The 57,671-nt window shown below is 66.3% G+C and carries 46 protein-coding genes (2 of these 46 only partly in view); 11 read left to right on the forward strand and 35 right to left on the reverse strand.

All coding sequences use genetic code 11. The features are described 5' to 3' along the window. The 4 genes from A9976_RS14110 to A9976_RS14125 all read right to left on the reverse strand — a co-directional run. On the reverse strand, positions 1-322 hold the 5' portion of the coding sequence (locus tag A9976_RS14110; protein WP_183019523.1) for a peroxiredoxin. The gene continues 266 nt to the left of window position 1, outside the view; the window shows 322 of its 588 coding nt (coding positions 1-322); its start codon is at positions 320-322; its stop codon lies off the left edge, out of view. A gap of 76 nt (positions 323-398) precedes the next feature. Further along, entirely contained in the window at positions 399-3,467 is a 3,069-nt protein-coding gene (locus A9976_RS14115) for an efflux RND transporter permease subunit (RefSeq protein ID WP_183019524.1), read from the reverse strand. Then, positions 3,460-4,656 (reverse strand): efflux RND transporter periplasmic adaptor subunit, encoded by a 1,197-nt coding sequence (locus A9976_RS14120; protein WP_183019525.1) that lies wholly within the window; start codon positions 4,654-4,656, stop codon positions 3,460-3,462. Before A9976_RS14120 ends, A9976_RS14115 begins: the two co-directional genes overlap by 8 nt. Positions 4,657-4,732: 76 nt before the next feature. Next, the gene (locus A9976_RS14125) at positions 4,733-5,350 is read right to left on the reverse strand and encodes a TetR/AcrR family transcriptional regulator (protein ID WP_183019526.1); all 618 of its coding nucleotides are present in this window, start codon (positions 5,348-5,350) and stop codon (positions 4,733-4,735) included. 89 nt (positions 5,351-5,439) lie between these two features. On the opposite strand from A9976_RS14125, the gene A9976_RS14130 reads away from it, so the two are divergent. Together A9976_RS14130 and A9976_RS14135 are read left to right on the forward strand one after the other, a co-directional pair. Beyond that, complete coding sequence (locus tag A9976_RS14130) at positions 5,440-6,939, forward strand: efflux transporter outer membrane subunit (RefSeq protein ID WP_183019527.1); 1,500 nt, start codon at positions 5,440-5,442, stop codon at positions 6,937-6,939. Positions 6,940-7,079: 140 nt separating this feature from the next. Then, entirely contained in the window at positions 7,080-7,406 is a 327-nt protein-coding gene (locus A9976_RS14135) for a DUF4148 domain-containing protein (RefSeq protein ID WP_183019528.1), read from the forward strand. A 79-nt stretch (positions 7,407-7,485) separates the two neighbouring features. Here A9976_RS14135 and A9976_RS14140 read toward each other — a convergent pair whose 3' ends face one another. After that, positions 7,486-7,953: a nuclear transport factor 2 family protein gene (locus A9976_RS14140; RefSeq protein WP_013800686.1), complete on the reverse strand. Its 468-nt coding sequence runs from the start codon at positions 7,951-7,953 to the stop codon at positions 7,486-7,488. Between the two features lie 85 nt (positions 7,954-8,038). On the opposite strand from A9976_RS14140, the gene A9976_RS14145 reads away from it, so the two are divergent. After that, a complete protein-coding gene (locus A9976_RS14145) occupies positions 8,039-8,617 on the forward strand; it encodes a TetR/AcrR family transcriptional regulator (protein WP_183019529.1) in 579 nt (192 codons plus the stop codon). A gap of 107 nt (positions 8,618-8,724) precedes the next feature. Here the strand turns inward: A9976_RS14145 and A9976_RS14150 are convergent, their stop codons facing one another. The 13 genes from A9976_RS14150 to A9976_RS14210 form a co-directional block, all read right to left on the reverse strand. Then, on the reverse strand, positions 8,725-10,734 hold the full coding sequence (locus A9976_RS14150; protein ID WP_310889395.1) for an ABC transporter permease: 2,010 nt from the start codon (positions 10,732-10,734) through the stop codon (positions 8,725-8,727). Continuing rightward, positions 10,731-11,948, reverse strand: a complete 1,218-nt coding sequence (locus tag A9976_RS14155) for an efflux RND transporter periplasmic adaptor subunit (protein ID WP_183019530.1) — start codon at positions 11,946-11,948, stop codon at positions 10,731-10,733. Before A9976_RS14155 ends, A9976_RS14150 begins: the two co-directional genes overlap by 4 nt. Before the next feature lie 66 nt (positions 11,949-12,014). Continuing rightward, a complete protein-coding gene (locus A9976_RS14160) occupies positions 12,015-14,516 on the reverse strand; it encodes a TonB-dependent siderophore receptor (RefSeq protein WP_183019531.1) in 2,502 nt (833 codons plus the stop codon). A 282-nt stretch (positions 14,517-14,798) separates the two neighbouring features. Continuing rightward, the gene (locus tag A9976_RS14165; RefSeq protein WP_259649205.1) at positions 14,799-15,905 is read right to left on the reverse strand and encodes a FecR domain-containing protein; all 1,107 of its coding nucleotides are present in this window, start codon (positions 15,903-15,905) and stop codon (positions 14,799-14,801) included. Next, complete coding sequence (locus tag A9976_RS14170) at positions 15,869-16,546, reverse strand: RNA polymerase sigma factor (protein WP_183019532.1); 678 nt, start codon at positions 16,544-16,546, stop codon at positions 15,869-15,871. The genes A9976_RS14165 and A9976_RS14170 overlap by 37 nt, the downstream gene beginning before the upstream one ends. A gap of 972 nt (positions 16,547-17,518) precedes the next feature. After that, on the reverse strand, positions 17,519-20,011 hold the full coding sequence (locus A9976_RS14175) for a TonB-dependent receptor (RefSeq protein ID WP_259649206.1): 2,493 nt from the start codon (positions 20,009-20,011) through the stop codon (positions 17,519-17,521). Between the two features lie 124 nt (positions 20,012-20,135). After that, positions 20,136-21,137, reverse strand: a complete 1,002-nt coding sequence (locus A9976_RS14180) for a FecR domain-containing protein (RefSeq protein ID WP_183019534.1) — start codon at positions 21,135-21,137, stop codon at positions 20,136-20,138. After that, a complete protein-coding gene (locus A9976_RS14185; protein ID WP_183019535.1) occupies positions 21,134-21,655 on the reverse strand; it encodes a sigma-70 family RNA polymerase sigma factor in 522 nt (173 codons plus the stop codon). Before A9976_RS14185 ends, A9976_RS14180 begins: the two co-directional genes overlap by 4 nt. 904 nt (positions 21,656-22,559) lie before the next feature. Continuing rightward, positions 22,560-23,603 carry a TIR domain-containing protein gene (locus A9976_RS14190; RefSeq protein WP_183019536.1) on the reverse strand — a complete coding sequence of 348 codons (1,044 nt, stop codon included), beginning with the start codon at positions 23,601-23,603 and terminating at the stop codon, positions 22,560-22,562. A gap of 365 nt (positions 23,604-23,968) precedes the next feature. Further along, the gene (locus tag A9976_RS14195) at positions 23,969-24,307 is read right to left on the reverse strand and encodes an IS4 family transposase (protein ID WP_183019537.1); all 339 of its coding nucleotides are present in this window, start codon (positions 24,305-24,307) and stop codon (positions 23,969-23,971) included. Between the two features lie 66 nt (positions 24,308-24,373). Then, positions 24,374-24,733 (reverse strand): hypothetical protein, encoded by a 360-nt coding sequence (locus A9976_RS14200; RefSeq protein WP_183019538.1) that lies wholly within the window; start codon positions 24,731-24,733, stop codon positions 24,374-24,376. Between the two features lie 795 nt (positions 24,734-25,528). Next, complete coding sequence (locus A9976_RS14205; RefSeq protein ID WP_183019539.1) at positions 25,529-26,458, reverse strand: DUF4238 domain-containing protein; 930 nt, start codon at positions 26,456-26,458, stop codon at positions 25,529-25,531. A gap of 513 nt (positions 26,459-26,971) precedes the next feature. After that, positions 26,972-27,829 (reverse strand): hypothetical protein, encoded by an 858-nt coding sequence (locus A9976_RS14210; RefSeq protein ID WP_183019540.1) that lies wholly within the window; start codon positions 27,827-27,829, stop codon positions 26,972-26,974. Positions 27,830-28,653: 824 nt separating this feature from the next. Here A9976_RS14210 and A9976_RS14215 point away from each other — a divergent pair. Both A9976_RS14215 and groL read left to right on the forward strand, forming a co-directional pair. Then, the gene (locus tag A9976_RS14215) at positions 28,654-28,944 is read left to right on the forward strand and encodes a co-chaperone GroES (protein WP_012207457.1); all 291 of its coding nucleotides are present in this window, start codon (positions 28,654-28,656) and stop codon (positions 28,942-28,944) included. Positions 28,945-28,990: 46 nt separating this feature from the next. Then, a complete protein-coding gene (gene groL, locus A9976_RS14220; protein WP_013800679.1) occupies positions 28,991-30,634 on the forward strand; it encodes a chaperonin GroEL in 1,644 nt (547 codons plus the stop codon). 109 nt (positions 30,635-30,743) lie between these two features. Here the strand turns inward: groL and A9976_RS14225 are convergent, their stop codons facing one another. Both A9976_RS14225 and A9976_RS14230 read right to left on the reverse strand, forming a co-directional pair. Continuing rightward, positions 30,744-32,021: a PLP-dependent aminotransferase family protein gene (locus A9976_RS14225; protein WP_183019541.1), complete on the reverse strand. Its 1,278-nt coding sequence runs from the start codon at positions 32,019-32,021 to the stop codon at positions 30,744-30,746. A gap of 111 nt (positions 32,022-32,132) precedes the next feature. Continuing rightward, the gene (locus A9976_RS14230) at positions 32,133-33,548 is read right to left on the reverse strand and encodes a VOC family protein (RefSeq protein WP_183019542.1); all 1,416 of its coding nucleotides are present in this window, start codon (positions 33,546-33,548) and stop codon (positions 32,133-32,135) included. 167 nt (positions 33,549-33,715) lie between these two features. Between A9976_RS14230 and A9976_RS14235 the strand changes: the two genes are divergently transcribed. After that, positions 33,716-34,636 (forward strand): LysR family transcriptional regulator, encoded by a 921-nt coding sequence (locus A9976_RS14235; protein ID WP_183019543.1) that lies wholly within the window; start codon positions 33,716-33,718, stop codon positions 34,634-34,636. On the opposite strand, the gene A9976_RS14240 is transcribed toward A9976_RS14235, so the two are convergent. The 7 genes from A9976_RS14240 to A9976_RS14270 are packed head-to-tail and all read right to left on the reverse strand — an operon-like array spanning position 34,611 to position 42,809. Further along, complete coding sequence (locus tag A9976_RS14240) at positions 34,611-35,573, reverse strand: GTP-binding protein (RefSeq protein WP_183019544.1); 963 nt, start codon at positions 35,571-35,573, stop codon at positions 34,611-34,613. The two genes, A9976_RS14235 and A9976_RS14240, sit on opposite strands and share 26 nt — an antisense overlap. Position 35,574: 1 nt before the next feature. Beyond that, positions 35,575-37,239, reverse strand: coding sequence for an amidohydrolase (locus A9976_RS14245; RefSeq protein ID WP_183019545.1), 1,665 nt, complete (start codon positions 37,237-37,239; stop codon positions 35,575-35,577). Between the two features lie 19 nt (positions 37,240-37,258). Then, entirely contained in the window at positions 37,259-38,281 is a 1,023-nt protein-coding gene (locus tag A9976_RS14250) for an ABC transporter ATP-binding protein (RefSeq protein WP_183019546.1), read from the reverse strand. Beyond that, a complete protein-coding gene (locus tag A9976_RS14255) occupies positions 38,278-39,306 on the reverse strand; it encodes an ABC transporter ATP-binding protein (protein WP_183019547.1) in 1,029 nt (342 codons plus the stop codon). Before A9976_RS14255 ends, A9976_RS14250 begins: the two co-directional genes overlap by 4 nt. Then, positions 39,306-40,214 carry an ABC transporter permease gene (locus tag A9976_RS14260; RefSeq protein WP_047471803.1) on the reverse strand — a complete coding sequence of 303 codons (909 nt, stop codon included), beginning with the start codon at positions 40,212-40,214 and terminating at the stop codon, positions 39,306-39,308. Before A9976_RS14260 ends, A9976_RS14255 begins: the two co-directional genes overlap by 1 nt. Positions 40,215-40,218: 4 nt before the next feature. Further along, positions 40,219-41,196, reverse strand: coding sequence for an ABC transporter permease (locus A9976_RS14265; protein WP_183019548.1), 978 nt, complete (start codon positions 41,194-41,196; stop codon positions 40,219-40,221). Between the two features lie 17 nt (positions 41,197-41,213). Then, a complete protein-coding gene (locus A9976_RS14270) occupies positions 41,214-42,809 on the reverse strand; it encodes an ABC transporter substrate-binding protein (RefSeq protein WP_183019549.1) in 1,596 nt (531 codons plus the stop codon). 318 nt (positions 42,810-43,127) lie between these two features. Here A9976_RS14270 and A9976_RS14275 point away from each other — a divergent pair, with 318 nt between their 5' ends. Continuing rightward, on the forward strand, positions 43,128-44,639 hold the full coding sequence (locus A9976_RS14275) for a PLP-dependent aminotransferase family protein (RefSeq protein ID WP_183019550.1): 1,512 nt from the start codon (positions 43,128-43,130) through the stop codon (positions 44,637-44,639). An 18-nt stretch (positions 44,640-44,657) separates the two neighbouring features. On the opposite strand, the gene A9976_RS14280 is transcribed toward A9976_RS14275, so the two are convergent. The 3 genes from A9976_RS14280 to tal all read right to left on the reverse strand — a co-directional run bounded on the left by A9976_RS14280 (position 44,658) and on the right by tal (position 48,366). After that, entirely contained in the window at positions 44,658-45,557 is a 900-nt protein-coding gene (locus tag A9976_RS14280) for a transporter substrate-binding domain-containing protein (RefSeq protein WP_183019551.1), read from the reverse strand. 231 nt (positions 45,558-45,788) lie between these two features. Then, positions 45,789-47,408 carry a glucose-6-phosphate isomerase gene (gene pgi, locus A9976_RS14285; RefSeq protein WP_183019552.1) on the reverse strand — a complete coding sequence of 540 codons (1,620 nt, stop codon included), beginning with the start codon at positions 47,406-47,408 and terminating at the stop codon, positions 45,789-45,791. A gap of 4 nt (positions 47,409-47,412) precedes the next feature. After that, on the reverse strand, positions 47,413-48,366 hold the full coding sequence (gene tal, locus A9976_RS14290; protein WP_183019553.1) for a transaldolase: 954 nt from the start codon (positions 48,364-48,366) through the stop codon (positions 47,413-47,415). A 208-nt stretch (positions 48,367-48,574) separates the two neighbouring features. Between tal and A9976_RS14295 the strand changes: the two genes are divergently transcribed. Beyond that, positions 48,575-49,420 carry a MurR/RpiR family transcriptional regulator gene (locus tag A9976_RS14295; protein ID WP_016448717.1) on the forward strand — a complete coding sequence of 282 codons (846 nt, stop codon included), beginning with the start codon at positions 48,575-48,577 and terminating at the stop codon, positions 49,418-49,420. Positions 49,421-49,448: 28 nt separating this feature from the next. Here A9976_RS14295 and fabF read toward each other — a convergent pair whose 3' ends face one another. Next, complete coding sequence (gene fabF / locus A9976_RS14300) at positions 49,449-50,774, reverse strand: beta-ketoacyl-ACP synthase II (RefSeq protein ID WP_183019554.1); 1,326 nt, start codon at positions 50,772-50,774, stop codon at positions 49,449-49,451. Positions 50,775-50,980: 206 nt separating this feature from the next. Between fabF and A9976_RS14305 the strand changes: the two genes are divergently transcribed. Continuing rightward, complete coding sequence (locus A9976_RS14305) at positions 50,981-51,583, forward strand: TetR/AcrR family transcriptional regulator (RefSeq protein WP_183019555.1); 603 nt, start codon at positions 50,981-50,983, stop codon at positions 51,581-51,583. Between the two features lie 15 nt (positions 51,584-51,598). On the opposite strand, the gene A9976_RS14310 is transcribed toward A9976_RS14305, so the two are convergent. The 3 genes from A9976_RS14310 to A9976_RS14320 all read right to left on the reverse strand — a co-directional run bounded on the left by A9976_RS14310 (position 51,599) and on the right by A9976_RS14320 (position 55,367). Further along, on the reverse strand, positions 51,599-52,825 hold the full coding sequence (locus tag A9976_RS14310; protein ID WP_183019556.1) for a M20 aminoacylase family protein: 1,227 nt from the start codon (positions 52,823-52,825) through the stop codon (positions 51,599-51,601). Between the two features lie 134 nt (positions 52,826-52,959). After that, positions 52,960-54,108: a porin gene (locus tag A9976_RS14315; RefSeq protein WP_183019557.1), complete on the reverse strand. Its 1,149-nt coding sequence runs from the start codon at positions 54,106-54,108 to the stop codon at positions 52,960-52,962. A 182-nt stretch (positions 54,109-54,290) separates the two neighbouring features. After that, positions 54,291-55,367: a porin gene (locus A9976_RS14320; protein WP_183019558.1), complete on the reverse strand. Its 1,077-nt coding sequence runs from the start codon at positions 55,365-55,367 to the stop codon at positions 54,291-54,293. A 331-nt stretch (positions 55,368-55,698) separates the two neighbouring features. Between A9976_RS14320 and coq7 the strand changes: the two genes are divergently transcribed. Then, entirely contained in the window at positions 55,699-56,316 is a 618-nt protein-coding gene (gene coq7 / locus A9976_RS14325) for a 2-polyprenyl-3-methyl-6-methoxy-1,4-benzoquinone monooxygenase (protein ID WP_183019559.1), read from the forward strand. A 109-nt stretch (positions 56,317-56,425) separates the two neighbouring features. Here coq7 and A9976_RS14330 read toward each other — a convergent pair whose 3' ends face one another. Beyond that, complete coding sequence (locus A9976_RS14330; RefSeq protein WP_183019560.1) at positions 56,426-56,878, reverse strand: OsmC family protein; 453 nt, start codon at positions 56,876-56,878, stop codon at positions 56,426-56,428. Between the two features lie 366 nt (positions 56,879-57,244). On the opposite strand from A9976_RS14330, the gene ilvA reads away from it, so the two are divergent. Further along, positions 57,245-57,671, forward strand: the start of a protein-coding gene (ilvA, locus tag A9976_RS14335) for a threonine ammonia-lyase, biosynthetic (RefSeq protein WP_183019561.1). The gene runs 1,127 nt beyond the window's last position; only the first 427 of its 1,554 coding nucleotides appear in the window; its start codon is at positions 57,245-57,247; its stop codon lies off the right edge, out of view.

The following is a 57,671-nucleotide window of genomic DNA, read 5'->3' on the forward strand; positions in this document are numbered from 1 at the left end:
CCGTGGCACCCATGGCCGCGAAGCGCGGCGTGGCCTCGGCAAAGGCATGGGCTTCCATGGTGCAGCCCTGCGTGAAGGCCTTGGGGAAGAAATACAGCACCACCGGCCCCTTCCTGAGCGTGGCGGCCATGTCGAAATCGAAGGCCTTGCCCGCCACGGCAGCCGGCGTGGTGAAGCGCGGCGCGCTGTCGCCCTCCTTGAGCGCGGCCTGGGCCAGCGGCGACAGCAGCAGCGCCGCCAGCAGGGGAGCGGCGGCACGCGCGCAGCGGCGGCCCAGGGATGCGCTTGGGTGGATGGAATCGCCGCAGCGGATGTCGGACATGCATGGCCTCCTGAGCCTGGAACGGGATGCCCCATTGTGGCCAATCGGCCAAAGCCCTGGGCACGTGTGCCGTGCATCAGCGCCGTGCTTCGCCGGGCCTGATCCTGAACCAGATCGAGTACATGGCGGGCAGGAAGACCAGCGTCAGCACCGTGCCGGCGAGCGTGCCGCCGATCAGCGTATAGGCCAGCGTTCCCCAGAACACCGATTGGGTCAGCGGGATGAAGGCCAGGATCGCCGCCAGCGCGGTCAGGATCACGGGCCGGGCGCGCTGGACGGTGGCCTCCACCACCGCCTGGAACGGCTCAAGCCCCTCCTGTTCGTTGTGCTGGATCTGCCCGATCAGGATCAGCGTATTGCGCATCAGGATGCCCGACAGCGCGATCAGCCCCACCAGTGCATTGATGCCGAAGGGCTGCTGAAAGACGATGAGCGTCGGCACCACGCCGATCAATCCCAGGGGGCTTGTCAGGAACACCATGACCATGGCCGATATCGACCGCACCTGCAAGATGATGATGATCAGCGTGATGGCGATCATGATCGGGAACAGGGGCAGCATGGCCGCCATGGCCTTGCCGGATTCCTCGATGGAGCCGGCCTCGTCGATGCGGTAGCCCGCAGGCAACGCCTTCCTGATGGGCTCCAGCTGCCGGGTGAGGGCCGCCGACACATCGGGCGGCTGCAGGCTGTCATCGATGTCTCCGCGGACCGTGATGGTGGGCATGCGGTCGCGGCGGCGCATGACGGGCTCCTCCATCTGCACGGTGACCTCGCCCAGTTGCGACAGCGGTATGCGCTGGCCAGTGGCGTTGGTGAGCGTGAAGTCGCCGACCCTGGCCACATCGTGGCGGGTGCCGCCCGCAGAACGCGCCATCACCTGCACGGTGCGGATGTCCTCGCGCACGGTGGTCACGGGCACGCCGCTGAGCAGGAATTGCAGCTGCTGTGCGACCGCCGCAGAGGTCAGGCCCATGGCCTGCAGCCGGTCCTGGTCCAGGGTGAAGCGCATGACGGGGGTGCGCACGCCCCAGTCGGAGTTCACGGTCCGCATCATCGGGCTGTCGTGCAGCACCTTGTGCACCTGGCCGGCAATGTCGCGCAGCCGCTGCGGGTCGGGGCCGGAGACGCGATATGCCACGGGGAACGGGGAGTACGGCCCGAACACGATCTGCGATGCGCGTACCTGCGCCTGCGGAGCCAGTCCCTGGGAGATGGCCTCGCGCAGCCTGAGCTTGAGTGCGTCGCGCTGCTCCTGGTTGGCGGTGCGCACGACGATCTTGGCGAACGACGGGTCGGGCAGCTCAGGGGAGATGGCCAGAAAAAAGCGCGGTGCGCCCTGGCCGATATAGGCGGTCACGATCTCCGATTCGGGCTGCTGCAGCAGCCAGGCTTCCACCGTGCGGGTGGTCTCGCTCGTCTGGCCGATGGAGGTGCCGTAGGGCATCTGCACCTCGACCATCACCTCGGGCCGGTCGGAGATGGGAAAGAACTGCTTCTTCACGATGGACATGCCCAGCACGGAAGCCACCATGAGCCCGCCCACGACTGCGGCCACCAGCGCCTTGCGGGCGATCACCTTGCCCAGCACGCGCCGCAGGCGCTCGTAGCGGGGCGTGCCATACATCGCCGCATGTCCGCCCTCGATCTTCTTGAGAGGGGGCAGCATCTTCACGCCGAGATAGGGCGTGAACACCACGGCCACCACCCAGGACACGATGAGCGCGATGCCGACGATCCAGAACATGTTGCTGGTGTACTCGCCTGCAGAGGAGCGGGCGAACCCGTTGGGCATGAAGCCCACCGCCGTCACCAGCGTCCCGGACAGCATGGGCGCCGCGGTATGGCTCCAGGCGTAGGCGGACGCGGCCACGCGGTCGTAGCCCTCCTCCATCTTCACCACCATCATCTCGATGGCGATGATGGCGTCGTCCACCAGCAGGCCCAGCGCAAGGATCAGCGAGCCGAGCGTGATGCGGTCGAAATTCTTTCCCGTGGCGGCCATGATGATGAACACGGCCGCCAGCGTCAGCGGCACGGCCGCAGCCACCACCACGCCAACGCGCCAGCCCATGCTGGCGAAGCACACCACCAGCACGACCAGCAGCGCGGCCAGGAACTTGAGCATGAACTCATCGACGGCGGCGCTGATGTTCGCGGCCTGGTCCGTCACCTTGCTCAGGCCGATGCCCAGCGGCAGGTCTGCGTTGATGGCGCCCACCTCCCTGTCCAGCGCCTTGCCCAGGTCCAGCCCGTTCCAGCCGTCGCGCATGACGATGCCCAGCAGCAAGGCCGGCTCCGCGCCGTTGCGGATGATGAAGGTCGAGGGGTCTTCGTAGCCGCGCTGGACGGTGGCGATGTCGGACAGCCTGACCGTGCGGCCCTGGGCCACGATGGGCGTGTCGCGGATCTTCTGCAGCGCGTCGAACGCCCCGTCGATGCGGATGAACACCTGCGGTCCCTGGGTCTCCACCGACCCGGCAGGGGTGAGAGCGTTCTGGTTGTTCAATGCCGCGAAGACGTCCTGCGGGCTGATGCCCAGCGTGGCCAGGCGCTCGTGCGAGAACTCCACGTAGATCCGCTCGGATTGCTCGCCGACGATGTTGACCTTCTTGACGCCCGGCACATGCAAAAGACGCTGGCGCAAGGCTTCGGCGTCGCGCACCAGCGCCCGGGGCTCTACGCCGCGCGCCTTGAGGGCGTAGATCGCAAAGGTCACGTCGGCGTACTCGTCGTTCACCATAGGGCCGATCACGCCCGCCGGCAGGTTGCGGGCTTCGTCACCGAGCTTCTTGCGTGCCTGGTAGAACTCCTCCTGCACCTCGCCGGGGGGCGTGGAGTCGAGCAGGGTCAGTGTGGTAAAGGCCAGCCCCGGCCTGACGAAGGTTTCGGTGCGGTCGTACCAGCGCAGCTCCTGCAGGCGCTTTTCCAGCTTCTCTGCCACCTGGTCCTGCATTTCCTGCGGGGTGGCGCCAGGCCAGGCCGTGATGATCGTCATGACCTTGACGGTGAAGGCCGGATCTTCCGCCCGGCCCAGCTTCAGGAAGGCAAAGACACCCGTCAGCGAAATCAGCAGGATCAGGAACAGCGTGATGGAACGCTCACGGACGGCAAGCGCCGATAGGTTGAAACGGCCTTCACTCACGGGACGCTCCCGTGGACACTGAGGGCGCAGGGGACACAGTGGACATTGGTCCAGCTGAAGGCGCCGGCACCTCGCTGCCCAGTCGCACCTGCGCGCCCTCGCTCAACAAATGCGCACCGAGCGCGACGATCCGCGCCCCCAGGCCGAGCGCACCCACCACCTGGGCATTGCCGTCCTGCACCTGAACCACGGTGACGGGCTGGCGCCTCACCTGATCGCCCTGCACCACCCAGACAGCAGCCCCCTTGCCCTCATCGAGGATGGCGCCGATGGGGACCTGCATGGTTGCCTTGCCCGCTGTTGATGTCGATGTCGATGTCGATGCCGATGTAGCTGTTGCTGTCGATGCCCCGCCGATCCTGAGCGTGACCGTGCTGCCCAGCGGGGCGCTGGCCGCCGCGCCGGCGTCCAGCACATAGCGGGCCTCAAAGGTACGGGTGGCCCGGTCCGCCACATCGGACAGCTGGCGCAGTCTGGCGGGGATGATCACATCCTCCCTGCCGAACAGGCGGGCCTGGGCCGCCGAGCCCAGCGCGGGCCGCAGTGTTTCGGGCAACTGTACGACCGCTTCGCGCCTGCCGGCATGGGCGAGGCGCACGACCACCTGGCCGGCACTAACGACCTGGCCAGGCTCGGCAAGCGTTTCCATCACGATGCCATCGGCATCGGCCAGCAGTTCGGCGTAGCGGCTGGCGTTGATCGCCACTGCGGCCTGTGCTTCGGCCGCCCTGAGCTGGGCGCGGGCGGCATCTGCGGCCGCCTTGATCTGTTCATGGGCCAAGGCCGAAACGGCACCCGTTCCCTGCAGGTCACGGTAGCGCTGCTCCTCGTCGCTGGCCTGCTGGGCACGTGCCCTGGCGGCTGCAACGGCCTCCAGCTGGGCATTGGCGGCCAGCTTCAGGTCCACCGGGTCGAGGCGCAGCAAGGCCTGGCCCCGCCTGACCGTCTGGCCTGTATCCACCAGGCGCTCCAGCACCTTGCCGGCCACGCGAAATCCAAGATCGCCCTGCACCCTGGCCGCGATGGTGCCGGTGAAGACGCGCTCGGAAGAATTGCCTGGCGCTACCAGGGTGGTGCGAACGAGGGGTGGCTGGGTGCGCGGATCTGGCTGCGGGCTTTTGCCGCAGGCCGCGAGTGCAAGTGACAGTGTGCCGACAGCGGCGATGGACAGATGGCGGTGCCGAAGCATGAGGGGTCCCGATCAATGAGCAGGACCCGATTCTGTGATTAGTGACCATTTATGTCAATGGTCACAATTGCGGGCTTTAGGGCGACAGGCTTCTCAACACCAATCCGGCCAGTTGCGCGGGCGCCTCATCCGCATGGTCGAGGCTGTGCTGCAGCATCACCGGGTTCAGATAGGGGAGCATGACCAGGAAGATGGCGCGCCCGGTTTCATCCAGCGGCGTCTTGCGCTCGAAGTCGCCCCGCTGGCGCCCGGCATCGAGTATCTGCAGCAGCAGCTGATGCATGCGTTCTTCATAGGCCTGCGCTGCCTGCCAGCGCTCGGCCGACGCCGAAATGGCGATCTCGTACAGCTTGCGGTCTTCGGAAAAAAGCCGCAGCGTGGCAGCGACGATCGCCTTGAACAGGCGCCGCAGCTGTTCGGGAGGCGCATCCGTGCTGGCGACGGCCTGGCGGATCTCCGCCTCCATCTCCATCAGGCAGTTGGAACAGATCATCTCGCCGATGACCTGCTTGGACTCGAAGAACTTGTAGATGTAGGCCTTGGAAAAGCCGATGGCCTTGGCAAGGTCGGACACCGTGGTTTTCTCGTAGCCGTAGCGGCTGAAATGCTCTTTCGCCGCAATCACGATCTGTTGCCGGACATCGTGTTCGACCGGGCCGCGCGCAGAGGTCGGATAGACGTTGGTGGTGCTCATGCGGCCTAGCTTACTCCAACAAAAAAATACTATGCAAGTGACCATTATGGAATATAGTCACAGCGTCACCACGCTTCTGACTGTTGAACATGCCGCGTCTTGCCGCCCCCGTCTTTCTGATGCTCGCCAGCCTCTGTGCAGGATGTGCGGTAGGCCCTGACTACCAGCCGCCCGCCACGGCCCTGCCCCAGGCCTACATGGGCGGCCGCGTTCTGGGTGAGGGCAAGCCGCCTTCGCCGGCCTCCTCCACGGACCTTGCGGCCTGGTGGGCAGCCTTTGGCGATGCGCAAATGGCGCACCTCGTCACGGCGGCACTGCAGCAGAACCTGGATGTTGCCCAGGCCGCTGGCCGCGTGCTTCAGGCACGCGCCGGGCTGGATGCGGCGGCAGCCGCGTTGCTGCCGTCGGCCCAGATCTCGGCGCAGACAGCCAGGAGCTATCAGTCGGTCGAAACTCCGCTGGGCCGGGTCCTCGACTCCATGCCGGGGTTCGATCGCTACGGCAGCGCCCAGGAGGCCAACCTCGGGGCCAGTTGGGAGCTTGATCTCTTCGGCGGCCTGCGCAGGGCCAGGCAGGCCTCCCTGGCCGAGTACCAGGCATCGGAAGCCGGCGCCACTGCCGTGCGGCTCGCGGTGGCCGCCCAGACTGCGGACACCTATATCCAGGTTCGCGGCCTGCAGGCGCGGCTGGCAGTGGCACGCTCGCAAGTGCAAACCCAGCAGCAACTGCGCTCCATCGTCGAACTGCGTTGGGGCAAGGGCTTGGCACCCGAGCTTCAGCTGCGCCAGGTCGAGGGAGCGCTCGCACGGGCACAAGCCACCGTCCCGCCGCTGGAAAATGCGCTCGAAGCCGCCCTCAACGCCATGGACGTGATGCTGGCCACGGCACCCGGCACGCACCGGACCGAACTGGCCGATCCCCGCCCGGTCCCCGTATTGCCAACCCTTTCCCTGGCAGAGGCGCCCGGCGATCTGCTGCGGCGACGCCCGGACCTCATCGCGGCGGAGCGGCGCCTGGCAGCGTCGAACGCACGCATCGGCGTGGCGATCGCCGAGTACTACCCGAAGCTGTCGATCAGCGGCCTGATCGGCAGCGCAACCTCCATCTCCGCGGGCAATCTCTTCGGGGCCGGCGCGTCGCAGGCAACCCTTGTGGGCGGCCTGCGCTGGCGGCTGTTCGACTTCGGACGCATCAACGCCCAGATCCAACAGGCGCAGGCACAGGAGGCGGAAAGCCTTGCCGCCTACCGGCAGTCGGTACTGCGCGCCACGGAAGAGGTGGAGAACGCCCTGGTATCGCGGGACAAGCGGCAGGAGCTGATGGCCGTGCTCGCCAGGGGTGCGGAGGCACTCACGCGGGCCCGGCAGGCCGCGGGCGCCGCCTACGACAAGGGCGTGGTCAGCCTGATCGAGGTGCTGCAGGCGGATGAAAGCCTGCTGGGCGTGCTGGATGCACAGGCTCAGGCCCGGACGGAGTCGGCGCGATCGACGGTCGCGATCTTCAAGGCGCTGGGCGGCGGCTGGACGCCGGAGCCTTCCAGGGCATTGGCAGCCGCCAGCCACGGTCTTCCCGCCAGCGTTGCCCCCTGAACCTGCCACTTCCCGAAAGGAGCCCCCTTTCCACACAGCAAAGAAACCGAACACCCCTGCGGGACGCGCGGCCCAGGCGACCTGCCCAAGCAGGCGGCCCAAGCCATGGCCCGGCTCCACCCACCCCCATCTGTCAAACCATGTCAAACACAACCCCCTCCCCCACCGCTGCTGCAGGCGCACTCGTCCTGAAGTCGGCGCTTGCCGCCATCGCTTTCTCTACCTGCTTCGCTGCCTATTCGAAGCCGCAAGATGCCTCGACAGCACCATCGGGCGCAGCGCTGTCCCGCGCCGAAGTCATCGCCGATCTCGCACTCTGGCGCCGCGCCGGATTGGACCGCCATGCGGAGATATCGATCTCCTACGGAGTCGAAACGCAGGAATATCGGGCCGCATACCAGGAGTACCTGCGCCTTCGCAACAGCGAGGCGTTTCAGGCGGAGGTCCGCAAGGCGTTGAGTCGGTAAGGCGGAGCCCGTCCCCGCCCAGGCCATCGCGGCAGTGGCCGACTGCCCCGCTGGCTCGGGACGTGGCCCGGGGCTTTGCCTACAGGCCCAGGTCGGACAGACCGGGGTGGTCATCGGGGCGACGGCCCAGCGGCCAGTGGAACTTGCGCTCCGACTCCTGGATGGGCATGTCGTTGATGCATGCGAAGCGCCGGCGCATGAGACCGTCGGCCTCGAACTCCCAGTTCTCGTTGCCGTACGACCGGAACCAGTTCCCGGCATCGTCGTGCCACTCATAGGCATAGCGGACTGCGATCCGGTTTTCTCCGTACAGCCAAAGCTCCTTGATCAGCCGGTAGTCCAGCTCCTTCTTCCACTTTCTCTCAAGAAGGGCCTGGGCCTCGGCGCGGCTGTTGGCGAACTCCGCCCGGTTGCGCCATTTCGTGTCGAGGGTATAGGCCATCGCGACCTTGGCCGCATCGCGTGTGTTCCACCCATCCTCGGCCAGACGGACCTTTTGGACGGCGCTTGCGAGAGAGAAAGGGGGCAGGGGTGGGCGAGTTTCCATGATGTGACCTTTTGAAGAGATGTAGAACGATCTGTCTACATGCGCCACTCTAACAAAGGTGGAACGATCTGTCTACAATGTCTTCATGAAAACTTCCGAGCCATCCTTCGAGTCATTGCCGCCCCGCGAGCGCATCCTGGTGGCAGCCCATGGCCTCTTCTACGCAGAGGGCATCCGGGCCACGGGCGTGGACCGGATCATCGAGCGGTCGTCGGTCAGCAAAGTCACCTTCTACCGCCAGTACGCCAGCAAGGACGACCTGATCCGGGCGTACCTCGACTACCGCCATGAGCGGTGGATTTCCTGGTTCCAGGCAAGCCTGGCGCAGGCGACCGCCGGGGGCTCGCCAGCGTTGGATGCGCTGTCCAGCACCCTCAGGAACTGGTTCGGCCAGCCCGACTTCCGGGGCTGCGCCTTTCTCAATGCCGCTGCCGAACTGGGCTCGTCCGACCATGAGATCCTGGCAACGGTCCGGCGGCACAAGCAGGAAATGTCGTCCGTGCTGGATCGCCTGTTCGGTGGCCATCCCGTATCCGTGGGCGCCGCGCTCACCCTGGTGGCGGATGGCGCCATCGTCCATGCGCAGATGGGCCAGCCGATCGATGAAGTCATGGAGAACTTCAAGGCAGCGGCCGAGGGGGTGGTGAGCCGCCCCGGGTCTTGAGGGGGCTCAGGCATCCGGGGCACATGGGGCCGATACATCTGCAGCAAAGGGCATCGGACACGGGACACGTGTGCCGTGCCGTTGCGCAAGTTCCGCACCGGGCCTCGTTACTCCCCTGCCAGCGCAACGACAGGATCGAGCCTTGCCGCCTGCCGGGCCGGCATGAAGCCGAACACCAGGCCCGTCGCCACCGCACAGCCGAAGGCCAGCAGCATGGCTCTCACCGAGAAGACCAGTTCGCTGCCCCAGACGATGAGACCTGCCCCGATGGCCACCCCCGCCACGATGCCGGCGGTTGCGCCGACCATGGTCACCAGCACGGCCTCGGTGAGGAACTGTCGCTGGATGTCCGTTTGGCGCGCCCCGGTCGCCATGCGGATGCCAATCTCGCGCGTGCGCTCCTTCACCGCCATGAGCATGACGTTCATCACGCCGATGCCGCCTACCAGCAGGGACACGGCGGCGATCAGGCTGAGCATCGTCGTCATCGAATCCTGGGCCTGGGCCTGGGCCTGCAAACGCGCGGCCGCGTTGGCGACGAAGAAATCCTCGCGCCCGTGGCGCAAGCGCAGCAACGCCTCGATGGCCGCCTGCGCCGGCAGCACGCTCGGCGAATCCCGTGCCTGGACCACCGTGTAGTGCGGATCGAAGCTGCGACCGTTCGGAAAAACGCGCAGGATGCCCGAGCGGTAGGGCACCACCACCAGGTCGTCTTGCGAACTGCCGCCATCGCCGGCGCCCTTGGCCGCCATGACGCCGACCACCTGGAACGGTGTATTGCCGATGAGAAGCTGCCTGCCCAGCGGCGATTCATCTTCGAAGAACCGCTCGCGCACCTTCTGCCCGATCACGACCACCGGCGCCAGCTGTTCGTCCTCCGCCTCGGTAAAGAACCGGCCTTCTGCCACCGGCCAGTGATGGATGGACGGCCATGCATGGGTGGCCGCGATGGTGTCCGCCTGCCAGGCCAGGTTGCCATGTCGCAGCATGGCCGGGTCGCGCGCCACGGGCATGGCGTGCGCCACTTCCGGCAGCTTCTCTATCTCCTCGAGGTCGGCCAGGGTCGTCACGCCCTGCGGACCACCCTGCGGTGGCGGGCGGTTGTTGATGTACATGACGGTCGAGCCCATCGCGCCCAATCGCGCGACCACATCCTCGCGCGCTCCCATGCCCACGGCCAGCATCACGATGACCGAGGCCACGCCGATGACGATGCCCAGCAAGGTCAGTGCGGTGCGCGAGCGGTGGATGCGCATGGAGCGCCAGGCCGATCGCAGCGCCTCGCGCAGGTCCGACAGCAGCGGCGTGCCCGGCTCCAGCCGCGCTCCTTCCGCGCCGGGCGCGGGGATGGCGGCGAGCGCGAGGTCTGACGCGGCCTGGCCTGACGCGGCTCGGCCTGACGCGGCTCGGCCTGACGCGGCTCGGCCTTCCCGGACGTCGCCGACGATGCGCCCGTCGCGGATCTCCACGACGCGCCGGGCCTGTGCCGCCACCTCGCGGTCGTGGGTGATCAGGATGATGGTGTGGCCGGCATCCGCCAGCTCTTGCAGCAGCGCCATGACCTCGGCGCCGCTTTGGCTGTCCAGCGCGCCCGTGGGCTCGTCGGCCAGGATGATGCGCCCGCCATTCATCAGCGCCCGGGCGATGGAGACGCGCTGCTGCTGCCCTCCGGACAGCTGGTTGGGTCGCAGGTGCAGCTTGCCGGCAAGCCCCAGGCGTCCCAGCAGCGCGCCTGCACGTTCTGCGCGCTCGGCCCCGGTCTTGCCGGCGTAGATCGCCGGCATCTCCACGTTCTCCTGCGCGGAGTCGGTGGCGATCAGGTGGTAGCCCTGGAACACGAAGCCGAAGGCCTCGCGTCTAAGCCAGGCCAGCTCGTCGGCGACCAGGTCGGCCACGTCACGGCCGTTGAAGCGGTACGTGCCTTGACTCGGCCGGTCCAGGCAGCCCAGCAGGTTCATCAGCGTGGACTTGCCCGAGCCGGACTGGCCGACGATGGCGACGAATTCCCCGGCATGGATGGCCAGGTCGATGCCGTGCAGCACCTCCACCACGGGGCGCCCCGTGGCGGCGCCGCCATAGCGCTTGCGGATGCCCCGCAGTTCGATCAGCGGGGTCACCACCGCAATCTCCTGGGGCCCGCGGCCGGGGCCGTCTCACCGGTGATGATCCGGTCCCCTTCGGCCAGCCCCTCCAGCACCTCCGCCTGAAGGCGGTCCCTCACGCCCAGACGCACACGGCGGACTTCCACGACCTGGTCAGGTGACCGCTCGGCAAGCAGGCGGACCTCGTGCGTCTTGTCGGCGTGGAGGTCGCTGGCGGTCTTGAAGGCGGCCAGCGGGGCGACAAGCACCCCCTGGGCCTCCGCAGCCACCACGGTAGCTTGTGCCGTCATCTGCGGCATCAGGGCGCCGTCGGGATTGTCCACGTCGAACAGCACGGTGTACTGCACGGCCTTCATGGCGGGCGCCGCAGCAGCGCCGCTGCCACCGGCGGCACCGGCACCGGATTGCACGGGCGGGGCCGGCAGCACCTGCCGCACCTTGCCGCTCCATCGGCGCCTGTCCCCTCCGAGCGTGGTGAAGTAGGCGGCCTGGCCCACCTTGACATGGCGGATATCGGCCTCGGACACCTCAGTCCACACCGTCATCCGCGAGAGGTCGGCAATGCGCAGCACCGCGGGCGTCTGGTAGGTGGCGTTCAGCGTCTGGCCTTCCTTGACGTCGATGCTTGTCACCACGCCTTCAATGGGGGCGTAGATGCGCGTGTAGCCCAGCCGCGCCTCGTCGGCGCGCAGACTGGCCGCCGTCTGGCGAATCGTGGCCTCGTACTGCGCCACCTTGGCCCGCGCCGAGCGCCGCATGGCGGCGGCCGTCTGCACGTCCTCCAGCCGGGTGGCTCCATCACGCGCCATCTGCTGCTGGCGGCTGTACTGCTGGCCGGCCAGCTCCGCCTGGGCCTGTGCGTCGTCCAGCTGGGCACGCAGGCTGGCAATCCGGGCCCGTCCGGCCTCCACGGTGGCCGCCAGCACGCTGGCGTCGATCTCGGCCAGCAACTGGCCCTTGCGCACCGTATCGCCCGGCTGCACGTGGATATGGGTGATCTGGCCTGATACCTGGGCGCCAACGTCCACCGAACGCACGGGTTGCAAGGTGCCGATGGCCGCGACGCTCGATTCGATGTCGCCGCGGCCGACCGTGGCCGTCTGCCATCGCGGCGATGAATCCGGTCGCAGCAGGAGCCAACCTGCGGCAGCGGCCACCGGAATCAGGATCGCCAGGGCGAGCCTGCCCGCGCCGGGCCGCCACCGGCGCTGCGTGGAGTGCGGCGGCATCACCGGGCAGCCTCGCAACTCGATGTGGCGGTACGGCGCATGTCGTCGTGCTTTCCGTCCCGCCGGTCAGTAGTCATAGCGCAGGGTCACCGCGAAGCTGCGCGGCGTGCCGGCGAAGACGCCGCCGTAGTTGTTGTTGGTCGGGATGGTCTGGTAGTAGTGCTTGTCCAGTGCGTTGCGAACGTTCACCTGCAGCCGCAGGCGGCTGGTGAACTGGTAACCCGCATGCAGGTTCAGCAGCGTGTAGCCGCCCTGCTGGATGCGAAACCCGGCACCGTCGTGCGACATGGCGCTCTGTGCCTGCACGCTGCCGCCCACACGCCACCGTCCTCCGGGCAGGCGGTAGTCGGTGGACAGCTTGAAGACCTTGCGCGGCAGGGTGGTGTTGTAGTGCTTGCCCGCATTGGGGCCGGCCACGTACTTCGGGTCGCTGAAGGTGAAGCCGGCGGCAACGTTCCAGCCTGGTGCGGGCGAGCCCGTGACCTCCAGGTCGATGCCACGGTTGCGTACCTTGGCGCCCTCTGTGTAGCAGCGGGCGCCGCCACTGAGCCCGCAGGTCGAGGCCATGCTCAGGGCCACCGGCAGGTTCAGCTGGTCGGTCTGGAACACGGCCAGCGCAGTCTGCAGGCGGCCGTCGAAGAACTGGCTCTTCACACCGGCTTCGTAGTTCTTGCCCTTCACCGGGTCGAGCAGGCCGCTCGGGCTGTAGTACTGCTGGATCGAATAGATGTCGGTGTAGCTGGCGTAGAGCGCATGCGCAGGGCTCAGGTCATGGACCACGCCCGCATACGGGATGAACTGCCGGCCGGAGTCGAACGAGGCGGTGGTGTACGGGCTGCGGGAGGAATAGTCCGACCAGCTCAACCGGCTGCCGACGATGAAGCTCAGCGCCTCTGTGGCACGCAGGCGGGTGGCGATGGAAGCGCCTTTCTCGTTGCGCTCCAGCGCATAGACGGAGGGCGTGCTGCTGAAGCCCGGCACCCGGATCGAGGAGAAGTCGAAGCCGGTGACGTCTATCGTCTGCGAGCCCCGGGGCGCGTAGATGTCGTAGTCGAAGTTGTCCCTGCGGGTGCTCAGGCCCAGCATGAGCTGGTGCTGGCGGCCGAACAGGGTGTAGGGGCCTGTGGCATGCAGGTCTAAGGCGAACTGCTTGTCGGTGTACTCCGCGTCCACCCAGGTCAGGGCATGGCTGTCGCCCGAGATCCGTGCGGGGTAGTTGGCAACGAAGCTGGCCTTGGAACGCACCGCGTTGAAGGCGGCGGCCAGGTTCCAGCCGTTGCCCAGGCGGTGCTTCACGTCGCCGAAGACGGTGTAGTTGTCCCGGTTCAGGTGCGCGTCGGGACCTGCTTGCGAGGCCGAGCGGTCCAGGGGGTAGAACGAGCCATCTTCCCGCGTGTTGAAGCCGCCCCAGTCATAGCCCTGGTGGTTGTCGCGCTGCGCGCTGAAGCCGAGGCTGGCCGTCGTGGCGGCGCCCAGGTCGGTCTCCACGATGGCATAGAGCATCCGGTTGTCGGCCTCGGCGCCCTGCCTGAAGCTGTTGGCCTGGTTGTTGAGCAGCACGGCGCGGCCGCGCACGGTGCCTTGGGCATTGAGCGGGCCGGATACGTCGAACTGCGCGCGGTAGTCCGCCCAGGAGCCGGCGCCGACCTCGGCACTCATCTGGAACTCGCGCGTCGGCCGCTTGCGCACCAGGTTGATGACGGCCGACGGGTTGCCCGAGCCCTGGAGCAGACCGTTGGCGCCGCGCACCACCTCCACCCGGTCGTAGATCGCCATGTTGTTGAGCGACATGGCGTCGGCCGAAAAGCTCTCGGCCATGCTGGTGGACAGGCCATCGATCTGCAGGTCCGTGACCTGGAAGCCTCTGGAATAGAAGTACGAGCGCTCGGTGCCCAGCTGGCTGTAGGTGACACCCACAAGGGCATCGGTCACGTCGTCGAGCGACTGCATGTTGGCATCGCGCATCTGCTGCTGCGTCACCACGCTGACCGATTGCGGCGTCTCGCGGATGGACAGGTCCAGTTTGGTGGCAGTGCGCACCCGGTCCGCGGTGTAGGAGCCGGTGCCTTCGGTCGCTCCATTGGCATCGGCTTGCGCCGTCACCGTCACTTCCGCCAAAGTCACCTTGGAAGCCGCAGCCGCTGCTGTCTGGATGGTGAAGGTGCCGGGCTGCGTGCTGACGGCGACCAAGCCCGTTCCAGCCAGCAGTCTGGCCAAGGCTTCGCGTGCACTGAGATTGCCGCTGACTGCTGCGCCTTGGCGCCCTTCGACCAGCCCGTCATCAAAGAGCACCTGCGCTTGCGTCTGGCGGCCAAATGCCTTGAGGGCTTCGAGCAGGGGCTGGGCCGCAATGTGAAAGGGCTGGCGAACTTCCATGGCGGCGGCGGGCTGGGCCAGCGCCTCGCCGGGGCTGACGGCCATCACGGCTACCGCTGCCGACACGAGCACCGCCACCAGGCTGGGCCGCAGCACAGGGCCGCACTCCTGTGTACGGACAGGCCGCGCACGGTGCGCGGCCAGCTTCCCATTGTTGTTCTCGAAACGTTCCCTCGACTGACCTTGGTACATGACCTGTAGCTCCTGGATTCCTTGTGCGTACGACGACGACGGCAGGCCCAGGGCAGGAAGGCGGGTACGCCCGCTTGCCAGATCAGGCGGGGGCGTAAAAGAGACAGCCAACTGCGCGGGGATGCCGCTTGCTTGCGACCGTTGGCTGGGAATCAATCAGAAAGCGGTGATTGCTCATTTCCGTGGCTGGCAGCCCGGGGCGCAGAAATTCCTCGCCCCTACCCATGAAGAAGCAGGAAAAGGCGAAACCAGAGAACCCAGCAACATGAAACAATTTGTATCTCAACGAGAACCGATCAGCCAGCCACCCTCGGCGCGCCGCTGCACGCGCACGCTGGCTACGCTGGGCAGGGCCAGGAGGAAGCGTTCCGGCTCCTCCAGCGCAAGCAGGCCCGAAACAGTCACGGCCTGGAGCGCAGGGCTCTCTATCTCCACTGGCTGGCCGAGGTAGCGCGACAGTTCATCCGCCACATGCCGAAGCGGGGCGCGCTTGAAGTAGATCTGCCCGGTCCGCCATTGCGCAACCTCTTGCGTTGCCACTGACAGGCTGCGGCGGCGCCCGCTGGCGGGATCGATGGCCACACCCGCGCCCGGGCCCATGGCGAGCACGGGGGCTTCGGGATGGGTCTTTGAGCGCACCTCGACGCGCCCTTCCTGCACCTGCACCACGAATTCCGGCGGGGCTGCCCGCACATTGAATGCGGTGCCGACGACGCGCACCTGGCTGCCGCCGCTGTCCACGGTGAAGGGCTTGCCGGCATCCGCCGCGACCTGGAAAAAGGCCTCGCCCTGGTCGAGTACGGTTTCGCGCCGGCGGGGGTAGTAGCGCACCTGAAGTCGGCTGTTGGCATTGAGCGCCACCTGCGATCCATCGGGCAGGTCGATGCGGCGAAGTTCGCCGGGAGCGGTGGCGATATCGACCGCATAGCTGGCGGTGTTGTCCCAACGGTGCCAGCCGTACCCGGCGACGACCACGGCGAACAGTGCTGCGGCGAAGGCCGATGCCATGGCGGGTCTGCGCGGCCGGTCCGCGGCCCCTGCAGCACTGCGTGGCTGCGGCGCCGGCCTGCCGGCGCGCGGCGCTTCGCGGGCGGCGGCCGCTGGCGGGTTGCGCCCGTAGACGGCCGGGAACATGGCCTTGAGCTGCTCCGCTTCACGCCAGGCGCGGCCGACGCCATCCATGGCCTCGCGATGGGCCGGGTCCTGCGCCAGCCACTCGTCGAGAGCGCGCTCGTCCGCGCCCGACCAGCCGGGCTGCTGGCGACACACATACCACTCGCCCGCGCGATGGTTGAGCCCAAGCACCTGCTCGGGCGGAAGGTCCTGCAACCGGGAATGGCCTGGCTCTGCGCTCATGCTCTTTTGCCCTGCGCCGGTGGGGCGGCGCATTCGTCGTCGTTGTCTTCTTCGGCGTCCAGTGTGCCCTGCAGGGCCTGCAGGCGCCTCATCTGGGTGGCACTTGCGAACAAGATGCGCGTCTCGCAATAGCCGACGGCCCGGCCCAGGTGCTTCACCACCATCCGTGTACTGATCCCCATGCAATCGGCGGTTTCCTCAACGGTGAGCCCCTCGATCCGTTGAAGAATGAAGGCTTCGCGCTGCCGTGGCGGCAGTTCCTGGATCGCCTCGTGCAGCCGCGTCAGCCGCTGGCGGCTCTCGGCTTGACGCTCGGTGTCTCCGAAGCCCTCGGCAGAGATGGCAAGCAGCTCCTGCTGGCAGTCGTCATACGGAACACTCTGGAGCCCGTGCGCCTCCGGGCCCTTTTCCCAGTCTCGCGCCGCCACGCTGCGCACGGTCTGCCGCAGATAGGGCTGCTCCTGCCCGGGCTCGAGATTCCTGCCCGTGGCGGCCACCCGCGCGAACACTTCCTGCGCCGCGTCCTCGACCGCTGCGGTGGTTCGAAAGTGTCGGCGCAACATGCGCATCACAGGCGTGCGCCAACGCGTATAGAGCGCAACCAGGGGAGCCTCTGAAGTCTGGCGCCCAGGTATCGGCTCACCCCGCGCTGCGGAGACCGGATTGCGTTTCATCCCCTAGCCTTTGCGCCCGGGAGGAATGCAGCAGCCGACCGTGAACCTGCAAGGGCACTGCATTCGTCAGTGATGAAAGTGTGGAGGTGAGGCACAACGCGCAGATGGGCAACCGATCCGTGGCGCCGGGGGTCCCACGCATCGGATGGACAACGACGGGGAGGGGCGCCCAGGCCATGTGCGCAGATCGAATGAATTAATGAATGAGATTCATTCCCATTCTAGCGCCTGGACATCCTGCAACCGGGACTCTGGCCCCCAGCGGCGCGCCGCGGGAGCTCCATCGGCGCGGGCTCTGCAGAAGCCACGTCTTGCCACGTCTCGCCATGGTGCTGGCCGAGCGCTCAGCCAACACCCACCAAGAATCCCTGGCGCAAAAAGCATGTGGGGCGTCGCTGCTGCGGAACGCCACTGAACACGCCGCGCGTCACGCAGATAACTCGTTGATCTCTCACGTCCTCGCAAGCCATGCGCCATCGATCTTCAGAGAGATGCGCCACTGTACTTTAGATTTTTTGGCCAGCAAGGCTGAGGAGCGAGCTATCGGCCGAGGCGCAAGCGCTCAGGGCCGATGTGCGGCGGCGTCGCGGGTTGCCATGGGCTCTTGTATGGCAGCTACCGACCCGTTGCAGTCGTTCGTCGTTGGCCTGTCGGTGTCGGCTTTGCCTCGGCAGCTGCCGGCCCCCGCCGCCGGGCGAACTCACGCTGCATGGCGCAAAGCAGTCCTTAGCCCCTGCGACAAGCGCTGGCCCAAATGGTGGGTCTACTCGAGGGTTAGGACACTCTCCGGGCGCTCGCCCCGTGCCAGTGATCGTCTCACCCCCACTCAAACTTGCAGTCCCGAAACACGGATGGACGGTCAGGCTCGCCATGACACCCTGACAGCTCTACCCTCGCAAACATCGCCATCAACGGCGGACAGCACATCCACTGATGCTGACGACGTTCACACGGGGCGCAGCTGAAAACATTTCAGAACTTCATAGACACCGCCACGCGCATATTCCGCGCCTCCCCGTAGTACGACGAGGTCGAAACCCCTTGGTACTTGCGGTCGAAGACGTTGTAGAGGTTGGCCGAGACCGTGAGCTTCGGATTGATGGCGTATTGCACCATCAGGTCGGCCACGGCATAGCTTTTCTGCTCGACACGGCTGACGTTGGGCAGGCCCAGGAAGGAGAGGTCGCTCCAGGTGCCGCTTTGCCAGCGCGCGCCGCCGCCCACGGTCAGGCCGTGGCCTATCTGAGGCAGGCGGTAGGTGGTGAACAGCTTGAGGGTGTTGTGCGGGATTTCGGGGTTCAGGCGGTTGCGCTCGGCGTCGCGCGCGATGTTGCGGGCAAAGCCGACGGAGGCGTTCCAGTGGCGGCGGATTTCGCCGGTCATCTCCACCTCGAAGCCACGCGTTTCGGCGCCCTTGACGGCACGGTAGGCCTGCTCGCCATTGGGCGCGTAGCTGCCCGTGATGGCCTGGGCCACGTTGTCCTGCAGCAGGCGGTAGACGGCGGCGCCCACCTGCAGGCGCTTGTCCAGCAGCTCGCCCTTGAGGCCCAGCTCGTAGCTGCGGCCCAGGAGGGGATCGAGCTTTTTGCCGTGGATGTCCAGGCTGCTCTGCGCCTGGAAAATATCGGTATAGCTGGCATAGGCCGACCAGTCGCGGCCCACGTCCAGCACCAGGCCGGCGAAGGGCGTGAGCTTGCCGTTTTCGGCCATGGCGCTGCCGCTGGTCTCGCCGCTGGCGAAATCGGTGTAGCTGTCGCGACGCTTCCAGTTCGTGATGCGTGCGCCCGCGATGACGGACAGCCGGTCCGTGGGGCGCAGCTGCAGCGATCCGTAAGCACTGCTGCTGCGTTCCACGGCCGCGCTGCGGCCTAGTACCGGGTTGTCGGGCTGCACCGGCGTGCGGCCATCCCAGGTGAAGAGGTTGTCTATGGTGCTGTCCCAGCCGGGGAAGGCCCAGCGGCCATGCGAGCTGCTGTCGTTGCGCGTGCGCGCCACACTGGCGCCGAAGGCGGCCTGGTGCTGGCGTCCCAGCAGCTGGAAGGGACCGGAAGCCGTGAGGTCCAGCGTGTCCTGCCGAGGCCGCCCCGTCCACCAGGCGGCCCACAGGCCGGCACCTTCGCCGGTGGTGCGGTCCACAGGCTGTTCATTGGTCCAGCCCGGAATCTCGTCATAGCTGCTGCGGTCGAGCGTGTAGATGGCCTTCAGGCGCCAGTCGCTGGCCATGCGGTGTTCGAGCGAGGCGAAGACACTGTGGTAGTCCCGCCGTGCCGAGGCCCAGCGCGCGCCCGAGGACGCGGAGCGGCTCCAATCGATGCGCGTGCCATCCGTGTAGAAGAAGGGCCGGCCGCCACGGCCCACGCCAGAAGCGTCGTAGTCCTGCGCGGAAAAGCCCACGGTGGCCAGCGTGGAGGGCGACAGGTCGGCCTCCACCACGCCGTACAGCGAGCGGCTGCGGTCCTGCTCGTAGTCGACCTTGGAATGGCGGTTCTGCGATACGGCCACGATGCGCCCGCGCACCGATCCGGAGGCGTTGAGCGGCGATGACAGATCCACCTCGGCACGTGCGAAATCCCAGGAGCCTGCCGTGAGCCTGGCGCTGCCCTGGAACTCGGCCGTGGGCAGCTTGCGCACCAGGTTGATGGTGGCGCCGGGCGTGCCCGCGCCGCTCATCAGCCCCGAGGCGCCGCGCACGACTTCGACGCGGTCGAACATGGCCATGTCGCTGGTCTGGAAGATGGCCGGGTAGTCGCTGAACAGGCGGTTGACGCCATCGACCTGGAAGTTCTTGATCTGAAAGCCCCGCGCGAAGAACTGGTTGGTGTCGCCGCCCGTGGGACCGTACTGCGCATAGCTCAGGCCCGTGGTCTGGCGGGCGATGTCTTCCTGCAGCACGATGCCCTGGTCGTCCATGCGCTGGCGCGTGATCACGCTGACCGACTGCGGCGTCTCGCGCAGCGACAGGGACAGGCCCGTGGCGGCCCGCGATTCGCTGGCGGCGTAGGACTGCGTGCCCTCGGTGACGGCGCTGCGCTCGGCCTGGGCGGTGACGCGCACCTCGGCCAGCGTGGCCGCGCCGGTGGGCGCTCCCACGGCCAGGGACGGTCGCACCACAAAGCCGCCGCCCTCGCGCGGCAGGGCCTGCAGGCCCGTGCCGGCCAGCAGCGCGGACAGGGCCTGGTCCACGGTTCGATCACCCTGCACGCCGGGGCTGGTCCTGTCTGCGGTCTGGGCGGTGGAGAAGGACAGCAGGATGCCCGCCTGGGCGCCAAAGCGATTGAGCGTGGCGGTCAGCGGCCCGGCAGGAATGTCGTAGCGCTGCACTGCCTGGGCGTGGGGCTGTGCCTGTGCGTGGGCCTGCGCCGGGGCAAGCACCGCCACCAGCGGCAGTGCCAGAACGGCGGGGCGCAAGGCCTGCCGCAGTTGAAATGCCAGTCGTGTGGCGCGAAAAGTCGGGTGATGGCCCATGGTGTGCGTGTCCCTCGGTCCTGGATGGTTGGCAATGGAATGCGGGCGCAGAAAAAAGCGCTTCATCTCCATTGCCCCGCGAGACGCGAAAAGCGATCAGCCAGGATCGACAAGAGCCAGGAAATCAGGCCGGCTCGACCACCACCCAGTAGCGCGTGGCCGTGCGCAGGCGCACCGGCAGGGTGGCCAGCAGCATGGCCAGCACCTGGTCGGTGTCGGCCAGCGGATAGGTGCCGCTGACGGGCAGCTGCGCCACGGCGCCATCGCAGCCCAGGTGGCCGGGCCGGTAGCGCGACAGCTGGTCCAGGAACTCGGCCAGCGGCATGTCCTCGGCCACCAGCATGCCGCGCGTCCAGGCCGCCTGGGCCGGATCGGCGGGTCCGGCCGGCGTGGCGGCCTGGGTGTCGAACTGCGCCTGCTGGCCTGTTTGCAGCAGGTGGCGGTGGCCGGGCCGTTCGCGGGGCGTGATCTCCGTGGCGCCTTCAAAGACCGCAACCCGGCTGGCTCCCTGGCCGCGCTGGCGCACGACGAAGCGCGTGCCCAGGGCACGTATGCGGCCATGGCGGGTCTCGACGAGCAAGGGCGTCGCACCGTCCTTCAGGCCCTGGGCCGTGGCCACCTCGATGTCGCCGCCACGCAGGCGCACCAGGCGCTGCTGCGGGCTGAAATCCAGGTCGACCGCGCTGTCGGCATTCATCTGCAGCTGGGTGCCGTCCGGCAGGCGCAGGCTGCGCCGCTGGGCCGTGCCCGTGCGCAGGTCCGCCCCCAGGCCGGCCAGCCAGTCGCCCGAGGATGCCGGACCTCTCCATGCCACGGCACCGGCACCCGCGCCCGTGAACAGCAGCACAGCCAGGCTGCGCACCGCGAGGCGCCGCCCGCGCCCGCGTGCCGTGCGCGCGGCCTGAGCCAGGGCCACGCTGGCCGGCGTACCGGACAGCGGCTGCAGGCGTGCGCCCATGGCCTCTATGCGCAGCCAGGCGCGCTCATGGTCGGGATGGGATTCGCGCCAGTGCTGCAGGCGCTGCACCAGCATCTCGCGCGTGCCGGCGCTGTGATCATCGGACTGCAGCTCCACCAGCCATTCGGCGGCCTGCTCGCGCACCGCAAGAGGAATGGGCAGGCTCATGCGCCGTCGTCGTCCAGAAAGCAGACTTGCACCACGGCCCGCGCGATATGGCGGCGCACGGTGGGCACGGAAAGGCCCAGTTCAGCCGCGATGTCGGCCTGCCTCATGCCGTCGATCTGCGACAGCAAAAAGGCCTGGCGCACGGGCAGTGGGAGCAGGGCCAGCAGGCGGTCCACCTCGACCAGGGTCTGCAGCACGATGGCGCGGTGCTCGGGGGACTGGGCCACGGCCTCGGGCATGAGGGCCAGGGCGTCCAGATAGGCCTGCTCCACGCAGCGCTTGCGGTAGAGGTTGGCGGCCAGACCCTGGGCAATGGTCATCAGCAGGGCACGCGGTTCGCGAATGGCCTGGATCTCGGCGCCGCTACGGCCCAGCAGGCGCACATAGGTGTCCTGGGTCAGATCGGCCGCATCAAAGGCATTGCCCAGGCGCTTGCGCAGCCAGCCCAGCAGCCAGCCGTGGTGGTCGGAGTAGAGAGTGGCGACATCGGGAGCAAGGGTGCGGTCGGCGGCGGGCATGAGAAAGCGGCACGAGTGAAGCAGGAGGAAAGGCACCGGGGCAATATGCGCCGGTAAACAAGAATGCTTCTTATTTTCATTGTATCCAAATCCTACATCGTCATTGCACCAACCTGCGCACCAACGCCTGAGTGTGGACGCTCGGCGCGAGCACCATCGTGGGCTGATGCCACCTTCGTTGAAACCAGTCGGAGCGACGGCATTGAGTCGACAGGAATCAGCGGTGCAGCGCGAAATGGGGCCTTCGAGGCGAAGCACGGCGCACCGAAGAGTCGACTGGCCACTTCCAAACGGTGAAGCGGTCGTCCAACAATGGAAGCCTTCAACGGCCGGTGTTGGTCGTCCCTGTCACTCTCGCTCTGCACAGTGAAGGGCATAGATCAGCCTGAGGCCATCGTTAGAAAGTCTGCAGTTGCCAACTGCTCCGCAGCGATTGCTGCTGCTCACGGCCACCTCGTGACCTATCAGTTGCAGCCACATGGTGGTCATCCAAGCTTCAGGGCTGGCGGCATCTCCAGATGCTTCGCTCCTCATCCGCACCCGACCTGGTCAAGCTCCCCTTTAGGACTGGCCCGTCATCGTGCCACGAAGGCGGAGCTTCCCTCCCTCCGACTCCACAGAGGTCACCAGCCGAGGCTTCGGTCTCGTTCGCGCCTGATCTAGGTCAGTCACTTTGCACGGCTGGCTGATCTTGGGTGCGCTCAACCCCACGGCCAGGCGCGCCCTCGATGCGAGGTTAGGGCACCGCCCGCAAGGCTGCATGTTGATTCAGCGCCAGCCTTTCGCCGGAAGCTCTGTGTGCTCCTGCAGGCCGCGCTTCGCCGCTGGCCAGCGCGGGAGAGCCCCGAAAAAACTAAAGATCAGTGGCGAAAAAACTAATGTGTAGTGGCGTTCCGCACGCAGTCTATTTGCCGTACATGTCATCCAGCTCTTTTTGGCCGTCGCGATATTCCTTCCAAGCCTTGGCGTTGGTGTCTTTGATGTTCACTTCCACGTATGCCGATCGCACTCGGTGTAGAAGTTCCTGCAAGGCGGTCGACATGTCAGTAGTCGCGCGCTCAATCTCTTGCCAGTCAATTTCTTGCTCGTGGTCCAGAGGCGCGTCGCCAGGGTTAGCGAAGACGTAGTTATCCCCACCAGGCATGTCGTGATACCTTCCGGGAAACGCGAGCGTTGTCGCCCACGCATCGGAAAGCTTGGAAATGGTGGCAGACAGAATCGGGTCGTAGACGTGGAACAGACTGTTGGTCACGACTCCCTTGTAGCTCTCCCAAAACCAAAAGATCTTGCCGCGAAGGTACCGAGGCAACCCTACGATGTAGTCGTCCAACGTGGGGATGTGGAGCTGCGACAGGAGCCAAGTTAAATTCTCGACATCCCGCTGGTGTTGAATCTTCTCCGGCGTCAGCCCACGCAGCTGTACGGGCGTCTTCGGGCTCTTGTCGATGACTGCTTGGATAGCCATTTGAAGGAGCGAGGCCAAATCTGTCGCAGATTTCTTCTTTTCGGGAGAGGGGGAAGTGAAGCTGTACTTGCTGACGCGATTTTGAATGATGTCGAACGGAAGGTCCTTTGGGAATTTCCCGATTGCGTCGTTGAACAGGAGGATGGTGCGGTCCCACCCGACCAATGCGATCGCGTATCCGAGCTCAATGAGGACGTTCGGATTCGCGCACGGGCGCTTAGCCCGTTGCGATGTGACCGTGGTAATGTCTGCAATGTAAATGTCCGCAGCGTCAATTTTCTCCAAAATTTTGTTCGCGATGTTCGGACTTCCCGATGTACCGCGTGTCGCCTCGTCCAGCACGACCGCGAGACCAGGATTTTTAGCTTCAATCGCCTTCTTAGCTACTTTTAATGCATTGCGAATGGCGCCGGAGTTGCTGTCTGACGGAGAGTCGCTTTGCCAGGAGAAGAAGACGCGAGCCGTTCTGGAAGGGTTTGTCATCGGATTAATCTTATCTATTTAGCTTCCGAGAAGTGCCGCTCCGTCAGTCAAGGGCATGCGCGAGCGACTTGCTGGGATCGGGTGCGTGTCGATCCTATCAAAGGTCAGGCGCTCGGCGGCATCCGGATGGGGCAACACTGCCGACCAAGACCGGACCGGACTTAGCGGCGGGCTCGCGCATGCAGCCTGAACGTTCCGTGCGCAAACCGGAAGGAAGTGGGAAATGGAAACCCATGTCTGCTTTGGGCCAACCGCGATCGCTGGTCGCACCCGTCGCCCAATGACGGCTATTGGCATCCGCAGACAACGGGAAGCGCCAAACGACCGACCGCAACCAGCCTAAAGCCATCGTCTTACACACAACTCTAGCCTGCCCGAAGATTACGCACACCCTCAACGAACACGGCCACATCCCGCAAGCCCAGCCATAGCGTCTTGGCCCCTGGCTCCCCATCACCCTTGCGTCCCAGGAAGCCCCCCAACTGCGCAATCAACCGAATCGCCTCTCCCAACGGCGACGTCTTCCTGGGCACAGGCTTTTTGGTCAGCGCATACGCCGCCTTCCATTCATCCCTGTCCAGCAGCACGTCGGCTGGCAGCTGTGGCAACGCTCTGCCCAGCCTCATCAACTGATTGATCCGCCAGGCCACCACCAGGTACAGGGCCAGCACCGTCTCGATGCACTGGCTATCTTGCAGCTGCAACGCCTCGACTCGGCAGCCTTCATTGAGTATCAGAAACAGCAGCTCTATCTCCCAGCGGGCCCGGCATCAGTCGATCAACTGCAGCGCCTGCTCCAGGGTATCGACCTGCCGGTTACTCAACAGCCGCCAAAGTACCGGCTTGGCGCCTTTGGGCGCACCCATCTCCTCGGCCAGCACACACGTCACGGGCAGGCACTGCCTGGCTCCATCGTCGAGCTGCACGCGTTGCACCCGGATGCGCTGGGTTACGCTGCGTGCCTTGCGTCCCCGCCCTGCAGGCAACTCAAAGCGCACCTGCCCAAGTACCGGCGCCTGGGCCAGTTGCTGCCATAGCCGCCCGCCTTCAGGCAGAGCACGGTCATGCTGGCAGCGGATCAGGTAGTCGGCTGCATGCTCTAACTGCCTGGCCCGCACCAGCAAGGCCATGATGTCAGCCTCACGGTCTCCCTCGGACTCCACAGAGGTCACCAGCCGAGGCTTCGATGCTCGTTCGCGCCTGATCTAGGGCAGTCACTCTGCACGGGTGGCTGATCTTGAGTGCGCTCAGCCCCAAGGCCATGGGCGCCCTGCGACGGCAGGACTCAGCCCGCAAGGCTGCATGGTGATTCAGCGCCAGCCTTCGCTGGAAGTTCTGTGTGCTCCTGCAGGCCGCGCGTCGCCGCTGGCCAGCGCGGGCGCGTCCCGAAAAAACTAAAGATCAGTGGCGGAAAAACTAATGTGTAGTGGCGTTCCGCAGCGTCGCTGCACACTGCGGAACGCCAATGAACACGCAGCGCGCCACGCCGATAACTCGTTGATTTCTCACGTCCTCGCAAGCCATGCGCCATCGATCTTTAGAGAGATGCGCCACTTTACTTTCGTCTGCACGGGAAACGCGCCACTGTACTTTAGATTTTTTGGCCAGCAAGGCTGAATAGCGAGCTATCGGCCGAGGCTCAAGCGCTCAAGGCCGATGTGCTGCGGCGTCGCGGGTTGTCAAGGGCTCTCGTGTGGCAGCTAGCGACCCATTGCCGCCGGTTTGAGTGTCCTGGTTCAGCGACTGCTTTATCTGTACGGTTCCTGGGAGTACGAGGAATCTGCGCTCTTGGCCTACGATGTTCTTCTGCCCGTTAAGAGGCGCTCCGAGCGCAAGGCAAACACGGAAGCTTATTGCAAAGCATCGGGCGATCATATTGCTATATTAATACCCATATCCAAACTCCACACGTGAACACCAAGCTTTCAAGATTCTTTGGATTTTTTGATAAATGGCGAGTCTTTAATAAGGTCATTCTCATTTTTTGCGCTGATTAAAAATTTTCGACCAAATCCTGTGTGCAAAATACGAAGTTGCTTAATAATTTGGGGTTGCAGTCGGCGCCATACTATGGCCGAATCAATCCCTGGAGTATTTGTCCAGGGAGCTAGCGTTGTTCGAAATTGGATAATTTTGCTTTCAGCGTCTGTATCCGGCAGAAGAAAGCAGTGAAAATTCGGCCCAAGAGGGACGGAAAGGATGGTGTCATTTTCATGGAGTACGTTATAAACGGTTTGCGGTAGAAAATTAGTATTTATTAGTATCTCCGACACTGGGTGGTCGCTAGTTACAAGACTATTATCTTCTACATAACTAAGAACTATCTTATAGCCATTAATCAATCGAGCGGGCAGTCGATTCATGCCAAGCTTTACGAGTTCATAAGGCCGATTCTGTTGTTGGAGTAGCTTCTTTTCCACGTCCGATAGGCCGCTTGCTTGTATGGAACTTTCAATTTCCTCTACTGTACGCGAGGTGCGTATGAGTTGAGCACTGATGAAATCTAGCAAATTTTTTTTCGCGTCTGGTGCAGACAAAAGCCGGGCTGCTTCCTCGCACATAGCCTCTTCTCGTGACACAGAACTCGTGAGATTCTCAGGATCTAATTTAGAAATACTTTTGAGTAGCGGAGCGACTGCAGACTCTATATCTCCCAAATAATTCTCTATTTCATTACTTGGATTTGCGGCATCATCCTCGTAGAAGTAGTCGTTGCCCAAAATTCTCCTGGTCGCCCTGGGTGAGCTTTTATCTTCGAGCAAATCGTGCAACCACACGTGATTTTCTGGATCAAACCACAAGCGCAGGTAATGTTGTGGAACTTGATGCTGAAACTTTGTTATTTGCTTATTCATTTGTGAAGTTTGAAATTCGAGATGTCTTGAAGACTGAATTCGGTTGGTGACAGTGAACTTCATCCAGCTAAACGCAATTCGTAACTATAGAACATCTGAAGGTCGGCCCAAACTGAATGTAAATTGTCGGCGATAGGCGTCATGAGCCTATTTTCGATGTTGCGAAGTCTCAGAGCATTATGACTTCGTTGAAGTGTATGTCAGGCGTTAACGTCTAGTTATGGCCGCCAGCTGTCCTTGTGTGAGGGCAGGCCTTTCTACGGAGCGCTAAGCGCCCCCTGGTGTCTCGCGTAAGCCTCCCTGTAGCGGGCGGGATGTTGGCCGCGACATTCCCGGGAGCGCGCCACTCTGGCTCGATTTGAGCCATCCAAACGATGCTCACCCCTCATCGCGCCAGTGAGGCAGGGCGGCCGAGCACTCGAAACCACCCCACATAGGTCATCGCCAGAGGCTTCGCTCCTCATCCGCGCCCGACCTGAAGTGAACGCGACCCCAGCTCTCGATCGCCCATACCTACATGACCCGCTCGCCCATCTGGAAGAGCGCAGCCTCAATCTCGCGCAGCGTTGCGAACTGGCTCGCCTGGCCGGCATTGAGCAGTGCGTCAGACAGCAACCAATTGGCACGCACGTTCCAGGTGTAGTGAACCTCGGCTCGGGTAATCCCGGGAAAGATTCCGGGAGCCGCATTGCGGTGACCGTGGGCACTGCCATTTGCCGGCAAAGTTCCAAACCGGAGATGAGTCGGTAAGTTCACCTGCAGCAAGTTCCTGACGTTCGTCCACCAGTGATTAGCAAGCCACGTTAAAGACGCCGCCACTCGGCTGTCGTAGATGATGAAGTCATCGATCAGCAATGCATACACCTTGGTCATTCCGGCATTGAACCGAAGGCCCTCCACTGTGCTCACGTCGTCGCCGTTAGCATGGTCAAGGACCACGGCGGTCAAGAGCGCGTGCAGGTTCGCGTGGTGGCGCGCCAACCATGGCTTGTTTCCGCCATTTGGCGTCGTTGTGTAGACCCCTCCCCAGTGAAGGATACCCGCAACCGCTCCTGCTAGCGCAAGGGTGTGCTCGTCACGGAATGCCCTGCGCAAGGCATTTTGCAGCGCGTCCAGCACCACCGCGTTGTTCGCAAGGGTTGCGCCGGTGGCAAGTGGCGGCACGATGGGATGGACGTACGGGTAGCCATTGTGCGGGTTTGGCAGACCGGCTTTGGCTCTCAATGGCCACGCGTAGGCGTTCATCGCTGCCGGCAGACTCGCATAGTGACGGTGCCCGACAGTGAAGGGCACCGGTTGCCCTTGTAGGCTTAGCGCGAGCCAGTCCCGAAAACTTGCTACCTCGCCGACCAAGTACTGGTTTCGATTCATCGCTTGTCCATTGTTGGGCGTCGCCCGGTTCTAAGGCACTCCGAGCCGGTCGCTCCTGAACGCCGCCTCGTGGCCGACAGCTGCACTTGTGCGAGGCAAGCCTTTCTACGGGGCGCTAAGCGCTCCTCGTGTCTCGCATCAGTCTCGCTGCAGCGGGGGCATGGCGGCCGCGAAGTCCCCGGGAGCGCGTTACTCAGGCTCGATTTGAGCCATCCAAGCGATTCTCACCACTTATCGCGCCAGTGTGGCAGGGCGGCCGAGCGCTCAACCCCCTCATAGGTCCTCGCTAGAGGCTTCACTCCTTATCCGCGCCCGACCTGGTCAAGGCCCTCTTTAGGACTGGCCTGTCATCGCGCCACGAAGGCGGAGCACTCCGCAGAGGTCACCAGCCGAGGCTTCGGTCCTCGTTCGCGCCTGATCTAGGGCAGTCACTCTGCACGGCTGGCTGATCTTGGGTGCGCTCAGCCCTGCGGCCAGGGCGCCCTCAATGCGAGGTTAGGACACAGCCCGCAAGCATGGTGAGTCAGCGCCAGCGTTTCGCCGGAAGTTCTGTGTGCTCCAGCAGGCCGCGCGTCGCCGCTGGCCAGCGCGGGCGCCCAGAAGAAACTAAAGATCAGTGGCGGAAAAACTAATGTGTAGTGGCGTTCCGCACGCACACACTGCGGCACATCCGACCCTACCCCTTGAAACCTGGCCGAATTGCCTTATTATTAGCACTCGTTGGGAATGAGTGCTAACAGTCCTCTGTTCCACATTGCTTCGAATGCCGGCCCGCCGGGCCGGCAAGTCTTTGTTTCAACTTTGTTGATGATTTAGGAGTTGGTATGAACCTGCGTCCCCTGCACGATCGCGTGATCGTGAAGCGCCTCGAGAACGAAACCAAGACGGCTTCGGGCATCGTGATCCCCGAGAACGCCGCCGAGAAGCCCGACCAGGGCGAAGTGCTGGCAGTGGGCCCCGGCAAGAAGAACGACAAGGGCGAAGTGATCGCTCTGAACGTGAAGGTCGGCGACCGCGTTCTGTTCGGCAAGTACAGCGGCCAGACCGTCAAGGTCCATGGCGACGAACTGCTGGTGATGAAGGAAGACGACCTGTTCGCAGTCGTCGAAAAGTAATCCGCGCTTCGAAACCGCACTTTCCAACTGAATCCGGAGAATTGAAATGGCAGCAAAAGACGTAGTTTTCGGCGGCGAAGCACGCGCCCGCATGGTTGAAGGCGTGAACATCCTGGCCAACGCGGTCAAGGTCACGCTGGGCCCCAAGGGCCGCAACGTGGTGCTGGAGCGCTCCTTCGGCGCCCCCACCGTGACCAAGGACGGTGTCTCGGTCGCCAAGGAAATCGAACTCAAGGACAAGCTGCAGAACATGGGCGCCCAGCTCGTGAAGGAAGTGGCCTCCAAGACCAACGACATCGCCGGTGACGGCACGACCACCGCCACCGTGCTGGCACAGGCCATCGTCCGCGAAGGCACCAAGTACGTGGCCGCCGGCCTGAACCCCATGGACCTGAAGCGCGGCATCGACAAGGCTGTCGCCGCCCTGGTGGAAGAGCTGAAGAAGCAATCCAAGGCCACCACCACCTCCAAGGAAATCGCCCAGGTCGGCTCGATCTCCGCCAACTCCGACGAATCCGTGGGCAGCATCATTGCCGAAGCCATGGACAAGGTCGGCAAGGAAGGCGTGATCACCGTTGAAGAAGGCAAGTCGCTGGCCAACGAACTCGACGTCGTCGAGGGCATGCAGTTCGACCGCGGCTACCTGTCGCCCTACTTCATCAACAACCCTGAAAAGCAGGTTGCCCTGCTGGACAACCCCTTCGTGCTGCTGTTCGACAAGAAGATCAGCAACATCCGTGACCTGCTGCCCACGCTGGAAGCCGTGGCAAAGGCCGGCCGTCCCCTGCTGATCATTGCAGAAGACGTCGAAGGCGAAGCCCTGGCAACGCTGGTGGTGAACACCATCCGCGGCATCCTGAAGGTTGTGGCTGTCAAGGCTCCTGGCTTCGGCGACCGCCGCAAGGCCATGCTGGAAGACATCGCCATCCTGACTGGCGGCAAGGTCATCGCTGAAGAAGTGGGCCTGGCGCTGGACAAGGTGACCCTGGAAGACCTGGGCCAGGCAGTGCGCATCGAAATCGGCAAGGAAAACACCACCATCATCGACGGTGCTGGCCAAGCTGCTGAAATCGAAGCCCGCGTCAAGCAGATCCGCATCCAGATCGAAGAAGCCACCAGCGACTACGACCGCGAAAAGCTGCAAGAGCGCGTGGCCAAGCTGGCTGGCGGCGTTGCCGTGATCAAGGTTGGCGCTGCCACCGAAGTCGAGATGAAGGAAAAGAAGGCCCGCGTTGAAGACGCCCTGCACGCTACCCGCGCTGCTGTGGAAGAAGGCATCGTGGCCGGCGGCGGCGTGGCTCTGCTGCGTGCCAAGCAAGCCGTGGGCGACCTGAAGACCGGCGATGCCGAGCAAGACGCCGGCATCAAGCTGATCATGAAGGCCATCGAAGCGCCCCTGCGCGAAATCGTGGCCAACGCCGGTGGCGAGCCCTCGGTGGTGGTCAACGCCGTGCTGAACGGCTCGGGCAACTACGGCTTCAACGCTGCCAACGACACCTACGGCGACATGCTGGAAATGGGTATTCTGGACCCGACCAAGGTGACGCGTACGGCCCTGCAGAACGCCGCTTCCGTGGCATCGCTGCTGCTGACGACCGAAGCCATGATCGCCGAGTCTCCCAAGGCTGAAGGCGGCCCTGCCATGCCCGACATGGGCGGCATGGGTGGCATGGGCGGCATGGGCATGTAATTGCCCGCCGCAACCGGGCAGGCCTTGCGCCATGCCCGGTTTGCCCAGCAAGACAAAGGCCGCCCTCGGGCGGCCTTTGTCATTGCACGAACGCTTTTGCCGATGTCTTTCAGGACACGGCCTGGCCCCAGGCCCGGCCCAGGCGCGCCACGGCCTCGGTGATCTGGGGCACGGTGGGCGCCGCATACGACAGGCGCATGCACAGGCCGGCCTTGTCTGCCGCATCGGCCGGGAAGAAGGCCTTGCCCGGCACATAGAGCACGCCCTGCTCCACCGCTGCCGTGAACAGCGCACGGGCCAGGGCCTGGGAGTCGCCCGCAAGCCGCTGCGGCGGCAGCAGCCGGGCCCAGACGAACATGCCCCCCGCAGGCCGCACGAAGCGGATCTGATCGCCCAGGGCCGACTGCATGCCAGAGCACAGCGCATCCATGCGCGCCGCGTACTCGGCGCAGGCCTGGGCCAGCTGGGGCGCATAGCGGCCCGAGCGCAGATAGTGCGCGGCGATCATCTGCGCCAGCGGCGAGGTGCACAGGTCGGCCGTCTGCTTGGCGATGGTGCAGCGGCGCAGCAGCTGGGCGTCGGCCAGCATCCAGCCGATGCGCAGCGCAGGCGCCACGGTCTTGGACAGGCTGGACAGGTAGACCACGGGATTGGCCTGGGCGCCGCACAGCGCCAGGCCCGTTTCGTAGATCGACGGTTCGCGCTGGCCGCTGAAGCGCAGCTCGCCATAGGGGTCGTCCTCGACGATGACAAAGCCATGCTCGCGTGCCAGCTCCACCAGGGCCGTGCGCCGCGCCGCGGGCAGCAGGGTGCCACCCGGGTTGGAGAAGTTGGGCACGGTGTAGAGCAGCTTGGGGCGACGCGCATGGGGCCACTGCGCCAGCAGGCGGGCCAGGGCCTCGGTGTCCAGGCCCTGCTCGTCCGTGGGCACGGCAACGACCTGTGCCTGGGCCAGCTTCAGGGTCTGCAGCGTGGCCGGGTAGGCGGGCACCTCGACCAGCACCGGATCGCCGGGCTCGACCAGCACCTTTACCAGCAGGTCGAAGGCCTGCTGCGAGCCCGTGGTCACGATCATGTCGGCCGGCGTGCAGGCAATGCCGCGCGTGGCGCACAGCGCGGCCAGGGCTTCGCGCAGCGCAAGCTGGCCTTCGCTGGCGCCGTACTGCAGGCTGGTGGCGGCATCCTGCTGCAGCGCGGCCACGGCGGCCTGCTGCAAACCTTCGGCATCGAACAGGCTGGGCGATGGATAGCCTCCGGCCAGCGAGAGCATGCCGGGACGGCTCAGGTAGGGAAACAGCTCGCGGATCGGCGAGCCTTCGGGCTGTGCGAACAGCGGGTTGAACAGATGGGCGGTGGGCGACGACGCGCCCTGGTCTGCGGTGCTCATGAAGGCCTCCGGCAAATGGCAAAAACAAAGGGGCGCACGCGCAGGCCTGGCGCCTGTGCATGCGCCCCGGGGAAGGGGATCGACGGTGGCGGGCTCAGCCCGGGTCGGCGCTTATGCGGCGACCTTGGTGGCCTGGCCGCGCAGCGCGCTGCGCAGCTGGTCGATGGATCGCTGCTGGGCCTGCTCGTACAGCGCGATCTCGTCATGCACGCGGGCACCCAGGTCGGCCTCGAAGGCCTGCTGGGCCGCATGGGCCGCGTACTGCTTTTGCTCTTCGCCGCCCAGGTTGGACTGGAAGATGCCGGCCGCGCTCACGGGCAGGAAGTCTTCGTAGACGATGGGCTCGGCCTGGGCCAGGCCGCGGGTGACCAGCGCGTCCAGGTCGGACGCGGCGGCCGCTGCGGCCTCGCCTGCGGCCAGGGCGGCGCCCTCGTCGCTCAGCGTGAAGCGGTAGAAGGCCAGGTCTTGCCGGCGCAGTTGCTCATGGGTGTCGGGGAAAGCCTCGAAGACCTGGGCCAGGCGGCTGCCGTAGTCGGGTGCGGCACTGCCCGCGCTGCCCATGTCGCGCACCTGGGCCAGCAGCTGGTCGTAGAGCGCGCGGCCCTTGCGCGTGAGCGCCACGCCGCGCTGCTCGATCTCGCCGAAGCGCGCCGTGTGCGAGCCCGCGCCCGTGGCATCGCCCGCAAAACGCACGATTTCCTTGAGCGCCTTGAAGCTGGTCTGGCGCAGCAGGATGGGGCAGGCGCGGCGCGGCGGGCCTTCGACCACGTCCTTGGCGTCCATGCCGCGCTCGGGCATGGCGGCCTGGGCCGCGTCGATGTCCAGGGTGCGCGGCGTCAGGTGGTTGATGTGCGGACCCTTGAAGCAGACCACGTCGGCGATCAGGCGGTGGGCCTTGTGCAGCGCGTCGTAGGTGGCGCCGTCCACGGTGGATTCGCTGTGCCAGCGAAAGGTCTCCAGCGCCTCGCGCACGAATGCGTCGGCATCGGCGTCGGCCAGGCCGCCATGGGCCTCGGCCTGGGCGATCAGCGCCAGCGCGCGTTCGGTGAAGATGCTGCGTTGCGCCAGGATGGCACCCGCCTGGGCCCGCAGCGCCTCGTCGGCAATCAGGTCCAGGCGCAGCAGCGAGGTGAAGACGCGGAAAGGGTTGGCCAGCAGCGCCGCATCGCCCACGGGACGGAAGGCCGTGGAGTGCACGGGCACGCCGGCCACCGACAGGTCGTAGTAGCCCACGGGCTCCATGCCCATGATGGCGAACAGGCGGCGCAGCATGGACAGCTCGGCCGCCGTGCCCACGCGGATGGCGCCGTGGCGCTCCACGCCCAGGCGGGCAAGCTCGCCGCTGCGCTGCATCCGGGCCAGCAGCGCGGGCTCGGCCTGCAGCGTGCGCTGGTTGATGTCGGCCACGAGTTCGATCAGCGTGCCGTACTGTGGCACTTCATCGCGGTACATCTCGGACATGGCGCTGGAAAACCGTGCGCGGATCTCGTCGGAGGGCACGAAGGTGTGGGCAGGCGTAGAGGACATGGTGCTCGTGGGGACTGAAGTTGGAGCCACAGGGCAGCCCTGCGGCGGGGTGGATTCCTGGCACGCATGCTAGGTCTGCGCCTTGAGCCTGGTCAAACGATAATCAGGCCCATAGGTCATTCCCAAACAGAATGCCCCCTCCCACGATTGCCCCACCGCCCTCCGCCATGCTGCTGTCCCGCCGTTTCCTGCCCCCCATGTCCCTGCTGTGCGCCTTCGAGGCGGCGGCCCGGCACCAGAGCTTCACGGCAGCCGCGGCCGAGCTGCACCTGACGCAAAGCGCCGTCAGCCGCCAGATCCGCGCACTGGAGGAGCGGCTGGAGGCGGAACTCTTTGTGCGCGAGCGCCAGACCGTGCGGCTCAGTCCGGCCGGCCAGGCCTATGCCCAGGAGATACGCGGCGCGCTGATGCGCATCTCCACCGCCACGCTGGGCTTTCGGGCCAACCCGCGCGGCGGCAGCCTGAACCTGGCCATCCTGCCCACCTTCGGCACGCGCTGGCTGGCGCCGCGCCTGCCGCAGTTCTTCAGCGCCCACCCGGGCATCACCATCAACCTGACGACGCGACTGTCCCAGTTCGACTTCCAGCTCGAAGCCGTGGACGCCGCCATCCATTTCGGCCTGCCGCACTGGCCGGGCGCCGAGCTGGCCTTTCTGATGAGCGAGACCGTGGTGCCTGCCTGCAGCCCCGCCCTGCTGGCCCAGCATCGCTTTGCCCAGCCCCAGGACCTGCTGCAGGCGCCGCTGCTGCACCTGGCCTCGCGCCCCGATGCCTGGCAGCGCTGGCTGTCCGTGCACCATGCGCCCATGGCCGAGGGCCAGGGCATGCTGTTCGACCAGTTCGCCACCGCCGCCCAGGCCGCCATCGCCGGCGTGGGCGTGGCCCTGCTGCCGCGCTTTCTGATCGAGCGCGAACTGGCCCAGGGCGACCTGGTGCGTGCCCTGCCCCATCTGCCCGAGATGGAAAGCGCCGAGCGCTACTACCTGGCCTGGCCCACGAGCCGCGGCAACTACCCGCCGCTGCAAAGCCTGCGCGAGTGGCTGCAGCAGGCGGCCCAGGATTTCATGCGGGACGGCCCGCAGCCCTGACGCCCGCAGCGCCTGCCACCAGCGCCTGCAGCGCGGCCACCGGCAGCTGCCCGGCCAGGCCGATGGCCACGATGGCGGGCACCTGCTGCTGCGCGGGCGCGGGCGCTGATGCGGCACGCAGCCGGCCGCTGCGCCCGGCAAACTGAAGCTCGCTCCACTGGCCCGCCCCGGTCTGCACCACGCCCTTGAGCCGCAGCACGCCAGCCGGCATGGCCTGCAGCCACGCCTGCAGGGCCGTCTCGGACAGCATCCCGGGCGGCTGGCAGGACCAGGTCTCGAACTGCCGGCCATGCATGGGGCGCGCAGTGCTGGCACCCCATGAGACCTCCCGCACGCCACGCAGCAGGGCTGCGCCGCTGAGCAGTTCCACGGGCACCCGGGCTTCGTGCACATCGCAGCGTTGCGCGGCTGGCGCGTGGCTGGCTATCCAGCCGTGCACGCGCTCCAGGGTCCGGGCATCGGCCAGATCGGTCTTGTTGACGATGACCAGATCGGCCCTGGCCACCTGGCGCTGCAGCGTGTCGGCCAGCAGCGGATCGGCCGCCTGCCCGGGCAGGGCAGCGGCATCGACGACCACGATGACGCCGTCCAGCGCCAATGCGGGATCGGCCAGGCCCAATTGGGCAATGCGCCAGGGATCGGAGACGCCGCTGGCCTCGACCACCACGGCGTCGAAGCGCTCGCGCTGCTGCAGCACGCCGATCAGGGCCATGGAGAGGTCGTCACCGATCTGGCAGCACACGCAGCCATTGGTCAGCGCGATGGTGTCGCCGCTGTGGGCCTTGATCAGGCCGGCATCGATGTTGAGCGCACCGAAGTCGTTGACCAGCACGGCCAGCCGCTGGCCATCCGCATGGCGCAGCCAGTGGTTGAGCAGCGTGGTCTTGCCGGCGCCCAGGAAGCCGCCGATGACCGTGAACGGCAGCCGCTGTCCCATGTCATGCCGCCTTGAAGACGCGCCCGGACAGCACCGTGCCCCAGACCCGGAGGTCCTTGAGCACCATGGGGTCCAGGGACAGCGGATCGTCTTCCAGCACGCAGAAGTCGGCCCGCTTGCCACATTCGATGCTGCCGATCTCGTGGTCCATCTTCAGCGTCCAGGCCGCGCCCAGCGTGACGGCATGCAGGGCCTGGGCCACGGTCAGGCGCTCGGCCGCGCCCAGCACGCGGCCCTTGGGCGTGATCCGGTGGACCGCGCACCAGGCGGTGAACAGCGGCCCCAGCGGCGTGACGGGCGCATCCGAATGGATGGCCAGCGGCACGCCGGCGGCCAGCGCGCTGGCGCAGGCATCGAGCCGCATGGCCCGGTCCGCCCCCATGGTCATCTCGTAGTGCTGGTCGCCCCAGTACCAGAGGTGGTTGGCGAACAGGTTGGCGCACAGGCCCAGCGCCGCCATGCGGCGAAACAGCGGCGCATCGATCATCTGGCCATGCTGCAGCGTATGGCGGTGGTCGGGCCGGGGCGCGCGGGCCAGCACGCGGCCTATGGCGTCGATGGCGGCTTCGCTGGCCTCGTCGCCATTGGTGTGCGTATGGATGAGCAGGCCTGCGCGGTGGTAGGTCTCGAAATCGGCCTCGTACTGCGCGGGCGCGGTGACCCAGATGCCGTTGGGCGCGCCGTTGTAGTGACCGGGCCAGCGCAGGCGCGCCGAAAAGCCCTGGATGGAGCCGTCCAGCATCATCTTGACCAGGCCGTAGCGCAGCCGGTCGGTGTTGCGATCCATGAGCGTGCGCACATGCTCGGCGCCTGCCTGGGCGCCATGCGTGCCGTGGAAGGCCTGGAAGGCCGGCAGGATGCGGATGGGCACCTGGTCATCGGCCAGCGCGGCCTCCAGCACGCGGCAGTCCTGCTCGCCCAGCCGGTTGACCAGGTCGGTGGCCGTGGTCACGCCCTGGCGGCAGGCCAGGCGTGCGAAGGAGCGCACGCCTGCCTCGGTCATGGGCGCCAGCAGCCCGGCCTCGCCGATCTTGCGCAGCACCAGGAACATGGCGGCCGGTTCCTGCAGCTCGCCCGTGGGCTCGCCGGCCAGGGCGTGGCCGGGTGCGAAGCGCACCACGCCCTCGACCTCGTTGTCGCGCGTGATCTCGGCCAGGCGCAGCATGGCGCTGTTGACGTTCATCAGATGGCCGTTGGCGTGCGAGATGACGACGGGACGGCCTGCGGCGGCCCGGTCCAGGTGCTCCACCGTCATGCGCTCGCCGCCAAAGTAGATGGGATCGAACCCCCAGGCGATCAGCGGCTGGCCGGTCGGCAGGCCCTGCGCATCCATGCGCGCCGCCACCTCGGCCAGGCGGTCCACCACGGCATCCATGGAGCGCAGGCCGGGCCAGGTCTTTCCGTCGGGGTCGCGCCGGTCGAACCAGCCCGTGTATGTCCAGTCCCACATGCTGCCTTCCTTGAGATGGCAGTGGCCCTCGACCAGCCCGGGCAGCAGCACCTGGTCCGCAAAGCGATCGTCGATGCGGCACTCGCCCCAGGCCGTGCAGCGCGCCAGGTCCCCGACCGCGAGGATGCGCCCGTCGCGCACGGCCACATGCGTGGCCTCGGGCTGCATGGGGTTCATGGTGATGATCTTGCGGGCGACGTAGACGGTGATGCTCATGGTGGCGGGTACTCCGGATTCAAAGGGCCAGCGGCGCGCGCGGCACGCCATCGATGTGGTCCACGCGGATGCAGCGCACCCAGTGGCCGGGTGCGGCTTCGCGCAGCGGTGGCGCCTCGGCCGAGCACGCAGGCACGGCCACGGGGCAGCGCCCTGCGAAGCGGCAGCCTGCAGGCGGGTTGATGGGACTGGGCGGATCGCCGGCCAGCCGTATGCGCCGCGCCGCGCGCTCGCGCCCGCCGCGCACCGTGGGCACGGCCGACATCAGGGCCACGCTGTAGGGGTGCAGCGGCCGCGCGAAGAAGGCCTGGCGCGGTGCGCGCTCCACGATCTGGCCCAGGTACATGACGGCGATGTCGTCGCAGATGTGCTCGACCACGGCCATGTCGTGCGAGATGAACAGGTAGCTCAGGCCCAGCTCGCGCTGCAGCCGCGCCAGCAGGTTGAGGATCTGGGCGCGGATGGCGATGTCCAGCGCCGACACGGGCTCGTCGCAGACCACGAGTTCGGGCCGCGTGGCCAGGGCGCGCGCGATGTTGATGCGCTGGCGCTGGCCGCCCGAGAACTGGTGCGGGAACAGCTGGCGCTGTTCGGGCCGCAGGCCGACCTGGGTGAACAGCTCGGCCACGCGCGCCTCGCGCTCGGCCGGCGTGCCCACGTCCATCAGGTCCAGCGGAGCGCGCACCGCATCGCCCGCGCGCTGGCGCGGATTCAGCGAGGAAAACGGGTCCTGGAACACGATCTGCATGCGCCGCCTCGCCTGGCGCAGGGCCTCGCCCGACAGGCCGCCCAGGTCGGTATTGCCCAGCTGCATGCGGCCCGCCGTCACGGGCGCCAGGCGCATCACGGCCAGCGCCGTGGTCGTCTTGCCCGAGCCCGACTCGCCCACCACGGCCAGCGTGCTGCCGCGCCGCAGGCTGAAGGACACGCCGTCCACGGCCTTGACCACCTCGGGGCTGCCGAACAGGCCCTTGCCCGCGCGCGGAAAGTGGACCTTGAGGTCATCGACCTGCAGCAGTGTGTCGTCCATGCGTGCGTTCATGCCAGGGCCTCCGTCTTGACCCGGATGTGCGGGGCGCAGGCATGCAGCCAGCAGGCCACGCCGTGGGATGGGTCCTCCAGCGCGACCAGCGGCGGCGCCTCGCTGGCGCAGCGCGGCAGGGCCTCGCGGCAGCGCGCGCGGAAGGCGCAGCCGCTGCCCAGCTCCCAGATCGAGGGCACGACGCCCGGGATTTCCGGCAACTCGCGGCGATCCGCCGCCTGGCTGCTGCCCAGCTCGGGCAGGCAGGCGATCAGGCCGCGCGTGTACGGATGGGCGGGCGCCGACAGCACCTGCTCGCAGCGGCCCTGCTCGATCACGCGGCCCGCATACATGACCATGACGCGGTCGGCCATCTCGGCCACGGCCCCCATGTCGTGCGTGATCAGCACGATGGCCGTGCCCTTTTCGCGCTGCAGCGCGCGCAGCAGGTCGAAGATCTGGGCCTGCACGGTCACATCCAGCGCCGTGGTGGGCTCGTCGGCGATCAGGATGTCGGGCCGGCAGGCCAGGGCCATGGCGATCATCACGCGCTGGCGCATGCCGCCGGACAACTGGTGCGGGTACTCGTGCACGCGCCGCTCGGGCGCAGGGATGCCGACCTGCCGGAGCATCTCCACGGCGCGCTGACGCGCGGCGGCCGCATCCAGGCCGGCGTGCAGGCGCAGCGGCTCGGCGATCTGCTCGCCCACGGTGAGCACCGGATTCAGCGAGGTCATCGGCTCCTGGAAGATCATGGAGATGCGGTTGCCGCGCACCTGGCGCATATGGGCCTCGCCGGCGGCCACCAGGTCCTCGCCCTGGAAGCGCACCTGTCCGCCCGTAATGCGGCCCGGAGGCGAGGGAATGAGGCGCAGCAGCGCCAGCGCCGTCATGCTCTTGCCACAGCCGGACTCGCCGACCACGCACAGCGTCTCGCCCGCGCGCAGATCGAAATCCACGCCGTTGAGCACCATGGCCTGGCCGCGCCGGCCCTGGAAGGCCACGCGCAGGCCGCTGACTTGCAGCAGGGGGGTGTCGGTATCCATCAGCGCTCCCTCAGCTTGGGGTTGAGTGCATCGTTGAGGCCATCGCCGATCAGGCTGACGGCCAGCACGGTGACGAAGATGGCGGCGCCGGGAAAGGCCACGGCCCACCAGCAGGACAGCAGGTACTGGCGGGCCGATCCGATCATCAGGCCCCAGCTCATCTGGTTGGGATCACCCAGGCCCAGGAAGGACAGGCCGGCCTCGAACAGGATGGCCGCGCCCACGGCCAGCGTGGCCGACACCACCAGCGGCGGCAGCGCATTGGGCAGGATCACCTTCCAGATGATGCGGCCGTGGCGCGCGCCGATGGCGCTCTCCGCGCGCACGAATTCGAGCTGGCGGATGCGCATGAACTCGGCCCGCGTGAGCCGCGCCGTGGCCGGCCAGCTGACGCTGCCGATGGCCAGCGTGACCGTCACCAGCGAGGGAGAGAACAGCGTGACCACCACCATGGCGAACAGCAGTGCGGGCAGCACCTGGAAGAACTCGGTCACGCGCATCAGCAGCGCATCGACGCGGCCGCCGTAGTAGCCGGCCATCGCTCCCAGCGTCACGCCGATGCACACCGACAGCAAAGCCGCGAAGGCGCCCACCAGCAGCGTGGCGCGGCCGCCATGGATGATGCCGGTGAGCACGTCGCGCCCCAGCTGGTCGCTGCCCAGCCAGGCCTCCTCGCTGAACGGCGGGCTCAGCGGCATGGTGCGGATCTCGAACGGGTCCGCAGGCCAGATCCAGGGGCCGGCGATGGCCACCAGCAGCACGATGAGCAGCATGGCCATGCCGGCAATGGCCGAGGGGTTGCGCAGGAACATGCGCAGCGCTTCGCGCGCCGGGTGCTCGGCATGGGCTGCGGCCTGCGGCGCGGCGACGGTCGGCACGGACACGGAAGGTGGAGTGATGGCGTTCATGGACTCAGGCCGCCTTGATGCGGGGATCGATCAGCCGGTAGCACAGGTCGGTGACGAGGTTCATCACGACCACGACGATGGAGGAGAACAGCAGCACGCCCAGGATGGTCGGGTAGTCGCGCCGCAGCACCGAGTCGAAGGCCAGCCGGCCCAGGCCCGGCCAGTTGAAGACCGTCTCCACGATGATGGCGCCGGCCATGACGTTGCCGAACTGCAGGCCCAGCATGGTCACCACGGGCAGCAGCGCGTTGCGCAGCGCATGGCGGTAGAGCACCACATGCTCGGCCAGGCCCTTGGCGCGCGCCGTGCGGATGTAGTCGGCGCCCAGCACGTCCAGCATGGACGAGCGCGACAGCCGGCTGTACTGCGCCAGGTAGACCAGGGCCAGCGTCAGAGCGGGCAGCACCAGGTGCCGGGCCACGTCCAGCAGGTCGGCAAGGCCCGCGCCGCCTGCGGCATCGGCCGAGCGCATGCCCGACACCGGCAGCACGGGCCACCAGGAGGCAAACGCCAGCACCAGCAGCATGCCGGTCCAGAACACGGGCGCCGCAAAGCCCACCAGGGACAGCACGGTGATGCACTGCGACAGCAGGCCGTTGGGCCGGCGCGAGGACAGCACGCCCAGCAGCGTGCCCACCACGAAGGCCGTGAGCACGGCGGCCAGCACCAGCAGCAAGGTGGCGGGCACGCGCTCGGCAATCATCTGCGCCACCGGCAGGTTGAAGAAGTAGGAATGGCCCAGATCACCACTGGCCACGCGCGCCAGGTAGATGCCCAGTTGCACGGGCAGCGGCCGGTCCAGCCCGTAGCGTGTGCGCAGCTCGGCCATGAGCTCGGGCTCCATGCCGCCGCTGGCGCCGGCAATGGTCTCCACGGGATCGCCGGGCGCCGCATGCACCAGCATGAAGTTCAGCACCACCACGGCCAGCACCAGCGCCAGGCCCTGCAGCAGCCGCTTGAGGAGTGTGCGAAGAAAAGCCATGGACTGCACCTCCCCGACTACTTCAGAAAGATCTCGTCATAGGGCGAGGCCGGCCCCCAGATCGTGGTCGGCAGGTTGCCCACGTTCTTGCGCGCGGCCGTGTGGTAGGGCGAGTTGTTGATGAAGATCACGGGCAGCTCGTCCGTCACGGTCTTCTGGAAGGCCGCATAGAGCTTCTTGCGCTCGGCCGTGTCCAGCGTGCTGCTGGCCGTGTTCAGCAGCTCGTCCACCTTGGGATTGCGGTAGGACTGGGTGTTGGTCCAGACCACGGGCTTGATGTTGGTGGACAGGTAGCTGCGGTGCACGCCGATGACCGGATCACCCCAGTTGAAGACGATGTCCATGGACAGGTCGAAGTCGTGCGTGGCCAGGCGCCGGGCCCAGGCCGGGAAGTCGGCCGAGGCGCGTACCTCGACGGCGATGCCCACCTTCTTGAGCTGGGCGCGCACGTACTCGGCCACGTTCTTTTGCTGCTCGTCCGAGCCGGGCAGGTAGTCGATGGTGATCTTGAAGCGCTCTCCGTTGGCCCCGGGCTTGAGGCCGGCCTCGTCCAGCAGGGCCGCCGACTTCCTGAGGTCCAGCGGATAGCGCACCAGGTCGGCCGAGGCAAACGGGCTGGCCGCCACGATGGGGCCGTCGGCCACGCTGGCGAAGCCGCCCATCAGCGCCTTGGTGATGAAGTTCTTGTCGATGGCATGCGCAATGGCCTTGCGCACGCGCACATCGTCCAGCGGCTTCCTGTCGGTGTTGATGGCCAGCCAGTTGATCGAGCCTATGCCCTCGAAGCCCTTGCCGGTCAGCGTGACCTGGGGATTGGTGGACAGGCGCTTCAGGTCGATGGAGGCCTGCAGGTAGGGCACCATCTGCACGTCGCCGCGCTCCAGGCTCAGCAGCAGGCTGGAGGAGTCGGGCACGATGTTGAAGACCAGCTTGTCCAGGTAGGGACGGCCCGGCAGGAAGAACTTGTCGAAGCGCTCCATCACGATGCGCTGGCCCGCGCGGAACTCGGTCAGCTTGAACGGCCCCGAGCCCACCACGTCGGCGCTGTTGCGCGCATGGGTCTTGAGGTCGGCACCATCGCCATAGATGTGCCTGGGCAGTATGGGCGCCAGCGCCGGGCTCATGGCCAGCAGGATGGCCGGATGCGGCGCGTTCATGCGGATGATGGCCGTGTACGGGTCGGGCATGTCCACCTTCTCCACGGGCCCCAGCATGGTCTGGAACGGGTGGTTGGCCTTGATGGCCATGATGGAGAAGGCCACGTCGGCCGAGGTGATGGGCTTGCCGTCGTGGAACACGGCATTCCTGCGCAGGTTCAGGGTCAGCGACTTGCCGTCCTCGGCGAGCTTCCAGGACTCGGCCAGGTAGGGCTGGGGCTTCCACTGGTCGTCGAAGCGCAGCGGGCTGGCGAACAGCTGGGTGGAAGGCATGGCCGTGGCAATGCCCGATTGCACGGCGCCGTTCAGGTGCCGTGGCACCTGGGTGCTGCCCACGATCAGGGTGCCGCCGCGCGCGGGTTCCTGGGCACGCAGCGGTGGGGCGGCCAGGCCCGCCAGCGCGCTGGCCAGTGCCAGGGCGCCCAGGACGCGGCGTCGGAAAGTGATGGTGCGCATGGACTTCTCCCTCGTTGATTCACTAGGTCGCGCAGATCGCGGCCTTGCGTTTCAGAATACGCAGGAAGCGCCCGCAGCGTATGGGCCACAGTCGCCCAAAAGTAGGAGCCAGAAGCCCAGTGTTTACCCGCATCGAAGGACCCATGCCTTTACTTGGCCGTACCCGGCCCGCAACATGGCGCGGACTTTGCGTTCGTTTCCGATGACGACTTGCGCAAGAAGGAACGAAACCAGCGGTTTGCCCTATGGCGCAGCGCTTTGTCACATCCTGTTTGCGTAAGTCCTGCCGATATCGCTCCCGACTGCCTCCGTTGCTCCATGAGTTCTCCCTCCCCTGCAGATCCCCGCCATCAATGGTCCCACCTGTTCGTGCTGCCCGAGCAACCCGCCCTTGCCCTCAAGGACAGGCTGCGCCTGGCTCTGGTCCAGCCCATCCTGGAAGGCCGCCTGCCGCCCGGCGCCTCCATGCCGCCCTCGCGCGAACTGTCGCGCCTGCTGGCGCTGTCGCGCAATACCGTGACGGCGGTCTACCAGCAACTGGTCGATGAAGGCTTTCTGCAGGCCCGCCCGCGCAGCGGCGTGTTCGTGGCGCCCGATTCGCGCCTGGCCGGCGTGGACGAGGCCCTGCCCGCGCCCGCCGCAGGCCCTGGCGCGCCCGCCCCCGACTGGTCGGCGCGGGTGCTGCGCTCGCTGACGGACAGGCACACGCTGTCCAAGCCGCAGCAGTGGCGCGAGTACCCCTACCCCTTCGTCTACGGCATGCACGATCCCGCGCTGTTTCCCACCGAAGGCTTCCGGGAATGCTGCACGCGCAGCCTTGCGCGCGCCCAGCTGCCGCACTGGACGCCGGACTTCGAGACCGACGACGTTCCCGACCTGATCGAGCAGATCCGCCTGCGCCTGCTGCCCCGGCGCGGCGTGTTCGCGCTCAAGGAAGAGATCCTGGTCACCGTGGGCGCGCAGCAGGCCTTCTACCTGCTGGCCGACGCGCTGCTGGCCCCCTCGCAGCGCCTGGGCTTCGAGGAGCCCGGCCACCCGCATGCGCGCAACACTTTTTCGCTGCGCCGCCCGCGCTGGGTGCCCGTGGCCGTGGACGAGGAAGGCGTGGTGGTCGACGGCCTGCCGCCGCTGGACTACCTGTTCGTCACGCCCTCGCACCAGAGCCCCACCACCGTGACGCTGAGCCTGCAGCGGCGCGAACAGCTGCTGCGCCGCGCCGAGCAGGGCGATTTCGTGATCATCGAGGACGACTACGAGGCCGAGAACCTCTACCAGGGCACGCCCATGCCCGCGCTCAAGAGCCTGGACCAGGGCGGGCGTGTGATCTATGTGGGGTCGCTGTCCAAGAGCCTGTCGCCTGCGCTGCGGCTGGGCTATATCGTCGCGCCGCGCGCGCTGATCGACGAGTTGCGCGTGCTGCGCCATGCCATGGTGCGCCACCCCAGCACCTTCCTGCAGCATGCCTATGCGCTGTTTCTGTCGCTGGGCCACCATGAGGCCCATGCGCGCCGCGTGAACCAGGCCATGCTGGAGCGCGTGGCGCAGGTGGACCGCTCGCTGCGCGCGCACCTGCCGGATTTCATCTTCCGCCAGCCCCAGGGCGGCGCATCGCTGTGGGTGCAGGCACCGGCCTGGCTGGACGCCGATGCGCTGGCCGCCGTGGCGCGCCGCCACGGCGTGCTGATCGAGGCAGGCAGCGCGTTCTTTGCGACGCCGCGCCAGCCCTGCCCCTTTTTCCGGCTGCGCCTGTCTTCCATTGCCACCGATCAGATCGATGCAGGCATTGCAGCGCTGGCACGGGCGGTGGCCGAACTGGACCGGCCGCGCTGACCGGGCCCGGGCCCGTGGTCACTGCTGCGCGTAGGACTCCAGCGGCTTGTCGTTGGGCTTTTGCAGCAGTTGCTTGAGCAGGTCGCTCATGGGCAGGTTCAGCGGGGCATTCTTGGGCGGGATGGGCTGCACGAACCACTTGTCGTAGATCTTCGCCACTTCGCCCGAGGCCATCATGCCCACCAGCACATCGTCCACGGCCTTCTTGAAGGCGGGGTCATCGCGGCGGAACAGGATGGCGATGGGCTCGGAGCCCAGCACCTCGCCCACGATCTTGAAGCCTGCAGGGTTCTTGGAGTTGGCGATGACGCCGGCCAGCAGGTTGTCGTCCAGCACGAAGGCATCGGCACGGCCCGATTCGAGCATCAGAAAGCTCTCGAAATGGTCCTTGCCCAGCGAGGTGGGCAGGTTCACGCCATTGTCGCGCCCGTACTTGCGCAGCAGTTGCACGGCAGTCGTGCCGGCCGAGGCCGCCACGGGCTTGCCGTCGAGCTGCTTGAAGGAGGTGATGCCCGAGTCGGCACGCACGGCCATGCGCACCTGGCTCACGTAGGTAGTCACGGCAAAGGCCACCTGCTTTTGGCGCGCAAGGTTGTTCGTGGTCGGGCCGCAGCCGATGTCCACGGTGCCGTTCTGCACCAGGGGCATGGTGTTCTGCGAGGTCAGCGCCATGTACTCGATCTTGGCCTTGGGCACGATCTGGGCCAGCACCTTCTCGCACAGCTCCACGTGGTAGCCCACGTACTTCTGCGTGGTGCCGAAGGCATAGGCCATGGGCGCCGAGCTTTCGCGCACGCCCATCACCACCTTGCCTGTGCTCTGGATCTTGTCCAGCGTGCCGGCCGCATCCTGCGCATGGGCAGCGCCGGAAGCAGCCACCACACATGCCATCGCCACATGGGCCAGTACGAATCGCATCGAGGGTCTCCTTGGATAGTTGTTGCAGGTCCGAAGGCGCGTTGCGCCTCCACCCTGCCGTGCCGCCGTCACCGGCTGCCTCCAGGCAGGGCCGCCGTCAAGGCGATTGCATCAACTATCGAGCAATCAGGCGCCTGTGCATAACGATGAAATGGAAGAAGGTCATGCTCCGCCCACATGACCTCGCACCCGCCTGGTGCGCTGCAGCAACCCTCTGCCCGGGCACCGGGGCTAGCCGGCCGATCCTGCCGCAAGCCGGTGCATGAGGCCCTGCGTCGATGCATCGACGCCCTGCCAGTCACCGCTGTCCTGGCGCGCATGCAGCTGGCGCGCCAGGTGCTTGCCCAGCTCCACGCCCCACTGGTCGAAGCTGTTGATGCCCCAGACCGCACCGGCCGAGAAGACACGGTGCTCGTACAGTGCGATCAGGGCGCCCAGCGATGCCGGATCGAGCTGCTGCAGCAGCAGGAAGCTGCTGGGCCGGTTGCCCGCGCAATGGCGCTCTGCACCCTCGCCGTGGCGCCCCTCCATCAGGGCCTGGGCCTGGGCAATGGCGTTGACGACCAGGCTCTGGTGGTGTGCGCCCAGGTATTTGCCGCCGTCGCGCAGCGCGATGAACTCCACGGGAATCACGTCCTGGCCCTGGTGCAGCATCTGGAAGAAGGCATGCTGGCCATTGGTGCCGGGCTCTCCCCAGATCACGGGCGCCGTGCGCACGGGCAGTGTCTGCCCGTCGCGCGTCACGCCCTTGCCGTTGCTCTCCATCTCCAGCTGCTGCAGGTAGGCGGTCAGCCGCCGCAGGCCATGGCTGTAGGGGGCGATGCAGCGGCTGGAGAAGCCGCAGAAATCGCGGTACCAGACGTCCAGCAGGCCCAGGCGCAGCGGCAGATTGCCTTCCACGCCCGATGAGAAGAAATGCGCGTCCATGGCATGCGCGCCGTCCAGCAGCGCACGGAACTGCGCCGCGCCAATGGCAATGGCCACGGGCAGGCCGATGGCCGACCACAGCGAAAAACGGCCGCCCACCCAGTCCCAGAATCCCAGCGTGCGGCGGATGCCGAAGTCGGCTGCGGCCCGCACATTGGTGGTGAGCGCCACGAAGTGCCGGTCGATGGAGCACGCGGCCTGCGGGTCCTCGCTGCCGCCCTGCTCCAGGAACCACCGGCGCGCCGAGTGCGCGTTGAGCATGGTCTCGGCCGTGGTGAAGGATTTGGAGGCGATCAGGAACAGCGTGCTGCGCGGGCGCACGCGGCGCAGCACATGACCGAGCTCATGGCCATCGACGTTGGAGACGAAATGGAAATTCTTGCCCGCATCGACCCAGTCCTCCAGCGCATTGACCACCACTTCGGGGCCCAGGTGCGAGCCGCCGATGCCGATGTTCACGATGTCGGTGATGCCCTCGTCGCCGCGCACCTGCTCGGCCAGGGCCAGCATCGCGTCCAGCGTCTCATGCACCTGGTCCAGCGCCTCGTGCATGGCAGGCTGCCACTGCTGCACGGTGGCGCAGTGGCGCAGCTGTCCGCCATCGCGCGGCATGCGCAGCAGCCAGTGCATGACGGCGCGGCCTTCGGTGCAGTTGACGGGCTCGCCGGCCAGCATGGCCTCACGCTGGGCCAGCACGCCGGCCTGCTGTGCCAGGTCGCGCAGCAGCGCCTCGGTGGCCTCGGTCCAGAGGTTCTTGGACAGGTCGGCAAAGACATGCGGGGCCTGCTGGCTCAGCGCCTCCAGGCGGCCTGCGTCCGCGGCAAAGGCCTGGCGCAGATCCAGGGACCGGATGTCTTCGTTGAAATGGCGTTCAAGTGCCGACCAGGCCGGCAAGGTATTGCACAAAACGGGCAAGATCTTCATCCAATCAGTCTGCGGCCTGCTGCATCAATGCTTCGAGCTTGCGCGTGTCGGCAGCGAAGGCGCGTATGCCTTCGGCCAGCTTCTCGGTGGCCATGGCGTCCTCGTTGAGGGCCAGGCGGAAGCCGGCCTCGTCGTAGTGCACGGGATCGAGTTCCAGGGTCCGCGCGGCCTCGGGGTCCAGGGCGCGCGACAGGGGCGCATCGCTGGCGCCCAGCTGGGCCAGCAGTTCGGGGGCGATGGTCAGCAGATCGCAGCCCGCCAGCGCCACGATCTGGCCCGTGTTGCGAAAGCTCGCCCCCATGACCTCGGTGGCGATGCCGAAGTGCTTGTAGTGCTCGTAGATGGCACGCACGGAACGCACGCCGGGGTCGTTGGCGCCGGCCATCGCGGCCTCGTCCCACTGGGCGCCGGCCTGCTTCTTGTACCAGTCGTAGATGCGGCCCACGAAGGGCGAGATCAGCTGCACCTTGGCCTGGCCGCAGGCCACGGCCTGGCAGAACGAGAACAGCAGGGTGAGGTTGGTGTGGATGCCGCGCAGCTCCAGCTGGCGCGCGGCCTCGATGCCTTCCCAGGTGGAGGCGATCTTGATGAGCACGCGGTCGATGTGCACGCCTTCGGCCTGGTACAGCTCGATCAGGCGCTCGGCACGCGCCACGGTGGCCGAGGTATTGAAGGACAGGCGCGCATCGACTTCGGTGGAGACGCGGCCCGGAATGGTGTTCAGGATCTCGCAGCCGAAGCGCACCAGCATGCGGTCCATGACCTCGTCGAGGCTGCGGCCCTTGTACTGGGCCACGGTGGCACGCATCAGCGGTGCGTACTCGGGCTTTTGCACCGCCTTGAGGATGAGCGAGGGATTGGTGGTCGCATCCCGTGGCTGGAACTGGGCCAGCTGGTGGAAGTCGCCGGTATCGGCCACCACGGTCGTGTACTGTCGAAGCGCGTCAAGCTGGTTCATGGAACATCCTTTGGGCGGGAACCTGGCGAGGGGCGGCATCGCACCAGGGCGGTGCGGTTGTACCGGCAAATCCTCCGAGTGTATGCGCCCGCATGGTTTGCATCGGCGTCAGGAAAGTAAGCGAAGGCTGCCGCTCATGCAAAATGCGCGCTGGACCTGCCTTGCGGCAACCGCTTCCCTTCACCCATAGAACAACGCCCACCGCCTAATGCTGGACCGCATCACCGCCTCGCTGCCCTCGCTTGCTCCCGCCGAACAACGCGTGGCCCGCCTGGTGCTGGCCGATCCTCGGGCCTTCGCACGACAGCCGGTGCGCGAACTGGCCGAGCGCGCCCATGTCAGCAAGCCGACGGTGGTGCGCTTTTGCCGCAGCATGGGCTACGACGGCCTGGCCGACTTCAAGCTCAAGCTGGCCGGCAGCGTGAGCGAGGGCGTGCCCTTCATCCACCGCAGCGTGGACACCGACGACAAGACCAGCGACGTGATGGTCAAGGTGGTGGACAACGCCGTGGCCGCCTTCCTGCAATACCGCAATGCCGCCAGCACCACGGCCATAGAGCAGGCGGCGCAGGCCATCGCCTCGACCTGGCAGACGGGCCGGCGCATCGAGTTCTACGGTGCGGGCAACTCGGGCATCGTGGCGCAGGACGCGCAGCACAAGTTCTTTCGCCTGGGCGTGACCAGCCTGGCCACCAGCGACGGCCACATGCAGGTGATGAGCGCCACCCTGCTGGGGCCCGGCGACTGCGCGGTGATCATCTCCAACTCGGGCCGCACGCGCGACCTGATGGACGCGGCCGACATCGCGCGCAAGAACGGCGCCACCACGATTGCCATCACCGCCAGCGGCTCGCCCCTGGCCTCGGCCTGCCACATCCATCTGGCCGCCGACCACCCCGAGGGCTACGACCGCTACAGCCCCATGGTGTCGCGCCTGCTGCACCTGCTGGTCATCGACGTGCTGGCCACCTGCGTGGCGCTGCGCATCGGCCCGGCCCTGCAGCCTGCGCTGGAGCAGATGAAGAACAACCTGCGGGCCAAGCGCTACACGTAGCACCGGCCCCCAGGCCCACCCGCCTCGTTCAGCCCTGCCAGCGCCTGAGCACCAGCGAGGCGTTGACGCCACCAAAGCCGAAACCGTTGACCAGGGCATGCTCCATGGCCCAGGGCCTGGCCGCGCCGGCGATCAGGTCCAGCCCCTGGGCCAGGGGATCGGGCTCCACGAGATTGCGCGTGGCCGGCGCCATCTGGTCGCGCAGCGCCAGCACCGTGAAGATGGCCGCCACCGCGCCCGCTGCGCCCAGCAAATGGCCCGTGGCCGACTTGGTGGAGCTGATCGCCACGCCGCTGCCCTCGCCAAACAGGGAGCGCATGGCCGCCAGCTCGCCGCGGTCGCCCACGGGCGTGGAGGTGGCGTGGGCATTGAGGTACTGCAGCTGATCCGGCGACAGCCCCGCCATGGCCAGCGCCTGCGCCATGCTGCGGCGCGCGCCGTCGCCATCTTCCGGCCCCGAGGTGATGTGATAGGCATCGGCGCTGGTGCCATAGCCCACCACTTCCGCCAGCGGCACGGCGCCGCGCGCCAGCGCATGGTCCAGTCCCTCCAGCACCAGGGCGCCCGCGCCCTCGCCCATCACAAAGCCGTCGCGGCCTGTGTCGAAGGGGCGCGAGGCCTCCTCGGGCCGGTCGTTGTATCCCGTGGAAAGGGCCTTGGCCGCCGCGAACGCACCCAGGCTCACGCGGTCGATGGCTGCCTCGGCGCCGCCGCACAGCGCCACATCGGCCTCGCCCGAACGGATCATGCGCAGGCCGTCGCCCACCGCCTGAACGCTGGCCGCGCAGGCCGTGACGGGGGCGCCCAGCGGGCCCTTGAGTCCATGCCGTATCGACACATGCCCGGCCGCGAGATTGACCAGGAAAGACGGCACGGTGAAGGGCGACAGGCGCGACACCCCCCGGCTGTCCGTGGTGCGCACGGCCTGGGCAATGGCGCCAAAGCCGCCGATGCCCGAGGCAATGATGCAGGCCGTGCGCGTGCGCTCCTGCTCGCTGGCAGGCTGCCAGCCGGCCTGGGCCAGGGCCTGGCCCGAAGCATCCAGCGCCAGCGGAATGAAGCGGTCCATCTTGCGCTGGTCCTTGGGCGAGACCACGGCATCGATGTCCCAGCCGCCTTCCGGGTCCCGGGCCAGGTCGGGCACCTGGCCTGCCACCTGGCCCGGCACATCGGGCGCCAGATGCTCGGGCAGCCGGCTCAGGCCCGATGCGCCGGACAGCAGGCGCCGCCAGGCCAATTCAGTGCCCCGCCCCAGCGGCGAGACCATGCCCATGCCCGTGATGACCACGCGGCGGGGCAGGTGGGCCGCAGTATGGGCCGTATGGGATGTATGCGCCGTATGGACCGTACTCATGAGCCGCTCCTGGCACACCGTGCGGAGGTCGGAGCGTGCCCAGGCAACAGGCTGCGCAGAAGTGAACAGGCATTCATCGGTTCTTCCCTGTAGAGTGCACAGCCTCTGCAGAACATGGCGCACAGGCCATGGCAGGGGCTGATTTATGATGATGGCCGTCATCATAAACGTGTTTTGATAACGACCACAATCATTGGACAGCGCACATGAAAGTCACGAAAGCCCAGGCCGCGCAGAACCGGCAGGACATCCTCGAAGCCGCCGCACGGCTGTACCGCGAGCACGGGCTGGACGGCGTCGGCGTGGCCGAGGTGACGCGCGGCGCGGGGCTCACGCACGGCGGGCTCTATCGCCACTTCGAATCCAAGGATGCGCTGGTGCGCGAGGCCTGCGCACGCGCCTTCGACTGGTCCATCGCGCCGCTGGACGGCCTGCAGGGTGAACAGGCCGGCAGCCTTGCCGCGCGCGTGCAGTCCTACCTGTCGCCGCAGCACCGCGACAGCCCCGGCGAGGGCTGCCCCGCTGCGGCGCTGGCCGTGGACGTGGCCCGGGCAGGCGGCGATCTTTCAGCGGTGTTCGCCGAAGGGGTGGAACGCAACATCGGCAGATTTGCGCGCGTGATCGGCACACTTGGCGACGATCAGGCACCCGATGCCACACAGCGCGCCCAGGCCATGGCCATGCTCAGCAGCATGGTGGGCGCCCTGGTCCTGGCACGCGCCACGGTCGCGGCCAATCCAGGCTTGTCCGACGAGATTCTGAAAACGGTGCAGGCCCACCTTCTTGCGCCCGAGGGCAAGGCCCGTTGACCCGCTCCGCCTGCGCTATACGTCCTGCGAATGCAGCGGCATGGCCTGCTCGATCAGGCTGGCGTGCAAGGCCGCGCCCAGTGGCAACACGTCGTCGTTGAAGTCATACCGGCTGCTGTGCAGCGGCACCCCGGGCTGGGCGCCCGTGGATTGCCCCAGGCGCAGGTAGGCACCGGGCTTGTGCTGCAGCATGAACGAGAAGTCCTCGGCGCCCATGCTGGGCTCCAGCTGCCGGTCCAGGTTCTCCACCCCCACCAGCGTCTGGGCCACATCGGCAGCAAAGGCGGCCTCCGCGGGGGAGTTGATGGTGGCGGGATAGATGCGCTCGTAGTTGACCTTGGCCGTGGCCCCCAGCCCCAGCGCCACCGCGCTGCACAACTCCTGCAGGCGCTGCTCGACACGGTCCTGCACGGCGGGGTCGAAGGTCCGCACGGTTCCCACCAGCGTTGCCGTGCCCGGCATCACGCTGAAGGCGCCCAGGTCCCCGGCCTGCACGGCGCACAGGCTGATGACGGCACTGTCGATGGCGCGCACATTGCGCGAGACGATGCTCTGCACCGCCGTGGTGATGTGCGCGGCCGCCAGCACCACGTCCACCGTCTGGTAGGGATGCGCACCATGGCCGCCGCGCCCCGTGATCTCGATGGTGATGCGGTCGGCAGCCGCCATCATCGCGCCCATGTTGATCCCCACCGTGCCCGCACGCATGGCGGGCCAGTTGTGCATGGCGTACACGGACTGCATGGGAAAACGGTCGAAAAGACCATCGGCGATCATGGCCCGCGCGCCGCCGCGCCCTTCCTCGGCGGGCTGAAAGACCAGCACGGCCGAGCCGTCGAAGCGCCGCGTCGCGGCCAGGTAGCGGGCGGCGCCCACCAGCATGGTCGTATGGCCGTCGTGCCCGCAGCCGTGCATCAGCCCCTGCTTGCCGGACTTCCAGGGAAATTCGTTGTGCTCGACCATGGGCAGTGCATCCATGTCGGCACGCAGGCCCACCATGGCGCCCGAACTGTGGCCCTGCCCGCGGATCACGGCCACCAGGCCCGTGGTGCCCAGGCCTTCGTGGATCTCGTCCACGCCGCACTGGCGCAAGGCCTCCTTGACGCGCGCCGCAGTGAAGCGCTCCTCGAATCCCAGCTCAGGATGCGCATGCAACTCTCGGCGCAGCGCCGTCAGCTCCGGGTGGTACTGGGCGATCCGGGCAAAGGCCCGACCGCCTGCCTTGTATCGAGTGGCTTCCATAGCCTTGGTTCTTTCGCTTCGTTGGCCTGCGCATTACCTTAACGCAGGAAATCGCGCCCGCCCACCGTCAGCCCATCGACAGGAAACAAAAAGGCCTCCCGAAGGAGGCCATTCGTTGCGCGAACGCCGCGTGCTCAGAAGCGATGGCGCAGGCCGACGGTGAAGCCCGTGCGCTTGGTGGCGCCATTGGCGTCCAGCATCACGCCCGAGCCGCCGCTGGTCTTGGTGTGGTCCAGGGCCACATAGGCATCGGTACGCTTGGAGAAGGCGTAGTCGACCACCGCCACCAGGAAGTCTGCCTTGCCATTGAAATTACCCGTGCCCGAGCCCGACTGCTTGGCATGGTAGTAATGCGCGCCCACATTGATCTGGGGCGTGATCTGGTAGCCGAAGCCCATCTTGTACATCTGGCGCTTGTTGGCGTCGCCGGCCACGAAGCCGCCGTTGGACGAGCCCGTCCAGAAGGAATTGAGGATGGCCTGGTCGAATCCACCGCCTGCGGTTGCCGCCGGGTATGCGTCCTTGCGCTTGTTCAGGCCGTAGCCCAGGTTGACGTACCAGGGACCCACGCGGTAGGAGCCGCCCAGGGTATAGGCATCGACCTTGGTGCCGGCCGGCAGCGTGGTGCCCAGGTAGCCGGCGCCTGCGGAAATGCCGCTTTGGGAGTAGCGCAGATAGCCGCCGGCCGTCTTGATGGCGCCACCAGGGCTCACGGCGGCACCGACCTTGTCGAAGGTGTTGTTCTCGTCGAACGAATACTGCAGGGCGCCGCGCACGGGGCCGAACTCGGCCAGGTACTTGACCATGTTGCTGGCGCGCGCCCCCATGGACATGCCGATTTCAGGCTTGTAGGCCTCCATGTACGGCGAGTATGGGAAAGATGCATAGGTGGAGGTCACCAGGTCGAACAGCATGTTGTACTGGCGGCCCAGGGTGACCTGGCCAAAGCTCTTGCTGCGCAGGCCCACCCAGGATTGCTGGAAATAGCTGGCCGCGGCCTGCTCGCCGGTATCGGTGAGGAAACGGGCTTCCAGGTTGGCAATGGCTGCCAGACCGCCGCCCAGGTCCTCGGTGATGTTGATGCCCCAGCGGCTCTGCGACATGCCGCCGCCGATCATCTGGGTCTTGCCGCTCTTGGTCGGACCTTCATTGGTGGTGTGCCGCACACCGGCATCGACGATGCCGTACAACTGCACGCTGCTTTGCTGGGCGAATGCTGCCAAGGGTGCCGTTGCTGCCAACACCGCCAGTGCCACGCTCTTTTTCACGAATGAAGAATTCATTGTGTTGTCTCTCTCTTGTTAACGATTGGTTGGTGGAAATTTCATTCTAGAAACGCTTTTCCCGCCTCGTCACCGTTGGCACAAGCACAACACAGGTCTTTCCCTAGCACAAAACAAAAGAGCCAGTCCGAAGACTGGCTCTTTTTTGCTTCAAATGGCAACTGGCTTACGCCAGCCGTTCATTAGAAAGCGTGGCGGATGCCGACTTGCACGCCAGTCTGGCTTTCGCCAGGACGCACGGAGTAGGCAGTAGCGCCTTCGCTGTAGGAACCCAGACCCTTGGCGCCCAGACCCAGAGTGGAACCATCCTTGTTCTTCAGGAACGCCAGGTTGCCGTACAGAGCGGTGCGCTTGGACAGGTTGTGGACGTAGCCCAGAGTGATCTGGTGAGCCTTGGAGTCGATGTTCTTTTGGTCGTACAGAGCATACTGCAGCTTGACTTCGCCCACGCCGCCCACGGGAGCGGAAGCGCCCAGCATGTAGGAGTTGGTCTTGATGTCAGCGCCGACGTCACGCTTGAACTTGGTCTGCTGCAGCAGGCCGGTCAGCTTGGCAACGCCGAAGTTGTACGAAGCGCCCAGGGTCATTTCGTCACGGTCAGCAGCGATCAGGCCAACGGCAGTCTTTTGTTGTGCCAGGGCCAGGCTCACGCTCAGGGGGCCGTTGTCGTATGCAACATAGCCGCCGACGTAACGGCCAACGTTGTTAGCGGAACCAGCAGCACGCTTTTCGTCGAAAGCGTAGCCGATACCAGCGTTGAAGCCGCCGAAGTTGGGGGTGTAGTAAGACACCAGGTTGTTGGCGCGGATACCGTTGTCGTCGGAGTTCACACCGCCGGCCCAGTTACGGAAGCCCATGAACTGGCCGATACCGGTGGCGCTGAACAGGTCGTAGGAGGTCAGCTTCTGGAAGCTGGGCACTTGGTCGCGGCCCAGGCGCACTTCACCGAAGTTGCCCGACAGGCTCACGGTCGAACGACGCTTGAAGTCAAAGCCATTGCCATTGCCGGTATCGCCGAAGATTTCGCCTTCCAGCCAGAAGCCGGCCTTCAGACCACCACCCAGGTCTTCCGTGCCGCGCAGGCCCAGACGGCTGGTTGCGTTGCCGCTGGTGCCCAGACCGTAGCGGCTGTCGCCTGCTTGATCCTTGTTCACGTAGGCGATGCCGGTGTCCACGATACCGAACAGGGTCACGGAAGATTGAGCCATTGCGGCGCCGGAAGCAGCCAGCACTGCCAGGGCAATCAGAGATTTTTTCATTACGAGTTACTCCAAGGTTTAGAAGGGCGCCGGTCGTGAGGAAGAGAGGCTTGGCCTGATGCTCCACCGGTTTCCCGCGCCAACCTCCTGGTGGGGAAGTTAGGGCCTATTGCACCAGACCACCGCTGCCCATGCAAAGAAATTCACCCACAAACGGGCATTACCCCCCGTTTTTCGTTGCACTGCCGCAACAAACCTGCAGACCAACACAATCAGGCCCAACCCGAACATCGCGCCGGCCTTGTTGCGCTTGCACAAAGAGAGGGCATGGCGTCCTGGTGTACCGTTCAGACCCTGAATTTGCCAAGACTTTCCGCTCAAGGGACCGCCCATGGACAAGATACTGACTGCCGCCGATGCGGCGCTTCGCACCCTGTTTGCACAGCCTTCCGCCGCCGAGCGCTCGCCCGCCACCGGCATCGCGGAGGGTGAGCTGACCGAGGCACAGCGCCGCCTGTCGGGCGCCTTGATGCGCGTCAATCATGTCGGAGAGGTCTGCGCCCAGGCGCTGTACAACGCCCAGGCCATGGTGACGCGCGACATGGTGCTGCGCGAGCACCTGCTGGAGGCGGCGCGCGAGGAGACCGACCACCTGGCGTGGACCCGCGACCGGCTCAACGCCCTGGGCGACCGGCCCAGCCTGCTGAACCCGCTGTGGTTTGCCGGCGCCTTCGCCATCGGTGTGGTGGCCGCCAAGATCAGCGATGCGGCCAGCCTGGGTTTTGTGGTGGAGACGGAGGAGCAGGTGTCCGCCCATCTGGAAAGCCATCTGGACCTGTTGCCCGAGCAAGACCGCGCCTCGCTGGCCGTGGTGGCCCGCATGAAGGATGACGAGGAACGCCATGCCGCCGCAGCGCGCGAAGCCGGCGCCCTGGAATTGCCCCCCCCTGCCCGTGCCTTGATGCGCCTGGCGGCCAAGGTGATGACGACAACCGCCCACCGCATCTGAACCTTCAAGAACAATTGAAACGGCATTCCAGCGCAAAAAAGCGGGCCCTGCCCGCTTTCTTCATTTCAGGAGGGCCGCACCGAGGCGCAAGCCCGGCCATCGGCCGACATCAGGCCTCGACGATGTCGAATCCCGTGGTGATCTCGGCCGTCTTGCCCAGCATGATGGTGGCCGAGCAGTATTTGTCATGGCTCATGGCGATGGCACGCTCCACCGCGCCCATTGGCAGGCCCGTACCGCTGACGGTGAACTGCATGTGGATCCTGGTGAACACCTTGGGGTCCGCATCGGCGCGCTCCGAAGTGAGCTTGACGCTGCAGCCTTTGACGGCATGCCTGCCGCGCTTGAGGATCAGCACCACGTCGTAGGCCGTGCAGCCGCCTGCACCGGCCAGCAGCATCTCCATGGGGCGGGGTGCCTGGTTCTGCCCCCCGTTGGCGGGATTGGCCGCATCCGGCGCCCCATCCATATTGACCACATGGCCGCTGCCCGTTTCCGCCACGAAGCCCATGCCCGAGCGCATGCCGGTCGTGCCGCCTGTCCAACTCACTGTGCATTCCATTGTCGCGTCCTCAAAAAACTGTTGCTATTTTGCATCAACTACACAAAAACCCTGATTTTGTTGCAACGCAGCACTTGTCGTGCATACAATGCACCCAAGCGTTATCTGAAGGGTTAACCCGGACACTCCTCCAGATGGACTGCAGATTGTGAACCAACTTCGCTCTGTATCGCACCAGTTGTCTCCTCCACCTCCTCTATTGGTGGATTCAGCCCCCGGCTTTGCGGCCTGGGGCTTTTTTTTGGTTTCGTCGCTCCCGGCCCGTGCAGGAGGCTGCACTGCAGCATGATTCACAAGCGCCTATGATGGCCGCCTGACACCGACGGGCCGCCTCCCGGCCTGCTGCTCTCCAGCCTTTCGCCGACGATGAACCACCCCCTGACCCCTGCCGACTACCTGACCAAGATCCTTACCGCGCGCGTTTATGACGTGGCCGTGGAGTCGGACCTGGAGCCCGCCAAGGCGCTGAGCCGCCGCCTGCACAACAAGGTGCTGCTCAAGCGCGAGGACCAGCAGCCGGTATTCAGCTTCAAATTGCGCGGCGCCTATAACAAGATGGCGCACCTGTCGGCCGAGCAGCTGGAAAAGGGCGTGATCTGCGCCTCGGCCGGCAACCATGCGCAAGGCGTGGCCCTGGGTGCACGCAAGCTCGGCTGCCGTGCCGTGATCGTGATGCCGACCACCACGCCCCAGGTCAAGATCGATGCGGTGCAGGCACTGGGCGGCGAGGTGGAACTGGCCGGTGAAAGCTATTCCGACGCCTACAAGCACGCCGTCAGGCTGCAAAAGGAAA

It is taken from the genome of Delftia sp. UME58, from assembly GCF_014170385.1.
Classification (GTDB): Bacteria; Pseudomonadota; Gammaproteobacteria; order Burkholderiales; family Burkholderiaceae_C; genus Comamonas; species Comamonas acidovorans.

Coding starts and splice junctions, on each gene's coding strand:
- groL (WP_013800679.1), top strand. CDS start 28,991: ATGGCAGCAAAAGACGTAGTTTTCGGCGGCGAAGCACGCGCCCGCATG.
- A9976_RS14175 (WP_259649206.1), bottom strand. CDS start 20,011: ATGGGCCATCACCCGACTTTTCGCGCCACACGACTGGCATTTCAACTG.
- A9976_RS14240 (WP_183019544.1), bottom strand. CDS start 35,573: ATGGGACAGCGGCTGCCGTTCACGGTCATCGGCGGCTTCCTGGGCGCC.
- A9976_RS14310 (WP_183019556.1), bottom strand. CDS start 52,825: ATGGAAGCCACTCGATACAAGGCAGGCGGTCGGGCCTTTGCCCGGATC.
- A9976_RS14330 (WP_183019560.1), bottom strand. CDS start 56,878: ATGGAATGCACAGTGAGTTGGACAGGCGGCACGACCGGCATGCGCTCG.
- A9976_RS14140 (WP_013800686.1), bottom strand. CDS start 7,953: ATGGAAACTCGCCCACCCCTGCCCCCTTTCTCTCTCGCAAGCGCCGTC.
- A9976_RS14200 (WP_183019538.1), bottom strand. CDS start 24,733: ATGGCCTTGCTGGTGCGGGCCAGGCAGTTAGAGCATGCAGCCGACTAC.
- A9976_RS14130 (WP_183019527.1), top strand. CDS start 5,440: ATGCCGCGTCTTGCCGCCCCCGTCTTTCTGATGCTCGCCAGCCTCTGT.
- A9976_RS14295 (WP_016448717.1), top strand. CDS start 48,575: ATGCTGGACCGCATCACCGCCTCGCTGCCCTCGCTTGCTCCCGCCGAA.
- A9976_RS14280 (WP_183019551.1), bottom strand. CDS start 45,557: ATGCGATTCGTACTGGCCCATGTGGCGATGGCATGTGTGGTGGCTGCT.
- A9976_RS14270 (WP_183019549.1), bottom strand. CDS start 42,809: ATGCGCACCATCACTTTCCGACGCCGCGTCCTGGGCGCCCTGGCACTG.
- fabF (WP_183019554.1), bottom strand. CDS start 50,774: ATGAGTACGGTCCATACGGCGCATACATCCCATACGGCCCATACTGCG.
- A9976_RS14190 (WP_183019536.1), bottom strand. CDS start 23,603: ATGACAAACCCTTCCAGAACGGCTCGCGTCTTCTTCTCCTGGCAAAGC.
- A9976_RS14250 (WP_183019546.1), bottom strand. CDS start 38,281: ATGAACGCACGCATGGACGACACACTGCTGCAGGTCGATGACCTCAAG.
- A9976_RS14260 (WP_047471803.1), bottom strand. CDS start 40,214: ATGAACGCCATCACTCCACCTTCCGTGTCCGTGCCGACCGTCGCCGCG.
- A9976_RS14245 (WP_183019545.1), bottom strand. CDS start 37,239: ATGAGCATCACCGTCTACGTCGCCCGCAAGATCATCACCATGAACCCC.
- A9976_RS14315 (WP_183019557.1), bottom strand. CDS start 54,108: ATGAATTCTTCATTCGTGAAAAAGAGCGTGGCACTGGCGGTGTTGGCA.
- A9976_RS14205 (WP_183019539.1), bottom strand. CDS start 26,458: ATGAATAAGCAAATAACAAAGTTTCAGCATCAAGTTCCACAACATTAC.
- A9976_RS14165 (WP_259649205.1), bottom strand. CDS start 15,905: ATGCGCCGCCCCACCGGCGCAGGGCAAAAGAGCATGAGCGCAGAGCCA.
- A9976_RS14160 (WP_183019531.1), bottom strand. CDS start 14,516: ATGTACCAAGGTCAGTCGAGGGAACGTTTCGAGAACAACAATGGGAAG.
- pgi (WP_183019552.1), bottom strand. CDS start 47,408: ATGAAGATCTTGCCCGTTTTGTGCAATACCTTGCCGGCCTGGTCGGCA.
- coq7 (WP_183019559.1), top strand. CDS start 55,699: ATGGACAAGATACTGACTGCCGCCGATGCGGCGCTTCGCACCCTGTTT.
- A9976_RS14120 (WP_183019525.1), bottom strand. CDS start 4,656: ATGCTTCGGCACCGCCATCTGTCCATCGCCGCTGTCGGCACACTGTCA.
- A9976_RS14230 (WP_183019542.1), bottom strand. CDS start 33,548: ATGTCCTCTACGCCTGCCCACACCTTCGTGCCCTCCGACGAGATCCGC.
- A9976_RS14155 (WP_183019530.1), bottom strand. CDS start 11,948: ATGCCGCCGCACTCCACGCAGCGCCGGTGGCGGCCCGGCGCGGGCAGG.
- A9976_RS14215 (WP_012207457.1), top strand. CDS start 28,654: ATGAACCTGCGTCCCCTGCACGATCGCGTGATCGTGAAGCGCCTCGAG.
- A9976_RS14180 (WP_183019534.1), bottom strand. CDS start 21,137: ATGAGCCTGCCCATTCCTCTTGCGGTGCGCGAGCAGGCCGCCGAATGG.
- A9976_RS14135 (WP_183019528.1), top strand. CDS start 7,080: ATGTCAAACACAACCCCCTCCCCCACCGCTGCTGCAGGCGCACTCGTC.
- A9976_RS14235 (WP_183019543.1), top strand. CDS start 33,716: ATGCTGCTGTCCCGCCGTTTCCTGCCCCCCATGTCCCTGCTGTGCGCC.
- A9976_RS14265 (WP_183019548.1), bottom strand. CDS start 41,196: ATGGCTTTTCTTCGCACACTCCTCAAGCGGCTGCTGCAGGGCCTGGCG.
- A9976_RS14275 (WP_183019550.1), top strand. CDS start 43,128: ATGAGTTCTCCCTCCCCTGCAGATCCCCGCCATCAATGGTCCCACCTG.
- A9976_RS14210 (WP_183019540.1), bottom strand. CDS start 27,829: ATGAATCGAAACCAGTACTTGGTCGGCGAGGTAGCAAGTTTTCGGGAC.
- A9976_RS14170 (WP_183019532.1), bottom strand. CDS start 16,546: ATGAAACGCAATCCGGTCTCCGCAGCGCGGGGTGAGCCGATACCTGGG.
- tal (WP_183019553.1), bottom strand. CDS start 48,366: ATGAACCAGCTTGACGCGCTTCGACAGTACACGACCGTGGTGGCCGAT.
- A9976_RS14185 (WP_183019535.1), bottom strand. CDS start 21,655: ATGCCCGCCGCCGACCGCACCCTTGCTCCCGATGTCGCCACTCTCTAC.
- A9976_RS14255 (WP_183019547.1), bottom strand. CDS start 39,306: ATGGATACCGACACCCCCCTGCTGCAAGTCAGCGGCCTGCGCGTGGCC.
- A9976_RS14145 (WP_183019529.1), top strand. CDS start 8,039: ATGAAAACTTCCGAGCCATCCTTCGAGTCATTGCCGCCCCGCGAGCGC.
- A9976_RS14225 (WP_183019541.1), bottom strand. CDS start 32,021: ATGAGCACCGCAGACCAGGGCGCGTCGTCGCCCACCGCCCATCTGTTC.
- A9976_RS14320 (WP_183019558.1), bottom strand. CDS start 55,367: ATGAAAAAATCTCTGATTGCCCTGGCAGTGCTGGCTGCTTCCGGCGCC.
- A9976_RS14305 (WP_183019555.1), top strand. CDS start 50,981: ATGAAAGTCACGAAAGCCCAGGCCGCGCAGAACCGGCAGGACATCCTC.
- A9976_RS14125 (WP_183019526.1), bottom strand. CDS start 5,350: ATGAGCACCACCAACGTCTATCCGACCTCTGCGCGCGGCCCGGTCGAA.